Here is a 57,671-nt window from a genome sequence, read left to right as displayed (position 1 = left end):
ATGAACAAACGTATTAAAAAGGTTGTCGTACATTTGAGTCTGAATTGTATTGGACTTCACTACACCTGTCGTTTCATCTATAACTGCATCACCTGTTGTCCCCGACAATATTAATGCTGAAAATTCATTTGAAATGGTATGTGCACCCTTTAAAAAAGTTGTGTAATTGCTAAAGAATGCTAAAGCCAAAGTAAATACAATAATCGATTTTAACAAGCTACTAAACGCACCAATTGAAGCACGTTTTACTACAAATTGATACAATGTATATAGCGCCACTATTATAGCAATCAATCCACCAAATGAGCCAAATAAGCCGCCAACTGTAATTGAACCATCACCTAACCCAGAGATACCTATTACAGTCCCTGACATAGAATCAATCAAATCATTTACTATATTGATGTCATAAGCAAAATCAAGAATACTAATCATCAAATTAGTCATGAACATATTAAATGAAAAAGCTAGTTCAAGGAGTAAGAAAAACACATAATAAATGGCTTCCATTACCCCTTCACTAATATTTGAAATATCAAAGGCATTGATTACAGTTGTTAAAAAGCCTTCTGAATCATCATTTGCTTCTTTCTCAGTAATAATATCTAAATCGTAATAAATATCTTCATTTTTAAACTCGCCATAATTTGCATCAAACATCTCGTCTTCTGCACTTACTTGATACATTGGCAGGCAAAAAAGGACCATCATACAAATAAGTATTTTATTTATCCAGCCAATCATTATAAGACTCCCATGCATCAAAATACGGCTGTAATTCTATACGCTTTTCCTCTGTCATACCATCATAAAATTCCTTAGTTTCTTCAAATGTAACTAATTTAGTGGCTTGCTCGGGATACAACTCAATTAAATCTTTAATTATCGGCCCTTTGACCTTTCCTCTTGGAAAATGAATTTCTAGCTTTGGTGAAGAATAACTGTACGCTGCACCATAACGAATTTGCCACTTATCATCTATTTTCTCAGCAACAAATGGTGCAGCTTTCATAGAATCTGTTCTTTCGTGATGGTAACGTAAAACATATAACAGCAAACCATCTTCTTCATAAAGGTTAGTACGCCAAACTTCATAATTATTCCCTACATTTCGATACTGGAAATAGTAGCGAATATCATCCCATTCACTTGGCAAGAAATCGCTAGAATTTTTAGCCTTGCTATATTTTTCTAAGTCGCCCTCGTAAAACATCCCCTCTAATGCTTCTCTATTGCCAATCACATAGGTAACCATATATTCATGCATTTTTGCATCAATTTCTGCAAATTCATCCTGCTTCACATTCTCCTCAATTACTTTTGAATCCTCCGTATTTTGAAAAGCCTCATTACCACAAGCTCCCAACAATAAAGCACTTCCAAAAGCTAACCCTAGCCATAATTCCCCCAATTGACACGCCTCCTATGATGTAATCTCTGTTGGTGTTTCCTTCTGGCCGTATCGTTTTAAACGCTCACGTTCACGCTCTGCTTCACTCGAAGTTGAGCTATCAAATGCTGTATAAAGGTCTGGGAAAATTGGGTCGATTTTAATTACTGCTGAACGCCCATAAATATCTTGGAAGATACAATTCCCTTTACTCAATTCACGAATTTTATCTACATTCGCCTTTGTCTCAGGAAGGTTTAAAAACTCTAGCATTTCCAAAGCTTCATCTCGTGTACGTAGTCCGAATGAAAACTTCATCCCCATATTTGCCACATCATTTTTATGGTCTGTCGCATTCTGAGAACCTTTTAAAAGTGTTGTATTGTAGTAACGACCCTTACGAACGATAAAATCCATTAGCTTGCGACCTGTCGCATTACGGTCAATTGAGCTTGCTTCATCTTGTAACACGATTTTATGAATACCACGATCCTGCTTGAACATGTATTGCTTTGTAAATGCTGTAATCGAAATTAAAATGGCTTCTGAAATTTTCTCCTGTGGCAATAGCTTCTTTGTCGCCTCACGCTCTAAATCAGGTAATTCAAGGTTTTCTACCATTAATATTTGAATCGGCTTATTGATTTCAAGCACCTTATATTTCTGATTACGCTGACCAATCAATAAACGAGCGAGATGTACCTTTTGCATAGAATTTAAGCCTTCACGTAGCTGTTCTAAAGCTTTATAGCGTTGCTCAGACATATCCTGAATGTTTGCCGAAACGTATTCCTGCTCAATTTTTTCAATAACAGCTCCTAAACATGGATCTTCTTCGTTTCCTACTTCCTCAACGGCACTACTTAAAATCGCGTAACGAAAATCATCAATATCTACATTTGATAGGAATGATAAAATGTCGATAGCAATCGTTTTACCTTCATCTAAATTGGGGCTTGTACGGAACGGGTCAAGACTTCCTGCATCATCTTCATCGCTACCAAGCGTCCACTTTGAAATAAATTCTCCTGGTATCAACGGTAGGCTATCCCAGTCTTTACGGTCGCCTTTGGGATCAATACAAAGAGCTCGTGAACCTGTTAAAACCGATAAATACATATACAAGTTCATATAGAAGGACTTCCCTTTACCTGTCGCACCTGCAACAAGGGCTGAAATCGAATCTTCCAAATTACCGATGCCCTCATAAGCCTTTGCTGCAAGATCTGGTTGAATGAAAACAGGCTTGTTTAAATTATGGGTATAGCCGATAAAGAACCCTCGATTGTCACCGATATTTGAGCTTGCACCGAACATCATGCCAGCTAAAACACCCGAGTCCATTTCAATTTGATAATCACTTGTAAATTGCTTTGAGCCTAAGATTTTTTCCATCATTAATGTAAGTTGCTCGCCATACGGAGCCACAGCTTGTATGCCATAGTTCATTAAAAGCTGTTTCAATTCACTTGAACGAATATCTAAATCCTTCGTTGTTTCTGCAGTGATTTTAAAAACAATCGAACTTGCATAGGCAGGTTGGCCCGTCTTTTGGAAATAGGCTTCAGCTTGAATCGTACCGGCTTCCGACTGATTTAAAGCTAAATCTGTACTAGAGTCGGCTTTCATTGCTTCTTCCTTCTGATCTCGATATTCCAAACGCTTATTTGACAGGCGCTTTACAATTCGTTCATTCGCTTGATGATACGCACGAATACTCGTTGAAATCGGGAATGAAAGACGCGTTTGTAATGTATATAACCATTCAAAGTTTGGGAAGTAATTAATGGATTCCATCGAATGAACAACTAAATAACGAACAAATAAATGCTTTTCCTGATCGTTCACCATACGGCTAAATTTCAATGTAGTTGGACCGTATTCCTCAATATTCGTTTCTCGTAGCTCTAAAAAGCTTTTTCGATGTGGGCGATAACCAACTTGGATTTCGCCGTCATCTCCAACAAATTCAACACGCTCTGCAGGAGAAAAATCCTCACGTAAGCTCACGTCTGCATTGTTCGGTAATACCGAGAACTCCTTTTCAAGCAGATAAATCGTTTCTTCTGTTGAAACTGCCTCCACACGACAACGGAAAGCTGTACGAAGGGATTCGAGTAAAGTATCTGCTTGTACCTGCCACATTTGAATTTCAGATGCCAATACATCCGTAGCATGTAAGCCGACTGCTCGATGCGTTTGTTGGGTTAAACCATTAATAAATTCACGAATAGACTGAATCGTATTTAATCCTACGTTCGTATCTTTAAACCGCTTCTTTTCGGCATTCAATTGAATACCGAAATACTGGTGATAATCACTCGCCTCTGTATTTGCACGCTGTTGAGCTAAAGCTTCCTTTAATACTTCCATATACATTAAGCCGTATTCTTTTAGCTCATAGTCCTTCGCCTTCATATCTTCCATTGTGGCATCTAAAATTTGCTCAATATCTGTTGGAAAAGGCTCTGAAACATAGTGCAAATCATATTTATTGTTATACAGCATGGCTCTCTGTGCATTGAAGGGACCATACTTATCATCCTCAGATAAAAAGTCGTAATTAAAGCCTGCAACTTTAAAATACGCTGTCACTGTGCCATCAATTGCAAACACTAAGTTCTTGTCTACATGACGGACAGGAAAAGTTAACACTGACATATGTCTCATCTCCTTTAGTCATTCGTAATCGCTATTTTTAAAAGAAAGGAGAATACCTTGTTTTTGCTCGATATTCCCCAAAAATAAAAATATTTTTTTCTAAAAATCTATTTATCCTTTTTTCTTTTCTTATTCAATCGTTTATTTCTTTTAGCTTGCTGTTTCTTTAGCCTATAAAGCTCTTGTATACGCCCCTTCTCTGCTTGAGATTGTGTGGTCGTAACAATGCTATACCCCTTTATTTGATGAACTTTTGGCTTTGGTAAAAGACGGTCTCGTATGTACGTCACCTTTTGTTGCTTTCTCCATACATACAAAAGGACTGAACGGAAAAAGGCTACAGAAGAACGTCCCTCCGTTTGCACATCTGCTAAAAGGTAAGCTAACCCGATTGGAATAGCGATTAATATCACGAAAGGAAATAGCTTTAGTACATTACCGATTACTGGGGTAATATATATAAGCATTTCGATTAAGAAAATAACAATAAAGTAGCCCACTGCTTTAAAAGCTATAGGGCGACCAAGTGGTACACCAAATACTTGATAAATCTTCTTTTCAAACTTCAAATAATCATTTAATACATGAAGGGCTGTATGGTTGGTTTTATGCTCCTGCATCAGTATCCTCCCTAATTAGCCACCGATATTTACCTTGTCGCCTAACCAATCGGCAATATCTGTAATCACGTTTGGATTACTAATAAAAATGGCGATAATACCAAATCCGATAATTAAACCGACCAACTGAATCCAAGCACGCTTAAAGCCAAGTACAAGGGCTCCGATAATGACCCCGATAAATAAAATGTACATCGCTTGCTCTTTGATCCAATCAAATAACCCTGATAAATCCACAATGAAAACTCCTTTAAAATCTGTTTATTCTGCTGCTGTCTTTTGTTGAGCCAATGCTTCAGCTTGTTGCTTTGCCATTAAAGCTTCTTTTTGTTGTTGTAAGCTTAAAAGCTCTTTCTCTACATCACTTGCTGACTTTGATTTGATTTCTTTCCCTGTCATATCGTCCATTGCCTGCACAACAAACTTATCTGCACTTTTCTTAATCGAAAGCTGGTAGTTCATTAAAGTTTGAATCGACGTTACAGGATTCGTAACTAGCACGTCTACATTAGCAATAAAGCCTGTTTCTGCTTCATCTTTTAAGACCTCTACCTCGCCAACTTCATTAAATACATAGGTCGAATTTAAGCCTGTTATCTTGCTATCCTTCACTAGTAAATAACGTAGTTGTTCATACTCGCCTTCTACATAAGTTTTAAAGAACGTTTCCACAAAGGCTTTAATCTCGTTCGATTCGTCTGTACTAGCTGTTTTTAGCCGTTTATCTGTAACTATCTTTACCGTCGTATAATCTGTAATATCTGTAAATTTCGGTAGCCCATATACACCGAATGTTTCACCGTCAAAGGCAATAGGCACAATCATAAACTGCTCAACAACTTTTTCTGCTTCTCCGTTCGAGAGCTTACTATTTACCTGAAATGTAATTTGACCAATTCCTTCCTCAATAGTTTCAACATCACGAACTTGTGATGATAAATAGGTCGAATCCCAATTCACACTTTTTGTAACAAGCCCGGCATTCACATCCAAGCCATTTGCTAGGTATGGTGCTAAGGCTTGCTGACGTGCTACAATGCCTTCGTCTGTTCGTTTCCATGTAAAATATGCTTTGATAAAGTTTTGAGCAAATACGGTGGCTTCTTGTGAAGCTACTTTGTCGTATAAAATCTCGTCTTTTACATCCGAATCATCTGATCCATTAGATAAAACAAGTAGCCCTACAAATAAGAACATGCCTACAAATAAAGTCCAAAACGTATATACTCCGACACGGCGAGCACGATAGCCTTTAGGCGTAAAATTATTTAGCTTTTTCCCTTTACGCTCAAGCTTTCGTTGCTCTGCTTTTTGCTTCTCATCATCTGACAATCGCTTAAAGCCCTTCAAAAGAGCTTTTGTTTTTCTTTCTTTCGCCACAGCCCATTTACCTCACTTATCGAATACTGCTTGAACCAAATAGAATTGCAATTCCAGCAATAAAAATGACCGTTGTTAAAACACCGTATTTTACTTTGCTTGATTCATAGAAATCGCCTACAACTGTTTTAAATTCCTCCCAAATTGGAGCTAGTGTTGGGAATTGGTCAATTAATGTACTTCCCACCACCGTAATTACTAAAATCATTGCTACAACTACTAATAAATTCTTAAACATATATCCACATCCTTATCTGTATCTCATGTTAATTAGGCAGCAATCCTTACTGCCATATATTTAGCTTCTGGCTTTGGGCTAAAGCCTGTCCTTCGTAAAAGGCTTCAACATACTTTGTATTGGGATGCTCTACATTTGAAATTCGAGCAAAACCTTCCTGTACAAGCTGTAAGTTGACATTTTGACTATCCTTCCAGATATAAACGAGTAGATTTCCTTGTTTATCACGAGCCATTTCACCTTCCTCAACCTCCACAACAGAATCCTTAATAATTAGCTCTCGTAATCGCTGTATAGCTTGCTCTGAATAAGGCTCTGACCCAATCGGTGCACGGATAAGCAGTAGTTTCACCGTTTCAATTCGCTTCTCGGCAAACTGTAATTCAACGGTATTACCATTAATAATTTGGCGAACAACCGCTTTTTTTAAATCTTCTTCTTCAAGCACTAGGTTTGAAGGGGCTGGTTCGTCAGTGGTAAGCATATTCTTTTCAGAAGGTACTTCCTCCATTTGTTCTGGTATAGCTGCCTTTTCCTCAGATGTTTCATTTGGCGCCGTATCACGAAAGAAAAACGTAAGTAATACTAAAATGCCGAGCAAAATGTATCGAAGTTTGCCAACTACTTTTTCTAAATCAATAGTGAACTGCATGAGCTTCACCAATCATCACTTTCAAATAGCGATAGTCCTTCTTTGAGGCTAGCGGTGAACACATCTTGATCGAAAATACTATCAGTTGAAGTTGATGACTGTGTAGGCACTAAATTAGGCATTTCATCTTTTGAAACTAGCTGCTTTAATAGCTGCATCATTTCATCTATCTTCGATTCCTGTGTTTGTTGCATTTGAGCAAAGCCAGTTTGAGCCTGCTCAATCATGTAGCCGATTTTTAAAAGACGTTTTAAATGTGCTTCCTGTGATGCTGCATCAAATTGGTTTAAATAATTTAGGATTTCCTGATCTTGCTTCGTAAATGAGACGACATATCGAAAATCACCTTGATTGCCCTGAGCTTGTACAGTAGAAACCCCTAAATATAGGAGTTTCTTCATTTCTGTACCTTGCCTTTTCAAATCGAATTTGTCTAAATAGTGGCGCAAGCTTTCATCTTTTCGATTTAATCGAATCGCATAGACTTCTTTAACTGTCATCGCTCACACCTCTAGTTCTCTTGTCCAAGTCGCTCACCTAAAAGCATTTTGCCTAATCGGTAATAACCAATGGTATTGGCGAACTGCCCATCTAAAATCGTGTCGTATTCATTCGTGAAATATGAGTGGAATGTGCTACCGCCACCACCAAGTAAGAACGTAGCATCAAATGTATCTGCTTCTTCCTTCCAAAGTGTTGAAATACGGTCCTCAATGGCATTCACTACGGATTGGTGAGCCTTTTCTACTTCTGCAGTGAAATCAACAACTTTACCTTTGTACTTCATCTGCTTCGTTGAAAGGATACGCTCAATCTTACCTTCACTTAAATTAGACCCGCCTGTTTTATCCTTGTAAGCCGTTTTAATCATGTCTTGTAGATTGACTACACCAATATCAATCGTGTCACATAAAGCTAATAACGGACGGAAGCCACCACCTTGCTTCATTTCAACTACACATACATCTGTTGTACGGAAGCCTATATCAATGACTGCAATTTGATTCCCTTCTTGCATTAGCTCAGGGTGAACCACTCGTCCTTCTGCATTAATCAAAGTCGCCCAAATAGCTGATAACGCTTGAGGGAACACTTTAACGGCTTTCATCACCTTATTTGAGCTTTCATTTGAGCCACCACTGATCCATTTAAATGCAGGGAGAGGCTCTTTTAATTTCGCCTCAAAGTCCTTTACCTGTGATTTGTAGTAATCAAGTGGCAAGCCCGTAAATAATACAAATTCTCGTTCTTCAGGACTTGCAACAAGATGAATCGCTGTTTGCAATAAAATCATTGTGTACTCATGATTAAAACGAACGCGTTCGAATACACGAGAATAATCTGTTGCGTTTCGTTGAGCCATCTCACCGACGTAATAATGTTTTCCATTCACCTGAATATGCAGTTCATCTAGCTTTTGTTCATCTATTTGACGGTCATTACCTAACGCAAAATTCATCCCTTCACGGCCAGAGCCAACAACTGCCGGGAAAATAACCCGCTTTCCATTTGAACTAATTGCTTTTACGAACCCATATCCAATATCCACTGACACATATTCCATTGATTAAATCTCCAATCATTCCGGCAGTACAATGCCTTCTCTCTCTAGGTTAAATTTCATCTGCTTTACTAAACCCTCGTATTGCTGTTCCTCAGCATGTAACAATTGAGCGAAAGGAACCGGTGTTTCAGAAGGTAATTCACTTTCATGCAGCAAACGCATTAGTAATTGAAGTTCTGAAATTGTCACACCATCAATCTCCTTCAACTCGTTTAAGACCTTAATCTTTGCTTCCATATCACGAGCTAGATCCTCGTAATATAAGTGCATTCGTAGTGCGTAAAGTTGTTGTTCATTCATTTCCATGTTTGTTACCTCTCAGATTTGTTTTTATCATCACTATGTATAAAATATTTTTAACGATATTTCGTTATATTAGATTAAAAAAATTTCAAAAGAGCTTTTAAAATTTTAACCTCACATTTTAACGATATTTCGTTAATTTAAACTAAAAAATTTTAGCCAAGTCCAATTGACTGGCACAGCAACACCTGCTGCATAAAATCACAGAGCGTGTAAACAGTCGTAAACATTTGCTCTGTGAAAAGAATAGTCGATATTTGATTATAAGTCAACGGTATTTCGTTAAAATTATTAATGTAATAAGTAAGGTTTCAATGGCTACTCGTAATAAGTAGTAGATTGAAATTATATTTTACTAAACTGTTGTTTCAAAAATGTGAAGTAAGTATTAAATGCATATGGACGCTTACTGTGAAATAAATCAAAACAAAAATACCCATGTTATTTGGGAAGATTTGAACAACATGGAGAAATAGTGAAGATACCTGCAAAGTTAATGGGTAATTGTGTATGCTTCAAATACCTTTAGCCCTTTGACATCTAATACCATTAAAGAAGCAGAGGTAGGTTCGACTAATTTCAAATTTCAAATTTCAAATTTCAAATTAGTATTTTAGAACAAATGATGAAGTAGTCGAAAGACTGCTTCTTTTTTTATGATGAAATTTTCCTATGAACAACTCTTTTGTACCTTCTCTACTTATGTAAGTTTAGGCAAAAAGGTTGCTATAGACCCACTCGTAGTTGGGTTGTTATTATAAAAAAGTACTAAGTAGGAGGTAAGAAATTTGGAATCAGAAAAATTTAATAATCTTAAATTAGGTGAACGAGGAGCAATTATTAGCATTAGTGCTTATATAGTTTTGTCCATTTTAAAATTAGCAATTGGTTACATGAGTGATTCTGAAGCTTTAAAGGCTGATGGTTTAAATAATACTACTGATATTATTGCTTCTATTGCAGTACTTATTGGGCTTAAACTCTCTCAAAAACCGGCAGATCATGATCATAAATACGGACATTGGAAAAGTGAAACAATAGCGTCCATGGTGGCCTCATTTATCATGATGGCAGTTGGTATTCAGGTATTAATAGATGCTTTTATCTCAATTTTTCAAGGCGGAAAAGAATCTCCAGATATTTTGGCAGCGTATGTAGGTCTAGGATCAGCATTGGTTATGTATTTTGTGTATCGTTATAATAAAAAATTAGCTGAAAAGATTAATAGTAAAGCAGTAATGGCTGCTGCTAAAGATAATTTGTCAGATGCTTGGGTTAGTATAGGAACAGCCATTGGAATATTAGGGTCACAACTACATATGGCTTGGTTGGATACAGTTACAGCTATTGTTGTAGGATTCTTAATTTGTAAGACAGCTTGGGATATTTTTAAAGAATGTTCACATGAACTTTCTGATGGTTTTGATGAAAAAATACTTCAAAATTACAAAGATATTATTCTAAAACTGGAGGGAGTGAAAGGGATAAAAGAAATTAGAGGAAGAAATTACGGTAATAACGAGGTTATAGACATAGTAATCCTGGTTAATGCGAATTTAAGTATAACGGAAGCGCACAATGTAGCTACTAATATTGAAGATATGATGATTAACGAACAGGGTGTATACGAAGTTCACGTTCATGTAGAACCAAATGATGAAAAAAAGTGTTAATTCACTAAAATTCGTTATACTATAAGAGGCAGGACGGAGCGGAACTAATCTTTGGGTTAGTGCTGGACTTCGTCCTTACTATTTACGAAAGGCTTTTTTGTCATAGCAATTCGTTTACTACAATTCTGGTGCGGTTTCTTTTTGCGTATCAGAAACAAATTGCTTAGTAAAAAAAGTGAACTACCTTGTATTTTTGGATAGTTCATCTACTTCTTCTGGAGTAATATCTTTTGCTTTATAGGAAATCACTTTCATTCGCTTGTCAGAATAATGATCAGGTATACGGAAAGTAATACGGATTAGTTTATATGGTGGATTCATTGCACCTTCGTAACCGACAACTCTTAATGTAACATCGTAGGTATCCTCATCGATATTACGTTTAATTTTTTCGATTCGTTCAAAGGTGAACAATTGTCTATTTCCATGTGCGGACATTGCATCCAGTATAGGTAGCCCCAAGTCACGCAGAAACGCTAATTCTAATATACTAGGTGGTTGATCTTGAGGGAAATATTGAGTATTCGATTTAGCGAAAGCTGAATTTGATACCAAGAGGCACATTAATAACGAGATGGTGAATATTTTCTTCATGACATTCATTCCTTTTTGCCTTTTAATTAATTGTTAGCATGGAATAGCATTTTTATGTATGAACCAATATGCATACTAGGCATTAATTTACTAAGCATTTCGAGTATGTATTAATTAATAACAATGAAATAAAGTATTGCATCATTTATTTCGAATATCTACTTAAATTGCCCCCAAAAAAAAGAAACCAGCCACACAAGGTACTAGTTTCAATTCATTTATTTTTCTATAAATCCCTTTTTAGACAAATATATTTTTCTATACATATTGAAAATACTTTTTCCAATTAAACATATCCAGTTCAACACCTAGTTGTCGAAAAATATAATACACATTTTCAAAAGTCGGATTGAATAATTTATTTTCCTCTATATCGCGATATGTATCTACATCTACTGGTATTTCCTTGCATACTTCCTCAATCGTCAACCCTTGCTCAAGGCGAATACTTTTTAGAAAATCCCCAAGCTTTTCAGGGTGAGTGACGGTACTAACCAATTTCATCCCCTACCTTTTCAAAATGCCCTATAACCATCTCCGTTACTTTAACGAAGCAATAAATTTTAGCTAGTATCGTGATAATTTACCTGTTGGCATTTTACATTGTTCTACCAAACTAAAACAACATTATTCAAGAATAATATACTTACTTTTTCTACCTTTAGCGTAATAAGACCTATAAAACATATAAAACCCTACTATTATTCCTCTCAAAATCAAGATATAAATTAATAATTTTCTCTTAATCACATTAATTTTCTACAAATAATACATCAAATATAATTATTCTTTTCCTAACTGTTACAATTGATTACAAACATTACAAACAAGGTCTTTTGAATCATTTTCTTAAGAAAATAGCTAAAAACACAAAAAACCTACTCCAAAGGAAGTAGGCTCAAATAAAATTCCTTTTAAAATAAAAATACATCTGTCGCTGAAAACAAATCATTTACTTGCACAACCTTATCAGCAAATTGCTTAACGATATTCACGTTTGCCGAATTACCGATAACAACAGCTGTGCAATCGAAACCTTTCTTTTTCTTTACTGTTCTAAATGCCTGCAACAACCCCTCTGATATATTGCTTTCTCCATCTGTTACAAAGATCATATCTGCTTGCTTAAAACGAGCCTTCTCAATTAATTGAAGGGCTGCTTGTAATGGCTCCTCAAAAACGGTGCCTCCCCCCATGAAACGACTACATAAGTCCTTTAATTGTGTAACTGAACACTTACCTTTCGGAAGTATTTCAATCTGACCAACCGTACTGGAAAATGGTATAACTGCAAAATCTCGATGTTGCTTTCGAGCAATACTCATTAAAGCGATTAAAAAAGCTTTACTTTGTGTATCAAGTTTACGCATCGATCCACTTTCATCAATACAGCAAATAATAGGTCCTTTACCTAGCTTCGATTTCCCCTTTTTATCATAAATAAGAGTTTGCGCCTCACTAAAACGCTTCATAAAATCTACATTCGCTTGTGGTAAAAGATATTGCATGTATTCACTAGGTAACAGCCGTTCAAGCTCATTCCCAACTGTTACAGCTTTACGGGCAATCGCTTCCTTATGAAAAGACTTTTGCTTATCCTTCGCAATTTGTTTAAATCGCCCTGCTAATAAAGCAATTTCCTTCATCTTCGGATTGGCTTCACAAACCTGTGCAAGTAGAAACTGATCTCGAATCGGTAACTGACTATAATCACCTTTTCCTGAACCAGTACCCTCTCCCATTAATTGATTCATTTGCTGTGTCGTTTCATTTGAACGCTCAGCTGCTTGTGAAAGCATTTGTCCTAGCTGTTCTTTTGAAAGATTATCTGTTACATTCGAAAAATCCTGCTGTAATTGATGCTTGGCTTCCTGTGCACGACTTAATCGCTTTTCAGCCCGTTTTAATAAGCTTTCCATCTCCTTTTGAATAGCAAGTGATGAAAGATTGGCTAATTGATTTATCGCTTGTTGAATATCCTGCTGTGCCTTATCTTCACGCTCTTGAATTTTCTTTAATTGCTTATGGTACTCTTTTGCTTCCGGTTGCTGCTGAATCCAATTTAAAAGCTCTTTTGACATATGAATTGACGTCACTGTAGATAATAAATCATCTAGCTTCGTATGCTCATGCTGACTCTGATAATCAGGATTGATTAATAGCTTTTCGATTAAACCTCTATTTAGCTCCAACTCAGGCTTCACATCTTGTAAGGAAGGGGCTGACTTATAAAAGCTCGCCCATACATCTCCAACTAAATTCGTGAACTGTGGCACCTGTTGATTGGCTTCACACAGATTACGAAGATTCCCTGCCATCTTATAAAGTTCGTTGAAACGACGTACATCATATTTATCCGCATTCACCACTGCATCTTCTTGCTTATAAACTAAATCTTTTCTTATCAGTTCCATCAAATTCTCTCCTTAATAGAAAAAGCCAAAAGTGATTACTCACCTTTGACTTCCTCATGTATATATTGATTTTGAATACCGTAATTAAAATCCAATCACAGCCGATGTTAATTTTAAAAGTTCTTCCTGCATACGGGCTTTTAATTGTACAAGCTCTGAACGGTTCGGATGCTTCTCCTGGAATTGTTGCACTTCGCTAGAAAGAGCCTTCCCTTTTAGCAACAATTCGCTAATTTGGTCCTGAGAACGCTCACGATTCATTGCTGATACAGCTAATTGTAAAATTTCATTGAATTCATCATTCACTCGATCAATAAACGATTGTACTACATCCTGTGAATGCTTTTTCACAATGTCTTTCGTCATCCCTTGTTGGTCTGCATTTTCCCATAGCGAGTGTGCCAAAATACGAAGGTCGCCAACCGATACCTCATTACGCCCCTTTAAATAAGCTGAAGCCTGTAATAACGAAAGGGACTGCTTGAAGCGACGGTCACTTGGACGAATCCCTTCATCTATTAATTCCTGTCGAATTTGAGCTAAGGCATCATAAATGACATCTCCAATTTGTACTTGGTCAACGGACTGCTGATGAATCAGTAGTTCCTCTAAAGTCATTGTTGGAATAAATGGCTGCTGTTTTGATTTCATCATCGCAATGAAGTTCTGGCTTTCCTTGATGTACTGCACCTCATAACGTAAAAGGAATCGGTCAAATAATGCTTCAAGACCCTCTCCTTCTTCGATATATTCGTTAGATGAACCAATAATCGTCATTAACGGTGAGGCAACCGGTACGCCATTGTTATAATATAAACGCTCATTAATCAGTGTCAGTAAGCTATTTAAAATCGCTGAATTGGCTTTAAAGATTTCATCAATAAAACCAAAGTGGCTCATTGGTAGCATTCCATCAATATTACGCACATAGCGACCTTGCTCTAAATCCTTTAATGAAAGGACACCGAATACTTCCTCCGGTGTTGAGTAAGGCGTTAATAGCTGTTGGAAGTAGCTTGAGCCAGATACGATTTTCCCTAGCATGGATGAAAGAGCTGATTTTCCCGTTCCTGCAGGCCCAATAAACAAAACATGCTGGCGAGCTAAAACACCTGTTAAAAGTGCTTCTATTTCAGCCTCTCGATCAAAAAATGTTGCGTTTAAACCATCTTGAATTTGCTTTAATTGTGTATTCATGCTGTAATCCCTCTATCTATCAACGAATGTGACAGGCTTTCTTATTTTAGATTTTTAGTTTTTTCTCTTTTTCTATTTATCTTTTTTTAATATAAATAGACTTCTCTACTTTTCTAAATCTGCTAATTTATTGAGTACACCCATTACTTGCAAACGAAGGTCATCTACTTTGCTATCCAGTACATCTGTCTGTAATTCCAAAATAGCTTTATATTCGTTATAGGTTTGAGCGACTTTTTTCGCATTGGTCATCGCCTCTTTCAAAGCTGACTTTGTAACCCCTGGCTTATGAACAATGCTTTCACAGCTTAAAAGTGCTTTCTTAATATCCTCAGTTATCTGACGATTCACGAGCTCATGTGAAGATTTAATATCGAATAACGGAATACATGTAGCAGTACTTTCTGATAAGTCGTTAATTAACTCCGAAAGAGCCAGAAGCTGCTGATCATACGTGTACGGCACAAAGTAAATACCACCCGAAGGACGGACACTTGTGGTTGCCATGTGCTCCAAAATACGACCGACAAATTGGCGAATGTTTTGAGAATCGTATAAGGATTTATACTGCTCATAACGTTCCTTCGCTTCCTCTGCTAACTGAATGGCAATACGATCAGTTGTCGTCGCATCTACTGATACCGTATTATCTGACTTTCTTAAAACTAATTTGACCGCCTCGGTTTCGTAAGCTAGCTTCTTACCGGCTCGGTCTACACTCTCTACAACAACGTTACGCTGTGTAAATTGCGTATCTGTCATCACCTCTCGCGTTAAATAATTGAGATACACATCACGCTGCATTGTCGGTACTTTTGTACGCTTCAGCTCCTGTGTGGCTCGACGAAATGCATCGGCTGGTCGAATTGGATTGGGAAGATATTTCGTATCGATCTGGAAAGTTTGCATCTTTTGCTCTAATTCCTCACGAGAAATTTTTACATGTTGAATGCTGTACCAAAATAAATGACCAATACTCCCCTGCCCCTCTGTCTTGGCAACGACTTGTCCTGTTTGTAATTGATTACGTAATTTCACGAAATCTCTCTCCTTTATAAATGGGTTTTGAAAATGCAAAAAAGCCAATCCAGCTACTACGCCAAATTGACTTCTTGTATATATGACACGCTAAAACGTGAATATATCCATATGGATTTTTTAAAAATAGGCATGCTAAATAAACATAAGATTTTTGTGAAATTCATTCACAGCTGCAATACTCCAAAAGAGCTTTTAAATGCAGGAAACAACGGTTTTATGCAATCACTTTTAATAATTGAACGTTCAATTAGAATTGCCAATGCAAAGGTATAGCGTAGGCTATGGGCATTGAGGAAAGTTAAATACCATTTTATCTTAACGAAATTTCGTTTAATTTACAAGTGGGACAGAAAACCAATCAGAATATTAGAAAGATAATTCTGAATAACTTTACAACTAAGAATGAAGAGTAAATAATATTGTTATGTAAAAACGGAATAACTATATAACAATCTGAGAGGAGATTAGCAAAATGATTGAACAACGTTTAAAGGAGCTCGACATTGTATTACCTGAGGTAACATCACCACTTTATGAGTATGTGCCCGTGACGACTCACGCAGGTGTTGCATATATTAGTGGACAAGTGCCACGCATTAACGGGAAAATTCCTTACCCTGGCAAGGTAGGACAAGAGGTAACTGTAGAGCAGGCACAGGAGCTTGCTGAATACTGTGTACTAAAGGCACTTAGCTGCCTGCAAGCAGAAATTGGCTCGCTTAATAATGTAGAAAAAGTATTAAAGGTAACCGGCTATGTACAGGCTGCCGACGATTTTTATGAGCCGTCTAGCGTTGTAGATGGTGCATCCCGTCTGCTAGAAAAAATCTTCGGCGAAAAAGGAAGACATACACGTACCGTTATTGGTGTGGCTGTACTTCCAAGCAACACACCTGTTGAAATTGATTTCATCATTGCCATAAAGGAGCGTGCTAAATGATTACTTTACAGGATGTTAAAGATGCGAAAGCGCGCATTCAACCGATTATCCATGAAACACCGACCCTTCATTCAGAGCAGCTATCCGCCATTTGTGGCAATTCATTATTTTTAAAGGGGGAGCACCTGCAAAAAACCGGCTCCTTTAAAATTCGCGGCGCAGCGAATAAAGTGATTCACGCAGTAGAGCAAGGTGCAAAATATGTAACAGCCGCATCCTCTGGCAATCATGGACAGGCTGTAGCATACGTCGCAAATCACTATAGCATCTCTGCAACAATTGTCGTTCCAGAAAACGCGAGTCTCTGCAAAATTAACGCGATCAAAGGCTATAACGGCAACGTAGAGAAATGCGGGACAACATCAAATGAGCGACTGCCACGCGCTAAGGTTATTGCTGAGGTAAAAAGCGGCATTTACATCCCACCCTATGACGATCCGTTTATTATGGCTGGTCAAGGAACCATTGGGCTTGAAATCCTACAGCAGTTGGACGACATTGACGTAGTGCTTGTACCAATTGGTGGTGGCGGACTCATCTCCGGCATCCTTACTGCGATTAAAGAAACTAAGCCAAGCATTCAAGTCATCGGCGTAGAACCAGCTATCGCGAATGATACATATTTATCACTGCAAAACAAAAAAATTACCACTATTCCTGCAACGAACACAATTGCAGACGGCCTGCGTACGAATCAGCCAGGTGACCTTACCTTCCCAGTACTACTAAACTATTTAGATGACCTAGTGCTTGTAAGCGAGGACGAAATTCGCTATGCGTTTAGCTTTGTATTGGAGCGCACGAAGCAGATAATCGAGCCATCTAGTGCGACAACTGTAGCAGCGGTGCTCTTTGATAAGCTAGGCTTGCGTGGGAAAAAGATCGTCTCGGTTATTTCAGGTGGTAATGTGGATATCGACCAAATAGAAGAATTTGTTGTGGATACAGCTCACTTTCCAAAATAGTATCTGTTAGAACCGCCTTTATACCCTTAAAAATATACTGATAAAAATATGCCCGCCAAATATTTGGTGGGCATAAATATTATTCACTAATATACTTCTTCAACATCATCTTCTCTTCATCCGAAAGTGTTTCAAAATACACCTTCACCATGTCGCCCATTAAATCGTATTGTTTAATCCCACGCATAGAGCTTAATAGCTTAATGAAGTGATAGTCGTTTTCGTTCGCTTTTAACGAACCACGCTTCATATAAGCCTTTTCGTGTGGCTTTTGTTCAACAGGTGCTGCACCACCGAATAGTGAGTTTAATACGTCTGCCTCACCACGTTCTACAGCCCCTACTTTTTGTGCTAGTTCAGTTAATTGTGGATCTCCTTTAGAAAATGGAGATGGATTTGGATTGTCCTTTCGCATAGTCAATACCCACCTTTTCTAGAATTTCATTTAATAATACTTCATACATTTGCAATGCATTCTTATCGTGATGATCTAATTTATTATCTAAATCTAACGGCGTTTTCGTATAGCGCTCGATACGGTCACGAGCTTTAATAATATTGTTATACGCAAGCTCACCAAATTCTGTACGAATATCCTCTACAACCTCTTTACGTAGCGTACCTTGACTAGAGAACAGATAAATAATAACACCAGCAAATTGGACTGGCTTTAGCTGCATAGCCTCCATGATCTTGCCAAGCGTATTTGTTGTGTCCTGAAAGTCCTTTGCACCGTTAAGAGAAGAAGTTTCGCACTTCACTACACCGATTGCATAATCAGAAGCAGCTAATGCATTCTTTGTGTATGTATTTTGTGTTGGCGGTGTATCCCAAATAATAAAGTCATAATCACCTTCAATTTCACTTACTAGTTTACGTAAGTAGAAGTTGAACGCTGGATGCTTTTCATCACCTAACATTTTATAAAGGAAAATATCAATACCATCTAAATCCTTACCGTTCGGAATAATATCTACGTTCTCACTTAACGGAAGAATAGCAGAACGGAAATCTTGATTTACGATTGCATCTTGAATCGTTGGTGTATTTTCATTTAATAAATGTAACTTATTGAATGTATTAATCAGCCAATGCGTACTATTTGCTTGCTTGTCCATATCAATTAAAAGCACTTTATGACCTCGTAACGATAGTAATAACGTGAATAGATAGGAACACGTACTTTTACCGACGCCACCCTTTTGGTTACCGAAAACCATCTTAATTGCCATACGGGGAGTACCTCCTTTGAATTACTTACTCTCTTTATTATATACGATTTGGGTCAAGATTGAAGGTATAAAAATAAAAAAAGATTTTTAGAAAAAGATATTTTTCTATTATAAAAATAGCCCGAATGGACGATTTGTCCATTCAGACTTTAATAAGAACATATTCAAGTCGTTTTTTATATAAATAAAGGCTCTCAGCCAAACTACAGTTGCCACTCCATACTCCATATACTTTGAAATCAGCAGTTAAATTTAGAAAGCATTAATTTTGATGTTAGCTCTAAATACATGTATTTTTAATAACGCTCAGGTAAAGGTGTAATATTGACAACAATTGTTTTTGGTTTAGACAGCTTGCCATTTGCCTCTAAAATCGGTCCTTGTACAATACATTGACCTTTCTTTAAACCTAACAGCTGCTCTTCCCAATACTTTTTGTCTCCCACTTCATTTGCTAATGTATTAGCAATATACGTGACATCTTCATCTGATTGTGCAAAATAAATTTTTTGTGATGCATTTTGTAAACGTGCTAGCTCACTCGAATCCATTTGTGCCTTTAAGAATTGTGTAGCAAACCAAGCAGACCAACCAAATTTACGCCCTTCTGTCAGCACACGTGCAGATGGTGCTCCCTCTTTATGGTCTAGGTTTTGCGCCTCATCCATAATAACCGGCATTGGCATATGCTTATTACCGTTACGGATTGAATAGTTCCATAAATCCCACAAAATAAACTCTGTAATGATAAGCTGTACATCACGCGGATAGCCTGTTAGCTGAATCACAAAGACGTCGCCACGCTTGTCGATTAAATCCTTCCAATTAATTGATTCTCCATCCGCAAATGGATTTCGATCAATTAATGGACGAATTTGAGAAAGCGTTTTAATCGCTGTACCGGAACCTTCCTCTTCTAGCAAGTCCTTTAGATGCATTAAATTCATCTTCTCATCATAGCGTTCCAGTCCGATTAAAATACGATCATATAGCATGTTCAACTGCTGAATACCAAGCGTGCTATAGACAGCGGAAAAGACACTTTTAATACGTTCTGCAATATCTGTATTAGATTCTTTTAACTCACGACCACTAATCTCACGTACTGTACGAGTAAACGGATTAATCGGTAACTTTTCAAAATAAACGATTCGCTCATTGAATCGCTCCCCTAGCCCACCTAAAAACTCTGGCTCCAGCTGCGTTTTCGAAAAACCTTCCGTATAATCGATAATAATGCTTGATATGCCTTGACGTGACTTTTCAAGTAATAGACATTGCATAAAATACGTTTTCCCTTGTCCTGATTTTCCTGAAATCAATAAGTGACGATTCGCTAACTCCGAATGACCATACTCCCAATAAATTTCTTTATTTGAGTTGACAGCTGTACCAATTTTTATACGGATATCCTCTAATTTTGGTAGTACATTTCCCTGCACTTCCATATTTGGCTCCTCTTTTACTAGCTCACTAGTTTCTAGCTCTTCCATTGTAGCAGCCACTTCATCAATCAGATCATTTCCTACTTCTATAATCTCAAGCTGTGGTGATGGAGGTGTAACAATCTCAATTTCTACCTCTTTTGAATCTTTTATAGATTGGGAAGAATGTTCCGGCTCTTCAACAACTTCCTCTGAAGCATCTTCATCTTTTTGAACAGGTACCACTCTAGCTACTACAGCTCCAGACGCATCGTATTGATTTTTTAAGAAACGATCTTTTATAAAATCTGTTTCCTCCTCATGTAGCCAATGACAAATATCCACCATCGCTTTGACAATACCATTAAATCCATCCTCTAACGAGAACTCAATCACATTAATCCACTGCTCATCTAAATAAGACGAACGCGCTGTACAATCTGTACGGAATGAAATGATCGCACCTTCTCCGATATGTGAATGCAAGTGGTCTGTAATTTTGAAATCAAGCTTCACAAGCTTTTCAACGACTTCACTTGCCAAGGCATAATCTTTTTCAGGCCAAATATCACCCTGTACCATTTTGTTTGCATTGGCAATAAGCAGCTGCACAAAGAAGTTTTTATAAAACTTTTCTTTAAATGTTCCAGCATAGTCTTTTACTAATGCACTTAGCAGAACCTTTTTCGTCTGCATTACTTGGGCTTTCGCTTTGGCAATGACATTGTTATTATTTACACCGATTTTCACTTCAACTGGATAGAAATGAATGTATAGTTGCTCATCACTTGTTTCTAAGCCAATTAATAGCAGGTCATCACTGGTTGGCCCTTGAATGCCTAGATTTTTCGCTGAGAAAATTCCCTCTGCCTTCGATAAATTAAAGACGCCAGCAACGCGTAAAATTTCCTCTAATGAAATCGGAATCCATTTAATGTTCGGATGATCTAAATACGCCAGCACATATTTAATAGCAGAAATGATGCTTAGCTTTTCACGATCTGCATAACCCTTTGTGCCAATAATGCGGAGCAGCCATTCTCCGTTAAAAGTATTAAACGCTTGAATCGTGTTTTTAATATTATTTTCTGTTCCTTCTATTCCTTTGTTGTGCAAAAATTCTTCTATCACTTTGTAATACTGGTCTGATTTATTTGTCACTGTAATGGCATCGAACTTGTTAGAAGACGTGTACTGGTCACTATAGTGAATGACTACAATATCATTGTTGAAGTTTTTGAAAAACTCAAGGTCTACTGTCGGGTCGATAAATGTTACCCAATGTGAATGATCAAAAATTTCAAGTAGCGTTGTTTCATCAGTCGTGTTGACACGAGATAACACGGTATTCCCTTTTACATAAGAGTCATTTCCCTCATTACGCGAGTTCGCAATAACCTCATTTACATAGTAAGCCGTTCTAATTAAATAATCGTCCGCTTCTATCAAATAATTTTTGATACCGAATCCCGATTTATAAGTTTCTGCATCACGCATTGCCGGCACACTTGCATAAAGACCTGACAATGCCACATCCGATTTCATTTCATGCATTGACTGCATGGCAGAGCTTTCTTGAGCATGCATTTTATAAAACGTAATGTGTGCATAACGTAAATCCCATTTTTGCTCCTGGCTTGTTCTACGATAGAAGAATAAACTTTCACGTAACACTTTTAGCACAACATCAGCTTCTACATCTTTTATTTTCTTAATTTGGGTCAGCTTCGTATAGTCGATAACTTCCTCTACAGTTGTTAACTGTGCAAACTTTTCAAAGGCACTATTTACTTGAGATTCTTTATAAAGCGTTACTTCAATCGATTTCACCGATTGAGCACCTTTCGTTTTCACCTCATGTAAGATGAAATTCAAAATCCCAATTAATACTTCATAATCATCCGGTAAATTCATCACGTTAATCAAAATCGGTGCTTTAGACGTTTGTGTAAATAAATAGCCGAAGTGTTCTTTAAATTGCTTAATTTTATCGGTAATCACCTTTGACAAATATTGAACAGAATCCGATGCTGTCACTTGATTTACAGATTTAAATACGAGCCATTCTGGTGCATCATCCTGATACTGCGGTCGGTATAACTCGCCTTTCTCAAGGAATGGTAACAATGCTTCTGGTGTCAGACGATTTAAAATAACATTATCCATTTCCTCATTACCTAGCTGCTCATACACCTTTAATTTATATGCAACCATCAATGGATGAAACGGTGTCATATAGACTATATCATTTGCTTCTATTGTTCCTAACCGATATAGGCTAACACCCTTTTTCCCAGCCGGCACACCATTTTGGAAAGCCTCTACCTCTTTATGATACGCCTCTAAATAGTCTCTTCCTCGCTGAGCATACTCGGCTGAAACGTGTGTTAAGCTTGAAATCATCGTCGGTGTAATAAAGTAAGATAAAAATCGGCTGTATGCCTCTCTTAGCTCTTCGCCTAGCTCCAATGTTTCGGAAACTAACACCCCCGACTGCAATTTCGCAAATCGCATACCTTCCTTTAGCCATTTATATTCCCACTCGAAAAACTCTTGATAGCTGCTTTGCATGTAATATTCTCGGTGGTTGTGTGTCAGACGATTTAGCTCTTTAATCCACGTCATATCAAGCATGCTTTCGCGTACAAGCTTCCAAATACGTGCGCCTTGAATCGGTGTAGAATCTATTAACTCACTATCAATGCGAATCGGAATAACTGACTCCTGAACCTTTGCTGAAAAGGTCAATGCATCTTCTTCATCAAATAGGCTTGGATCAATCGTTATAATCGTCTTGCCAAGCTCCTCCATTGATAACATAGCTTCATTCATTGTTAAGTCTATATTGGTAATCGGATAATTCGTACCGAATGACAATCTTCCTGCCGTTGCCTTTAAAACTAACGCTTTCTTTTTAGCATCTACGCCATAGCTTGAGCTTGACGCTTCAAATAAGTACGAGCCAATCGGTAGCACACAAATATTAAACTCCGCTCCTAAAGAAACTTTATTATCATGCTCATAATTAAACTTCACAAACGCAGGCTGCACGTCGTTTGGCGTAATCTTTACGTGAATCGTTGAATTTTTCACCTCAATCTCCGCTGGTCCTAAATATTTGTCAGGATTAGAAAGAAACTCTTTCCTTAATGTTTTAGCAGCACCTTCAAGCTCAAACTTGATGACTAGCTTTACTTCCTGCTCCTTCATCGGATTAAAGACGATGATGTTACGCTTTCTTTTACCAGCTGCTGAGTCTGATTTAGGCTTGTCCCAAACTACTAGGCCATTGTCTGCTGAAACTTTCTCATATGTGACTTTTACAGCTTTATTGTGCTCAATAAATTTTTTGTGCTCTTTTTGAATTTCGGTATACGGTTTTATTTCCCAGCCTTCTTCTTGCATTTTTTTCGCAAAATCAGCGTTGAATTTTTTTTGTAGTTGCTCTTCTGTATCGTTAAATTCATTTGCTTGGCTGACGAAGTCATACATTTCTCGGTTTTCTTGAATTCTATTTTTCAAATTTTTACCAGAGTATGTCGGAAGCTCAGGGTCCATAAACATACCAAGCTCTTTATAGTCATCCTGATCGATTTTGCCCTTTTCTAAAATCGTTAAAATTTCTTCAAATTCAAAAATCGATAGCTTCATAAACTGATAATCTTGCAGTAACTTTTCAAGATTATCTTCTAAAATTAATTTTTCAGCCTTCCCTAACATACTGTTATGAATTTCTTTTTCTAGTTGATCTGATAATGTTTTTGGATGCAATGGCATTCCTTCACTTTGCATATCTAAGCTACCACCAGGAATCGTATCAAGCTGCTCTGATACGATACTTATTAACGCCGTATTCTCCCAACCTGGCTGCTGTTCACTTACTAAGTTACGAATTAACGCTAAATAATCCGTTTTGACAACTTCGTCCGTATTTGCAATGACAATTTTAATATCACCAAAGGCTAAAGAAAATGTTTCATAGCCCGCGCCTTGCTCATGCATATACGTAAAGTTGCTTACTTTATCTGGTTGAACTGTTTTTAAGGCTGTTACCATATCAAGCACTTCCTGCAAAGTGTCTAGCCTTAAAAAATACCTGTTGCCTCGTTGGATTTCTGTTTGATCCCAATAGGCGATTAATTCATTTGCGATATAATTATAAAATTGGTTTGACATATTGAGCATCACCACTATCACTTTTTTTGTCTAAAATATTATGATTGTTAAATAACGTTATGATTTCCTCGATGGAATGTCGGTCGAATGCAATACCGCGCTTCTCAAATTCTTTTAGCAACGTTTTAAATGGCATACGCCCGTCCTTCACAATAACAGCCGTCATCATCATTAAGAAATCATGGTTAATATTTAATAAATAACCTAAACTACCTCGCTGCTTTAAAAATACACCTAGACCTAAATTTTCGATTGAACGACCGTATTCTTTTCTTGCATCATCATTCATTCGATCTTTCACCAATGCTAACAATACTTCAAATAACTCTTCTGCTGTATTTGGTAATTCACTTGTAGGTCGTTCCTCTGGATTTCTATAAGACCAATTAATATAGTCCTTCACCCATTCCTTTAGCTCCTGTACAAACTGTTGTTTACCATTTTCACCTCGTGACTCCACATCATGAAGCAACTGGTGATAACTACGTACCTCATAGCCTGCATCTTTATCTTTATTAAATATGTTGTAGCTTAAAGAACGCAATACAAATTCATGTGAGAATAAATTAATCGCATTATCTTTTACTACTTTGAATCCTTTAAAATCATCGGCAACTGGTCGCTTCTTTCTAACTGCTTCCCAATCTAGTGCAAAGTACAACGGATGTGCTTCCTCGAATGTACCTTGTGCCATCTTTTCAAGTTGTACAACGCCTTGACATACGTACATGAATGCATAATAATGTAAAAACATTTCGAAATTGGCGATAAAAAATTCCTTATGCTTTACTAAAAATTGAATATCTTGCTGGAATAGCTTTGTAAAATTAGGGAACAGGTTCGAATACTGTCTTTTAGGAGCAGTCTTTTTCTCTTCTACTAACTGGTCGATTTCTTTAATAATTAGTCGTGTTAAAATATCGTCTGTTTCCTTATTTTTAAAGATATTTTTAATCTCCTCATTGTCCCCAATAAATACACTCGCAATGAACTCTGCTAAGTGATTAATTTCTGTTTGACCCGCTTCACTTTTCCCTATGAAATTATATAAATACGTATGTACAACTTTCATCTGTTGATCGCTAAATAAATACGTATCAATTAATCTTAAGAAGTTTACTCTTGCCACATCATCCGGGAATTCTACTTCTTTTGTCCCAGCAATAAATTCACTCAATTTATTAGCCCCTTCAAAATAATAAAAATCCAATTCCTCAAGTTTACGTGGTTGTAAGTCATAATGTGTAATATTTCTTGCTAGCTCACTGATTACTATTTTAAAATTCCCTTGAAGATATTTCGTTTTCTTCGTTGTAAAAGGAAATAAGTAACTAGGCTTATTTAATGTATGTACAACACCACTAGGTAGATGTTGCTCGGCATTTATGTGTAAAATTTTATCCATTTGCTACTCCACCTTTTCAAATACATAGCCATCGAATTCATCATATTTCAATCGATATTTCATACTCTCATCCTGGAAGTTAAATAATAGCTCGTTTTGCTTTTCCCCAAACAGCATAATCTTACCTAAAAACTCAACAAACGTTGTTGCATCTTCCTCATCCCTCTTATTTGGACGATAGCCGTTTGTCACTTTTTTTAGCAGTTGGTACAACACAAAATCGATATCTAATAGCTCCCATTTACTTTTCGAATTGTTATAATACTTTACTGTAATAGACGGCTTAAACGACTGTAGCTTCAGACCTGGCAAAGCTTCCAATTGATCCGCTGCTGGATTTAGTCTTAATTTTTGCGCAATCGTTTTTTCACCTTCTAAACACTCTAAATTGATATAGTCGTTCATCGGCGAGCCCTTCCAACTGAAAATAGCGAACTTCAGCTCTTTATAAAACGTTCTAACTTCGGACATTTCTTTTTTATTGAATGCATACAAATATTCCACATATTCATCATAGACAGTATTTCGAATATTTTTGGCAAAATGCGCATCTGTTAAATACAAAATCGCGATTAAATTTTCTACAAATAAGTCAAACGATTCTTTAATAAGCTCTGCTTCATTTGCAAACGGCATCAACCATTCTTTTGCACAATCTACATGTACTTTTTGATTTAAAAGTTCTTCCCAATTTGACAATGTATTTAACGTCACGAGCAATTCATCAATTGCACTTGTACGTGAATGAATTGGGTTTAACTGTCCAATCACATCTAATAGCTGTGAGCGACCTTTACTCTGGAATAACATATTCGGTAAAGTCTTTGTCAGCTTGTCGTATTCATTGTGCGTACGATATGTACCATCCTCTACTTCATTTGGCAAAATTAAATCCGCGATAAAATTTAAATAATGACGCGATGACAAATTAATTTTGTACTGAATAATCGCCTGCACGACAAGATTGATAATTTGCTCCTGTACAAATTCATCTGATAAAAATTGATAATTTTCATGGATAATCGTTTGTCTGTTTTCTCCAATGTCCCTCAAATAGGCTGCGTAAAACGGATTTTCATCTGATTTATCACAAATCTTTTTCAAAATTGATGATAAATAATTCGACTCCGCCCCTGAAGCCGTTAATTCGTATACTTGATAATCTGCAAACGAAACAATATCAAACGTGTTGTCTGCTGCATGCGTTAATATTTTAGGCGTAAATAAACCGCTTTCCTCAACAAACTTTTTCAACTTATTGTACGTATAAGTGGAATGTTCATGGTTAATAAAGTTATGCAGAACGCCTAAGTTAATCGCAATAATCACTTTCTCTGTCGTTTCATCAAAATGCTGGTCCGAAAAGTTTTTCAAAATTTCTTCTAATGTCTCTAACGCCGTTTTATTGGGTGAAAAACTTTCTGTAGCGTCATTGTAAATTGTGTATCCCTCAATCAAATCTTTTCGTTCACGATTTAAATAGGCTAGTAAATGTGATTTTCCGTCCCCTACGCTACCACAAAGTAAAATTAAATTACTGCTTGTTTCTTCTTTACGTTGTTGTAATATACTTTCAATCGTACTTTGAATTGGTCGTGTTACGTGCAAATAATTTTTAAAATCACTAAATGACTGTGCATTTTCAACTGCTTCTGCTGATGAAATATGCAGTCGTGCGATTTCACGCTCTAAATAGCTGTCGTTTAACAATTCAAGCTGATGCTGCTTGCTTTCGATAGCTTTAAATCCAGGTGTATCTTCCTGCGTGTTTATGACAGGCTGAATTCTTCCTGAATGTGCCTCAATCATCTTCGCTAATTTGGCTTCCAGCTCTTCTTCAGTCAAAGTTGGCTTCACTTCGGGTGGCTTCGGTACTTCGTAAATCGGTAGCACCAATTCCTCATGTGTATAAATTTCAAAATACCAAACCGCAATATTGTACATCTCTCTATGAACGAGGTATGCTTTGTTCATATCGCTATATGTCGCATCATGAGACGCCTTGTTCCCTGCTCGACGAATAATATCAAATGATTGATAAATTTTAGATGTAATGTACTTCTGGTCATATAAAAAATTTATTTTTTCATTTAAATTGCTGTATGAATGACTGTCTAGCTCCTCAATTTCCCAAACTCGCTTTACAATATCCTCTATATATAAACGCGCTTTTGCAACAGCACCACTTTGGTCAGAGAAGAAAATCTCCTCCATTTTTTTAGCGCAAAGTGCAGCGTATGGTAAAGAGCTACTTAAGAAACTTAAAAAAGCCTTTTCCATCTGCTTATCAACTCCTCATTTTAAATAATTAGTTCCATTATTACAGAGAATCCCATATTTATCAGCCCTTCTATCCACTTTACACAATAATATTTTCTTATTTTGGCTACAATGATATAATTTTTATTATTTACGTACGTAATCGGAGGATTGTTTATGGATTTATCATTTAATTATAATTTTCCAGCTCTACGTGGCCGACAAGCAAATAAAGAATATTTCGTAGTCATGTGTCCATTAAGGCTCATTCCTAAGATTTTCTTATTTGATGAAGAAGAGATTCCAGCTGCGTTTCGTGCACAGCGAATTTTAAATCGTGCTCGGATTCCTGAGTTAACAAATTATATTTTAGATAACACTGAAGACTATGTTTTTTCTTCCATCACAGCATCAATTGATGGAGAAATTTTATTTGAGCCTTTAAGCTCAATGAAGGCTGCTCAGGACCTCGGTATGCTAAAAATATCGATGGATGCTAAGTTTTTGATCAATGATGGTCAGCATAGACGTGCTGCTATAGAAGAAGCATTAAAAATCTCACCCGAATTAGGTGACGAAACTATTTCTGTTGTTTTCTTTCATGACACAGGATTGAATCGTTCTCAGCAAATGTTTTCAGATTTAAATCTTCACTCGATTAATACAACATCTTCCATCGGTATTCTTTACGACCACCGAGATCCTCTCGCTTTAGCTACGAAAGAAGTTGTTAACAGTATAGATTTTTTAAGTCGCTATACAGATAATGAACGCGTTTCCCTCTCTAAAAATTCGCCAAAGGTACTTGCACTCAATTTCATCTATAACACGAACAAACGCTTGATTTGTAAAAGTAAAGGAAATGATATAAGTGTAGAAGAACGACGCTTCCTACTAGCTTTTTGGGAAACAGTTACCGAATCGATTACAGAATGGCAAGAGGTACTTCATAAACGTCTGTCTCCTCGTGATTTAAGAGGTCATTATATCGTAGGACACTCAGTGTTTATCGAAGCTGTTGGAGAGGTAGGGAAATCTTTAAAAGAAGAATATGCAAGCACATGGCCAGATGAATTAAAAAAATTGCGTTATATTGATTGGAGTCGTACGAATACGAAAGATTGGCTTGGAAGAACATTTTCAGATAATGGACGCATACAAAAAACGAACCAAAACATTGCACTCACTGCCGAACGAATAAAAGAATTGATTAAACAGCACCCTTAACAGCTGTTAAAAAGGAGTCACTCACTATGAGTACAGGACTTATTTCAGACTTATTTTCAAATGAACAGTCACTTGTAGATTTAGCAAAAGAACAAATTAAATTAGCATACAAAGAAGATGATCGCCCTTGGGTTGTCGGTTATAGTGGTGGTAAAGATTCAACAGTTGTTGTCCAGCTTGTATTTGAAGCTTTAGCAGAAATGGACTCGATGGACTTAACAAAAAAAGTTTACGTCATTTCTTCTGATACATTAATTGAAACACCGTTAATCATCAACTCGATTAATAGGACATTAACACGTATTCAGGATGCTGCACTCAAAATGGGACTTCCTATTGAAACACATAAAGTAAAGCCTGAGCCTAAAAACTCATTTTGGGTTAACCTAATTGGTCGTGGCTATCCTTCACCAAACCAAACATTCCGCTGGTGTACAGATCGTTTAAAAATTGAACCAGCGAACTCGTTTGTCATGAATAAAGTATCAACGTTTGGAGAGGTTGTTATGGTACTAGGTGTGCGTGAAGATGAGAGTGTATCCCGCGGCAACAGTATTCGCAATCATTCTATTGAAGGTAAGCTTTTTATGCGTCATTCTACGTTACCAAACGCTTACGTCTACGCACCAATTCGCAGCTTTACTTTAGATGATGTATGGAATTACTTATTAAATGCTCCTTCTCCATGGGGTGATGACAACTATGAGCTACACCGTCTGTATCAGGATTCGAGCAGCGGTGAATGTCCTTTAGTTATCGACAAAAATATCAAAGAAAGTGCCGGCTCATGTGGTAACAGTCGTTTCGGCTGTTGGGTTTGTACAGTTGTAACAGAAGATAAAGCGTTAACAGGCTTTATTCAAAGCGGTCATGATTGGATGAAACCACTGCTTGATTTCCGTAACTGGCTAACAACGATTCGCGATGATCGTACAAAGCGTATGAAATACCGTATGAACGGTCAAATTTACTTCCGTGATGTTAAAATTGTAGAAGAAGACAACATACGTTGGCTTATTATCCCTAAAAAATCAGGTCGTGCTGCATCTCGAGAATATTTAGAAGATTATACGATTATTGAAAAAAATGAGTTACAGGATTATATCCAAAAAAACAACATCGACTTAAGTGCAGCCGAAGACCAAAAAGTATTAATTCGTTACGAAGAAGAAACGCTTGATGGTGAAATTGTTGAAAAACACGCGCAGCTCGGCTTAGGTCCGTATACAATGGAAACACGTCGTGAAATTTTACAACGTTTATTAGCTGTGCAACGTACAATTGTCCATCCTGAGGACCCTTCATATGAGCTAATCTCTGTCGATGAGCTAAAAGAAATCCGTCGTGTTTGGCTAAAGCAAGGTGAGTGGGAAGATTACGTCCCAATGATTTACGAAAAAGTATATGCAAATCAAAAAACGATCGATTGGGAAAAAGACGATCGTCCACTATTAACATATGAACAAATGAATCAGCTTGAAATGCTTTGCCAAGAATTCAATGTAGATGTCAAGGTCATGCGTAAGCTCATCAATGCGGAAAAAGAGTTTGCCGGCTACAAAGTTCGACGTGGATTAAATGATGAAATAGGGAAGATTTTAAGACAAGATTACTTACACCTATAGAAGAGGTTTTATTATGTATTTGAAAAATATAGCACTCGTAAATATCGGTGCATACAAAGGCTACAATTTCTTTAATTTCGAAACAGAACCTAACAAAAATGTATTATTGATCGGTGGTGAAAACGGCGCTGGTAAGACGACATTACTAAATGCGATTAAACTCGGTTTGTTTGGTGCTTACGGTTTTGGCTATAAGACTGAAAACAATGAATACTTTAAGCACGTCAGCAGTGTTTTAAACAAACAAGCAAAACGTGAAAAGCTAAACGACTTTAACGTGACGATTCAATTTTCAGTGGTAGACAACTTAGAAATATTCAATTATGAGCTAAAGCGTGAGTGGACATATTCTAATGAGCAAATTAAAGAAACATATTATTTAATAGAAAACGGTCATTTTTTAGATGAGCAGCAAAAAATGCTCTTCAATGCCAAGCTCAAAGACTTTATGCCACCACAGCTACTCGATTTCTGCTTATTTGATGGGGAAGAAATTGCACAAATCGTTACGCAAAATAAGCTCTCTTCTTACATTAAAAAACTTTCAAAAGTAGTCTTCAACTTAGATTTATTTGAAAAGCTAGAAGCTGACCTTGAAAACTATTCAAAGCAGCACGTCGATTCTGATAAGCTAAACACAATTGAACATGATTTATATAAAGCGAACACACGTGAAAAAGATTTACGTACCCAAATCGCCACTACAATACGTGCTATTGAATATAAATCTACTGAACTGAAGCAAATGTCCGAGGAATATTTAACAGTAAAGGATACATTTGAAAAATACGGTGGTCTACGCAAGCAAGAACGTGAAGAATTATTATTACAGATCAATCAAATCGAAACAGATCGTAAACATCGTTCAGAGCAAATTAAACAATTTGTTAGCTCATATCTGCCTTTTTTCCTTGCACAAAACTTAGTGCAGCGTACACGCGAACAGCTAAAAAATGAAGAATCTTTACAACTTTCAAAGCAGCTAGAGGAAAAGCTCTCAACAGATATTTTACAATCACTGCTGCTGCAATTGAACATCGAAGGCTCTACAGTACAAGCAGAGCAAATGAAAGAGCAGCTAGTGAATCTTGTAAAACCAGCAGAGCAAAGTGAAATCATTCACGGTGCATCGTTTGCTGAATCTTTTAAAGTAGAGCAAGCTTACAATATTACTCAACAAGATTTACCTGCAAAATATTTAAACTTGTTAAACCAAAATGCTATGGATTTAGCTATATCAAAGCAGCTACGTGACAAAGTAAAAATCCATGATACAACGGATGAATTTGGACAAATTATCAAGGAAATGGATTGCTATAACGCAAACATTCTACAACTTACACAAGCTCTAGAAGCGGAGCAAAATACACTAGCCGAGTTAAAGCAGGAATTAATAGCATTGCTAGAGCAAATTGAAAAAATCAAATTGCAATTACGCAACTACGAAAAAACATCTGGCTCATTCCTAGAAGCTCAAAAAATTATCGCGTTAAGCCGTAAATATCAGGATATACAAATTACACAACGCTTGCAAGATATACAAATTCAAGCAACAACAAACCTAAAAAAGATGCTGCATAAACATGATTATGTTTCACTCATCAAAATTAATCCAGACGATTATGAAGTAACGTTAATCGATGCTCATAAAAATGAAATTGAAAAACGTACATTGTCAGCTGGTGAAAAGCAAATTTTACTCATCTCGATTATTTGGGCAATTTTCGATTGCTCAGGTCGCCAGGTACCATTCATTTTCGATACCCTACTAGGACGACTTGATAAAACACATAAATCCGCTGTTTTAAAAACATTTATTCCGAACTTTGGTAAGCAAACTATCATTCTATCAACAGATAGTGAGATTGACCAAGCACATTACAAAATTTTAGAGCCAGCCATTGCACGTGAATATACACTTGAATTCAATTCAATCCAGCAACAAACAAGCATTAAGAAAGACTATTTCAAATTTAGCTAGGAGTGACAACTATGAACTTTCGTCTCAAAACATCTAAACAAACAGGTGAAACCTTAAAGTCCCTCCAAAACTCTACTGGATTAACATGGAATATTTTATGTCGAATCGGTGTGGCATTATCGTTAAATGACTCTACACAGCCTGGCCCCGTACCAGATACAGCCGGCGTAGAAATTCATCGCAATACAATGACAGGTGAGCATGATTATGTCTATAAAGCATTGATTCGTCAGCATGCAGGTTATCACGTACCAGAGAAAGATTATTTCCCTGAGCTCTTTAATCGTCATGTAGAACGTGGCATTCAAATTTTAGAAGGTGAATACAAATTAGCAGGTAACTACGAAAACTTTTTAACTAACCTATTCAAATACGAAAACGGGTGATCACTTTGTTATATTTAGATAATTCAGCGACTACACAAATTCATCCAGAAGTGAAAGAAGCAATGCTCCCTTTTCTTCTGGAGCAGTTCGGCAACCCTTCAAGTAAATACTATGAGCCTGCTACATACGCTAAAAATGCTGTAAATGAAGCCCGTCAAAACATTGCAAAGCTTTTAGGGTGTAAAACTGATGAAGTGCTTTTCACAAGCGGCTCAACCGAGAGTAATAATTTTGTTATTAAAGGCATTGCAGATCGACGTAAAAATGATGGTAAACACATCATCACAACAGCTACGGAGCATCCATCCGTTTTGGAAGTTTGTAAATACCTTGAAACGATTGGCTTTGAATTAAACATTTTACCTGTGGATAAATACGGACGTGTGAGCCCTGCACAAGTGGCAGCTGCTATTCGTCCTGAGACGATTTTAGTAACGATTCAATGGGGGAACAACGAATTAGGTACACTCAATCCGATTGAGGAAATTGCGGACATTTGCTTACAGCACAAAGTCTTTTTCCATTCTGATGCTACACAAATCGTTGGAAAAGTAGCCTTCTCGCTTGAAGACATACCAGGCCTGCAATCTATTTCGATTTCAGCTCATAAATATTTCGGTCCTAAAGGCGTTGGTATAACGTTCTTACGTCAGGATCAGTACAATTTGTATCCATCCATTACTCCCCTTTTACATGGTGGCGGACAAGAGCACGGTCTTAGAAGTGGTACATTAGCTGTTCACAACATCGTCGGCATGGGCGTTGCGAGTAAAATTGCACATGCTAAATTAGCTCAAAATATTCAACAACTACAGGAGCTAGAAGCTTATTTAATCGAGCTGTTAGTAGCGAAATTTGGTCAAAATATTAAGTTCAATCAACCAAAGGAAAATAAAATTCCTGGTATTGTAAGTGTGCAGTTTATCAGTTTAAATAATGAAATCCTTGTGAAAAAGCTAGCACCGATTATGGCCGTTTCAACTGGCTCTGCATGCAGCTCTGCTAAGCCGTCCCATGTACTAACAGCCATCGGATTAGATTTAAATGAAGTACGTCAAACGATTCGATTCTCCCTCTCTCCTTATATTTCAAAGGACGATTTGAATATTTTCAAACAACTTTAAATGATAAAGCTAGTCTGTTTTCAACAGACTAGCTTTTTGTTGTATAATTTTTTAAAAATGGAGGTGAGAAAATGAGCTGGGACTTAAAAGTAGCGGAAATACAAAAGCCATATCTGACGGACAAAGACATTTGGCAGTCTGTTCATCGTTTTTATTATCATGGGAAAACAACAACTACATATAAATATGGATTTTTAAAGGCTCTTTTAGAAAGCGTTCCCTCTGCAAATGAACAATTCGAAATTTCGTTTGATCATTTATTTTACTCGTTTACCAAAATTTATTGGAATCTCGTAATCCATAACAATCTTTGTCAATCTAACTCACAAAAAGCCCCTTCTAGCGTTCAAAAGGTGCTCGAAGCATTTGCCGCTACTCATGCTATTCCTAGAGAATGGAGCTTTGACCAACTTCCTGCTAGCCAGCAACTTCAACTCATAGCAGCTGTAAAAAAAGTCGGCAAGAAGTATGTTATTGGCGCAACGTATAGTGATTTCAATGGTGAAATTTATTCCTTTGATTTGAAAAAGGAATACCTGCAATTGCACCCGACCTACTATAGGTTCTTCCAAACACATAAAAGAATGTTAACCAACATTACCAACTACCAGCTTGCCCTGTTTTTAGAAAAATTCAATGAGGCTGAAAAGGTATCGAAGCTGTTAACAAGAGTAGAAGTCGTCACACAAAGAAAATCATTGCTACAGTTTTCACAGCTACTACAAAAAGCAGGCATTGAGCATTGCTTCTATTGCCATAAAAAAATAAGGAAATCGAGTCACGTCGACCATTTCATCCCTTGGAGTTACATTCAAAGCGACCATCTTTGGAATTTCGTGCTATCTTGCTCTACCTGCAACACAAGGAAAAACAATAAGCTTGCAGCTGAAAACTTTTTACAACAGCTCATCACACGCAACAATCAATGGATTAAAGAAGAACGTTATTTACTACAATTCGAAAACTACACTGAAAAAAAGTTAACGGAGTTTTATAAGTACTCACAGTTAAATGGATTCATTCATGATTGGAAACCTAGCCAATTAAGAGAATAGTTGTTAATCAACCAATTGGTCTCTCTTACAAATATTCCTCAACATCCGCATTATCAACCTCTAAATAATGCTGTGTAATGGTTTGAAGCGACTTATGCCCCGATTGCTTTGCGATTGTGGCTAAGTCTGCTTTTTTTCTATGCATGTGCGTAATTTGTGTTTTGCGTAACGTATAAGGTGCGAAGCCAAGCCATTCATGAATGAGCCTGTTATAGCTACGTTCCGTAATCATACGATTTGTGTAGTTCCCCCAACGATCTGCTGCACCTACAAAGTAATCGTCGCCACTTAGCTGAGAGAACTGGATATACTTTTGCACAGCCTTCACACATTCTAACGTTAAACGCTTTTCCTTCATCTCACCTTGCTTCTTCAACATTACCGATACTGTACGATTTTCTAAATCAAAATCAGATACTTTTATTCGTACCATTTCTGAAGGGCGATTGGCCGTAATCAAATTCACAAGACATATTGCACGTTTACGTATGTCAGCTTTATTATTCGTATCGTACTTATTTATAATAGAAAGAACTTCATCCTGCTTCTCAGCTCGAACACCACGCATCGGCTTTAAACGTAAGTAATCCTCTGTATTGTATAGTTGGCGTATAATTTGAATTCGCTTTTGCTGCTCAGGTGTCTGCTCTAAATTCAAAACGTCTTTTAAATAATATTGAATGCCTGCTGCACGACGGTTAAATGTTGAATATTTAACGCCCTGCTCTACGATTGATTCATGCAGGTACTTCTCCATCGCATCAAAGCTTGGCTCACGATGTTCCATTTCACAAAAACGGAGAAAACGCTCAAAGTCTGGACGATATACTTCCTTCTTTTGCTCAATTACCTTCTCAATCGTCGCATCTACCTTCAAATTCGTCTGCCAGGTGTTTAAACGAATCACTGAACTTTGATTATTCGTCTTATCCATATGCTCTCCTCCAATTCACTCAGTCCATTTCTCTTTTGATAAAATTATATTTTTAGAAAAAGAGATAAATATATAAAAGGTAAATTATTTTTATATTATTTTATTTTTTGGGATAAAGAGAATTTAATTATTTTCTACTTATATTATTATATTTATTTCTTATTTTATCTTTTTCTATAAAAATAATTAAATAAAAATATTTTTATCTATGATTCTATTTTTCTATTAATTAGAGCATTTGTTCTTACTTTTTCATTATACGTTTTACACGTCTAAAAAGGAATCTTTTTTGTCTTTGAATAACCATTCATTTTTTAATCATAAATAATTTATAATGTTTTATTACTTATTATTTATAATAATTTATTATTAAATGTTTTATAAATACCTATGATTGTTTTATAATTAGTAATATATAATTAATGATAACTAAAAGTTAAGGATTGATACCTAATGAATAATGAAATGATTAAAAGTAAAAAAATTAAAGTGTCCGGACAACGTCATTTAGTGATCCCGAAAGAATACTATGACGCACTTCATATCGGTGAGGAAGTAACGATTGAATTACATGAAGGTCATTTAGTCATTAAACCGGTCGTCAAAGTAGATGAAGATTTTGCAGAGAACTTATTAGAGGAACTGATTGCAGCTGGGCTAAGTGGCGAGGAACTCGTGGCGAAGTTTAAAGAAGTGAAGCAAATGGTGTTAAATGGTGAAAAGCCGTATTTGTAATACTATATAATAGAAGAAACTACTTGTATGAGGTATCAAAATGACCTATCAAATCAATCCAACAAGCACCGAAACGCAGATAATTGGACTTGTTCCACAGTGTATTATTGATTATTATTCCCTTAAATGTGCTTCCGCCGAAGTTTATCTACCACCAGGGGTGCTTAAACATTTAAAAAAGCGTGGTCATTGGGACGATTTTATTAAATATTATGAAGATATCCCTGCGATGATTGCACTTCCTGATTACGTTGGACAAAACCCTAAAGAGCCACATACCATTGAAATATATAAAGTAATTGCCGATCATGTCATTCTTCCAATTAAACTAAATGAAGCAGATGGCATGTTCATGAGTTCTTTCTACATATTAGATAATGGTGCTGATAAAATTGCAAAGCGTTTACGAACTGGGCGTTTACATCCTTATTCTCATTTCAAACCATGATCTAATATATACTAAGTGTGTACATTTTAACGATTTTGACGTATAATATGATTGAAACTTGAATAAAGTGAACTTACTAAAAGCTATTTGAGGTGGGAAAGGTTCCCCACGCGCTTATCCTTGTGATAAGTCACCAGAGATCAGGATTGCCGCCCTGCTAATAGTTTTTAGTAGCTATACATCCTCTTTACCTATTTTGGTAAAGAGGATTTTTATTACTTAAGTTTTCCACAATTTCTTCTACAGTCTCTTTCATTGGCTTCCCCCTATAAGATGTCTTGAAATTACATTTATAGTTCAACTATTATTTTTAAAATCTCTTATTTAACCAATATTTCCTCTCACTAGTTAAAGTAAGAAGCTTCCCAAAGCTACATTTGGTAACATCTCTCTTATATTCAAATATATTATCGTATAAGATTTCAATAATAATGTAGGCTTTTTTAACTTTATCATCGTATTACATATAAACCGACATTTGATTATATCTATTGTGACGAACTACTACATTAAAATAGCAGCCATTTTGTGTTCAGCCGTGTAATTAAGTTTGTCTAGTTTAAACTGCTTCATTTCATTTGTAGAATGTTTTAAAAATGACTCTCCACTGATATGTTCCTATTGTTACAAACAAGTTAAGAGATACCGATGTAAACCACTTATATCTGTTGCTACAATTCTTGCACTTTCTTGTTCTCTCTAAACAGTCATAAGCAGCTACTATTTTTTCCGTTGCTTGAATTTTAGCTATACAAATGACCTCTTATACAATTGACAATAACAGCTAGCCTTTTCAATTACACTTAAACTAACTTTCCTCTTTTCCTCCTATTTATTAGACATATCTCCCTCTGTAGTAATAAGTAATCTCTGCTTTTATGCTATATATTTTTCCTCATAATAAATAGAAAAACTTCAGGAATTTTTAATTCAGTAAACCAATTTTAGATTGAAAGTAAATTTATACCGTTAAATAAAATGGAATTTTTTTAAAAAAACACATACTAAAGAATTAAGTTTATATTAATAAAATGATTTTTTATGACCATTTAATTAAAAATATAACAAATATATAATAAATCGGATTGTATAATCTAATAATATATTTAAAAGGAGCACAATATGTTCAAAAAATCTCTTAACCTTTTAATTGTCTTCTGTATGCTACTTGCATTTATTCCATTTGGGAATTTTGCTGAAGCAAAAAGTAAGGACGATTTTAAAGAAAAAAAGAAACAACGAAAGAACGGGTGGAATTAGTAGAAGAAAGAACTGCACTTTCCAAAACGTATGATAATTTAGATGGCACCTTGTCTACCGAAATTACACAAATCCCTCAACATTATCAAGACAATAATGGACAATGGAAAGAAATAAAAAATGACTTAGTTCCTAGTAAAAAAGGGAAATTCAAAAATGCAGATAATGCTTTTACAGTTGAATTCAATGAAAAACTAACGTCTCAATCAACAGGGTTACAAGTTCATGAAGATACCTACAATGTAAATTTACAGCTAACCGAAGTCGTGAATAATAGTATAGAATCTTTGCAACCTTCCACTGGCGAAGTTAAAGATAATCAAATTTCTTACTCTGAAATCTTCGAAGATATTTCAGCTACATATACGGTTGGTGAGAACTATGTCAAAGAAGACATTATTTTAGAATCCTATCCGAAAAATGGCTTACCAGAAAAATTTACCTATACATTAGATTTAAAAGGATTATCGTATAAAGCAATAGATAACACCATTTATTTATATAATCCAGAAACAAATCAATCCGTCTACATGATTGAAGCTCCATTTATGTATGATGCTTACAAACCAACAAATTTTAAAACAGTAGAAGGAGTCACTTCTGTCCCAGAAGAAGCAAAATCTTACGATATTCAAATGAATACACGTGAAAAAAACAATCAACTTTTCATTGATTTAATACCTAATCAGAAATGGCTTTCTGCTAAAGAACGTCAATATCCTATTGTTATTGATCCAATGATTGTACGTCTACAAGATGCCTCAGAGAATGAAACAGATGCAACAGTATCTGACACAACCATTCGTAGTAACTTTCCAACTACGACAGGTGGAAATGACTTTGAGTTAGGCATTGGAACCGCCTCAGATGGAAATATCGTGCGTAGCTTATTAAAATTTAACCTTACTAGTATTCCAACAGCTGTAAATATATTATCAGCTGATCTAAGTTTGCACCTAACATCTACTAATAATGCTGCTACGGGTATAAATATTAATGCACACGCAATGACAAGCACCTGGGAAGAAAATGAAGCCTCATGGACATATCGTGAAATTACACCTTATACAAAATGGGCAACAGCAGGTGGAGATTATTCTTCTACCCCATTAAGTACTGTTTCAGGGATAACAGCAGTTCCTACTATTGAAAATGGTTTGACAAGGTGGAACATCCCTGTAAGTTCTATTGAAAAATGGGTAAATACGCCTTCTAGTAACTATGGTATTTTATTAAAGAGCGCAAATGAATCAACAAAGGTTTATAAGAAGTTTGCGAGTAGTGCCTACTCCACAACTACACAATACAAACCTAAATTAGTAATTACCTATAAAACACCAAGTCGTTTAGGCTTAGAAAGCTATTGGGATTATACGTCTCATCCATTAAATGATGGTACACAGTATATTAACTTAGGTACGTTAAATAATATTTTACAATATAATGATGTGTCTCTTTTAAACTATGCGGATTTCGGGTTAGATTTCACACGTACTTACAACAGTAAAGATGTGGAAACTTCAGCATTTGGTGTAGGTTGGTCATTTACAGGGGATCAAAAACTGTATATTGGCACAGAGGACAATGGTGTTTACTACAAAGATGAAGATGGAACAACGCATTTGTTTGAAGATACGAGTACGACTTCAGTACCGAATTACAAATCGCCTGTAGGTATTTATGATAAATTAACCAAAATATCAAATACAGAATACCTTTTAACATCTCCTGAAGGAATTAAGACACTCTTTACAGTAAGAGAATCTGCGAAAGATACAGACGTAAAAATTGCCTATATTACAAATCAACAAGATTTGAACGGAAATACAATTACGTATAGTTATAATACAAAACATCAATTAACAAGTATTCATACAAATGCGGATTCGACGAATCAAAAGATTACATTGACTTATAACCTAGATGGATATATTGCTTCTGTTACTAAAAAAGATAAAAAATTTACGTATAGTTATACAGATGGATTTTTAACAAGTGTAACAGAGAAAAAATCAGCTACAGAAAATTTAGTTACTACATTTACTTATGAAAAGACAGCTAAAAAAACGCAAATAAGCAAAGTGACAGATCCATCAGGATATACGACGACCTTCACATATACAAGTAATTTAGATATTGCTTCAGTATCTGCAAATGGCTCAATTGATGCTACTACTAAGTATGTATTAGATCGTACAGTCGGTGAAATGCTTGTTACGTCACCAGAAGGATTAGCAACAAAATACTTCTTAAATAGTAACTTTGTTATAACAGGAATTTTACTTCCATCAGGTGAACAAAAATCGTATACTCTAGACGCTAATTATAATGTAACGAAAGAAGTAACGAATCATTCAGACGGGACGAGCTACACAAAAAATTACACATATAATGGCAGTGGCAACGTTTTAACAACGCTAGATTCTTCAAATGTCAAAACTGCCACAACGTATAATAGCTTTCAATCGCCTTTAACATCTACGGATGAGCAAGGTCATATAACTACTTATACGTACGATAGTAAGAACAATTTAGTGAGTACAAAAACAACGAATAATGAGATCACGACCTTTGCCTATAGTGCAAATGGTGAATTGGTGAAAATTACTTCACCAAAGGGAGATATACAAACATTTACAACCGATTTTGTTAATGGTGGTAAAACAACGACAAACACAGACGATGCATTAGGGACGTCTTCAACAAGCGTAACAGATAGCGAAGGAAATCTAATTTCTTCAACAGATGGGAAAGGCCAAGTCACAACATACACGTATAATAGAAGTGATCAATTACTGACAGTTAAAGATGCTGCGAATAAAATCACAAATTACGTTTATGATGCGAATGGGAATTTAACAACAGTTACAAACGCAGCGAATGCGCAAACGAAACTCGCGTACACTGCTAAAAATCAAGTGCAATCGGAAACGAATGCATTAAATCAAGTTATAACATATGGCTATAATGAAGACGGGGATCTCACTTCAATTAAAAAGGCCAATGGTGATTTGATTTCATATGAAACAAATGTAGAAACAGGTCAAAGTAGTACGAAGTTAAACGGAGTAATAGCCTATACTACAACTGAAAAAGATTTAGTTACAACAAGTCAACAATTGTTGAATAATCAAACAGTCCAGTATAAGGCTTTAGAGAATGGACTATTGTCGACAATTCGCTTCAATAATCTAGACCTTAATCAAATAACGTATACATACGATAATGAGCAATTAGCAACGCTTTCTTATGGTTCAAATAGTTTAATTTATGCGTATGACGCGAACAATCAAGTAACGTCATTAAAAAATAACGCAACGCTTTTAGCCACTTTCAATTATGATGCGAATGGATTAAATACAAAAACAGCATTTGGGAACGGGAAATCTGCAATCGAAAACGATTATGTCCTTACACAAGCAGATGGAACGACTAAAAATAGTAGCCAGTTACAGAAAGAAAAAATGTATACCACAAGTAGCACGACACCGTGGTTAACCAATACCTATAAGTATGATAAAAACGGGCAAATCTTAGGTATTACAAATACACGTGGCACTACAAATTATGTCTATGATGAAGTAAACCAATTAACACAAGAGCAGTTGGCAGATGGACAAGTGATTAATTATAAGTATGATGCAGTAGGCAATCGTACAGCAAAATCTATTGTAAAAAATGGTGTAACGACGACAACGAATTATACATTTAACGCAGCGAATCAAATGACAAAAGCTGGTTCACAAGCCTATACAGTAGATGTAAATGGTAACTTAACAAATGACGGTCACTACCAATATACATGGAATGTATTAGATCAATTAACAGCGGTGAAAACTACTGCAGGAGCTACAGTCGCAACGTATCAATATGATGAAAATGGTCGTCGTATCTATAGTAAAGTTGGCAGCACTGAAACGTACTACCGTTATGATGGGACAAGTAACCATGTATTGTTTGAAGAAAACGCAAGTGGTACGGTGACAAAAGCTTACACATATGACCTAAATGGGCATCCGTTAACGATGACGTACCATAATCAAACATATAACTATTTAACGAACTATCGTGGCGATGTATTAGCTTTAACAGATGTAAATGGTACAGTGGTTGCTGAATATACGTACGATGCATGGGGCAATATCTTAACACAAACAGGTACAATGGCAAGTGTGAACCCTTACCGTTACGCAAGCTACCGTTATGATGAAGAAACAAAGCTGTATTACTTAATGGCACGTTACTACAATCCAGATACAGGTGTATTCTTATCACTCGATGCATATAGAGGTGATAAGGAAATGCCCATTACAATGAATGGATATAATTATGCTAATAACAATCCAATTATATTTGTGGATACAGATGGTAATAACCCTGTCCTCATTAAATTACTACAATACACAGTTATACCGATTTTAAAATATTTAGCTAAGAGGTATGGACCAAAATTAATGAAAGAATTAAATTACATTGTATCAAGCAATATTAACAAATATATCAAAAAATACACAAAAGATTACAATATAAATTTCGGAAAAGGTAATTTAGTAAGTATTGTTAAAAAATCTGGAAAAGGTGATAGACGTATATTTTCGTTTGAGTATGCGTCTGTATATTTCGGAAAACGTAAAGAAAATGCATGGCATTATCATCTTGGAAATCCCAAACAACACTATGTTTTCAGATGGAATGAACAATATAGAAAAGGTTACACATTTAGTAAAATACAAGCAAAAACGCATTTTTGGGTTTGGTAAAAACAATGAGGTGATTACATGATTTATTTTGAATACTCGGATATAGAGAATGAAAATATTCAAGGGTATTTTGAAAATATGCCGTTTATTATCGGTGTCCCCACTCGATATACTATTGATACTTTTGGTTTTAATTTGCATGATTGTCATAAAGATTTTATACCTATTTGGATGAAAAAGATTAATGGCTACCCACTATATTTTTGTATACAAATCGAGAATTTTATAAAAAAAGAATTTAAAGAGGTATGTGCTCAACATAATATAAAATATGAGGATTATAATAAATTATTTAAAATTATAAAAATTGAAAGCGAAGATCAATTGAAACAATTCCTTACTTTAGCATTGACAATAGCTAGTATGGGCTTAGTAGTTTCGTGGGCAACTAAGTATAATATATTTACTGACATTGAAAACTTAGCACAAACAGAAATACAAATTCCAGAAGATCAAAGCTTCATTTGTATTGGTCATGACTGTGAAAGCCTATTGATTTCAACTAATAATCATAAATTTAAAAGTAAAAGAGAAATCATTAATAATTTTTTTGATGAATATGAGTATCAAGTCGATTAACTATTAGTTTTATCTAGACTAGGCATTTTTACTTATCAAATAGCGTTATTTTAACTACAGGAGACAGCTATTTAATTTTTAAAATTTCGATACTAAATTAAATAAAAATTTAATCGCACACTACTACACTGTAAGGTAAGCCTGAAATATAAAAATTAACGCACTTTTACGGTACGCACAACAAATAGCCAGCTTTCTGTGACAATTTTCAGAAAAGCTGGCTATTTTGCACATGTAGTATGGATATTTTCAGGTCAAGGCAAATAATTATGTAAAATTTCAGGTTCCTAATGGACCTGGAAATTTGGCAGTTCTATCATCAACTTCACCAGATATCTATAAAAATCAATTCCTTTGGCTGTTTCCGTCAAACTTAAACAAATGGCATTCACTTTCTGACCTGCTTCACTCACTGAAAAAGCCAATTTTTTTGACCGATGACATTCGCGCGAATCGCATTTTCAACAAGGTTGTTATCGATTGTGACCAATCCATTGTTAAAGAAGGCTTTTAACTCATTCGCTCAGCCCAATGTGTATTCCACTGCTTTGGTAATCGTGTTTTTACCGAAGAAAGGAGAACGGTCAATCCATTGGAAAAATCCCTCTACTTCTATGAGAGTCGATGAAACATACATCAAAGTAAAAGGACAATGGATGTATCTGTATCGTGCAGTCGATTCTGAAGGGAACAAAATTGAATTTCATCTAGGTAAAACAAGGGAGAAACAGGCTGCAAAGAATTTTCTCAAGAAAGCTTTGCAGTCTAGTCATGTGTCTGAGCCTCGTGTTATCACCGTTGATAAGAACCCAGCTTATCCAATAGCAATAAAAAAGGATAAAAGCATTCCAGAGCGTATGCGGACCCAACAGCTGAAGTACTTGAATGATATCGTGGAGCAAGATTACCGCTTTATAAAGAAGCTGTCCGTTCTATGCTAGGTTTAAAAACGTTTGGAACAGCACAACCGATTATCTGTGGCGTAGAAGTGATGCATATGCTCAAAAAAGGATAACTTCCCCAAAGGGAGAATTCTGTCAAAAACGAGATTGAATTCATACATAGATTATTTGGGGGAGTATCATAATTCATAGATGATAAGGAGCATTAGGTGTTATGTCTCTAACAAATTATATTTGCACCAGAACCCATTAAAAAGCGTTCAGACAATCTGAAAATGGAGATGGTGAACACCCCCTCCATCTTGATTCATCTGAACGCTATCTTATCGTTTTCCGACTTGTATAAATGGGGTTAGTTCAACTTTCCTCCATTTGTAAAACCACTTTTGTGAATTTCTTAAAATCATCAATATGCTTTTCTAAAATGGCTTCTAATATATCAAGCTCTAACGCTTGGTAATCATGTACAGCAATATTACGAAAGCCGACCATGTTCATTAGTGTTTTCGCTAAATTAGAATCAATCAACCCAGCCTCTTGTAATAACTTAAAGCCTTCGCGACTGGCTTTCGGTATGCCAAGCTTACGTTCGCTGACGATATGCATCGCTAAATCGATACTCGCTTCACAAGCGCGTTGAATATTTAAGATGATACTATCTTGCTTTGTGAAATCTGTTAAGTTAGCTGGGTTACCTTCGTACACCTCATGAATACGCTTCACACAACGTTCGATCGTTGTTGTTTTATTTAGAATCACATCATTCATCGCCAAATACACTTCCTCGTTCTTTAATTGCCTCAATAATAGAGGCTCGCTGCTCATTTAGTGTGGCATACATACTGTAAGCGCGCATTTTTTGACGAGTAAATTCGTTATCGTCTTTTATATAAATCGGTACACCTTCAGAAAAAATTTGCATCGTAAATACGGTATCGATTTGTTTAAGATTGACTAAGTCCACTTCTCGACCAGCAATCGCAGCTAAATCGCCAACAAGCGTAAAACGTTCATAGGATGATAGCTTTTGATCGCTAAAATAAGCAAGATCGATATCACTATCTTCGCGTGCAGTCCCTTTTGCGAATGATCCGAACAAAATGATGAAATCGGTATTTAGTTGTTCATTTATCGTATTGATTAATTGCTGCAGGGTAACTTTATTTAGCATGCTATCACCGTCCTTTTCTTCATTATAAAGCTTAGACGAAGAAACCGCACTTATACATGTCATGAAGAAGATTCTGGTGCAAATATAATTTGTTAGAACCATAAAAATCAGAGGCGACAGTTGATTAAATTATCTGTTGCCTCTAGTTCTTAGCAAATATCTTCCCAAATACCCATTTTGGAGCACGAACTGATTGATATTCAAAACTTTTAAAGACACCTATATTTAAAATCGAGATAGTGTGCAATCCCCCATCTCGGTCCATCTGAGCGCTCATTTTATAGCATAGAATGCCCTAAAATAGAATACAAACGAAGTAGAAAAGGATAGAAAAGTTTTGCGTAGAATAGCGCAACATGAAGTGTGAGAGAATGCGAAAGAAACGAATGAAAGAGAAGATAATAGAGATGCTACAAGATATCCCTCTTTACCCTGTACTATGTGTTCCCCAATAGAAGGAGCACCGTATACTAATCCCTCTACCTAACAGACATTATTGAAAAGTAACTCTATTCTGCATCGGAAGTAGCCGGTTCGTTTAATTAATATTTAAATATACGCATGTCAGAGCGCGTTCATATGTTTAATTCTTCCATGCATATTAACTAGAGAATCGAATTAATTGATTAATCGATTATAATCGATTACCATTTATATATACAAATAATCGATAGAGGTGAGAAGTATGCAGATGAAAGAATCACCGACCGTTGAATTTAAACGTGAATTAACAGATGCCGTTAAACGTGAAATCATTGCGTTTGCCAATACACAAGGTGGCGATTTATATATCGGGATTGATGATGATGGGACAATTCTTGGACTAGATCATGCACATAACGTGTTAGAATCCGTTTCAAGTATGCTACATGATAGTATTCAACCCGACATTTTAGTGCACACCTACTTAACAGTGGAAACAATGGAAGAGAAGGAAGTCGTGAAAGTTTCGGTATCACGTGGGACACGTCGTCCGTATCATTTGAAAAGTAAAGGGATGAAGCCATCTGGTGTGTTCATTCGCTATGGGACATCTGTCACCAATGCCTCGGAGGAAAATATTCGTCAAATGATTATGGAATCAGACGGAACGAACTTTGAAACCATGCGTAGCTTACACCAGGAGTTAAGCTTTACGGAAGCCACTGCTGTATTTGAAAAACAAGCACTGAAATTTGGTCCTGAACAGCAGCGTACACTTGGTTTAATCACAGAGGATGGTTACTATACAAACTTAGGTCTGCTTTTCTCGGATCAATGTGAACATACGATTAAATGTGCTCGTTATTTAGGGAATGACAAGCTAGAATTCCAAGACCGTAAAGAATTTAGTGGGTCAATCCTTACACAAGTAGAGCAAGCCTTTGAATACATGAACCTTTACAATGCTAAGTCTGCTCATTTTGAAGGGCTTCAGCGTGTTGAACAAGAAAGCTTCCCATCATACGCGCTACGTGAAGCGTTAATTAATGCCGTAACACACCGAGATTATAGCTTTAGTGGCAGTATCTTAATTCATCTATTCCAAAACCGCATTGAAATCGTATCTGTTGGTGGACTGGTGAAAGGCTTAACAGCAGAAGATATTGAACTTGGTATTTCACAAAGCCGTAATCCAAAACTAGCCAATGTCTTATACCGCTTAAAATGGATTGAAAGCTACGGAACAGGCTTACAGCGTATGATTGAAAGCTATAAAAATCGTCCTGTAAAACCTTCATGGCAAATTGGGCCAAATGCATTTGTTGTGACATTACCTAAAATAACACCACATACACCGACGACCGAAGATGAATTACTGCTCGATTGGTTAAAGAATCATGCTGAATTTACTTCAAAAGAGCTGGAGGTATATTTAGATAAGAGTAAAGGAACTGTCCGAAAGATACTAGAAGAATTAATGCTGAATGGTCGTATCATTCGCATTGGTAGCGGACCAACGACAAGGTATAAAGTAAAGGACTAAACTACGCCTAACTAGAGGAAGTGTAATAAATGATTGATTATATGAAATTTGATGTGATGTGGATGGATGATGTAATTGCTACGGTAGATTTAAAGCCTGCAAATGGCGGAACACCCTACGTTATAAACTACATTACAACCTTTAATAAGCAGTTTTCACCGAACATGGAAGGTCATATTACGTTAGAAGAGCTAGAAAAATGGTTGAAGTGGCGTACGTTCCCCCCTACTCGAGCAAATGCAAAAGAGCTTTTGGAAAGCCTAGGGATGCAAGCTTATAATCGCTGGGGCATTGTGAGACAAACACATGGTGTCATGGCAGATGATGAGATTTGGCTACGGTTTAAAGGGGAAAATTTGTGTCATAAGGATGTTTGTCTGCGAAAAGAACTATATTATCCTGAAACTGTTGAATAAATGAAATGCGTATATAACCCCGTTACCTTTCATGGTGACGGGTATCTTTATTGATTAATCGATTATTAAAAATTAGATCAAATAATCAATAAACAAGGTTAGTCACAAATTTTAATTACTTCAGATTACAACTTCATTCCATTTATCCACCGTTTTATAGACGAATTCAAAGCCCTGCTCAAATCAACGTTTGAGCAGGGCTATTTTAGTTGTTTTTGTCTATTTACTCGTCTATAATTAATATTATATAAAACGTATAGTTATAGACAAAAAGGAGGCTATTTTATGTCTTTTAATGATTTGAAACAATCTATCATACCTGGATTACAATTTGAAAAGCCAAATGTACAAAGTTCCATTTTGAAAATGGACCAAGAAGGATTTTATTATTCAATTGGGCAAAATGGAAATTCAAAAAAAGTAACATATGACGTCCTGGAAAAATGCTATCACCAACTTGAATCCACTAATACATTTAGCAGGGAATGGTTTAATGCAACATTTCCTTCAATTGCTAAAGCAGCTCCATGTAATTTCACAACAATCGGTGGACTATTCCAACACTTCGGATTCGCTGCCTATCAAAAATCTACCTATATTAAAAAGGAAGTGTAGTATATGTCCCGCATCATCGGATACGCCCGTGTTAGCACAGACGATCAAAATTTAGATATGCAAAAAATGGCCATTGAAAAGTACGCCCAGGAACAAGGGCTCGAACTGATTATGTATGTTGAAAAAATCTCCACACGCAAAACAGAAAGAATCGAATTGCAACACGCACTGAAGGCAGCGACAAAAGGAGATCGCTTTGTGGTTTATAAACTCGATCGCCTCGCACGCAGCACAAAAGAGCTTTACCAACTCACAGATGAAATGAGTGCGCGTGGCATTGACTTTGTCAGCATTCACGATCATTTCGATACAACTACCCCTACCGGACGTGCCATGTTTGGCATGCTTGCCGTCTTTGCCGAGTTTGAGCGCGATATTATTCAGCAGCGTACAAAAGCCGGTTTAGAGGCAGCACGAAAACGTGGTCGTCTTGGTGGACGCCCTGCTATCGATGCCGATACAAAACGCCGGATAATCAAACTGTTTGAAAGTGGTGAAAGTGCTACTGATATTGCGAAGGAGTATGGGATTGGGAGAAGTACAATTTATAAAGTATTGAAAGAATTCAATTAAATATCTTATATTATTAATTATACAAAAGGAGTAAACGCCTAAAATCCCAAGGTATTACTCCTTTAAAAGTTATATATCTTTTTTATATCTTCACTTAAATAACTACAAATGATTTATTAATCACATGATTTACAGCAGTTCTCCATTCTTGAACTAAGATTTCTAAAAATGCATCTTCTTTGAAGATTTCATAAAATGCTTTTTGTACTTCCCTTAAAGATTGGTCATATGATATATATTTACAATATGCTTTCTCTAGAATATGACGAATATCAGGATTTTCATAAGATAAACGATATGCAACTGTAATCAATATCGAATAGTATAAAAATACCTTTTCATCTAAATAATTTTTTATCAACACTTCCAAATAGTTCCTTAAATCGTCTGAAGATTGGTTAGAAACAAGCTCTTGTTTATTGAAGAACACTGTAACTTTTTTTAATTCTTCTTCAGTTAAATTAGATGTATCAATTTTTAATGCATTAATTAAAGTAGTTTTCAACTGATTTGATTCAATTACTTTCCTAATTAAACCAGACATATTCAAATTGAAATTTGCATACACTCTTGACCTTGTTTTATGTCCTTCCCCCTGAGATAACTTACGCCAATAAGTAGAAACAGCTCTACCATGATATCTATACTCATTATTAACAATTTTATTATAGTATTCGTCTACATTATTAGGATATTTTATCAATAATTCTCGAATGAACTGAATATTTGGTAAAACTTCCTCTGGCGATAAGACTACGTTAATAATATCTTTATAATAGTTTTTAGGTGTTACAAGTAACGGATGCTCTTGGCCCATTGGTAATAATTTCAACTGACATTCCTTAGCGATTTTATTTACAAAATTATACAATCCCTTTGGTTTAAAACGATTTAACCATTGTTCTTGATCTTTTAAGGCCTTTTGCGTTGGATCAATTTCTAATTCTCTATATCGCAATGATAACCAATGCGTATTAGCTTCCATTGTTTTAAATTTTGCTCTCCATTTTGCAATAGTTTCTTCAACTTCATTAATTACATTTAAAATATGTTGATCATAATCAGATTGAGAAACCGTTAAGCTATCTTTCCTACCATCTATCTTTGCTTCAATTAATTTATCTGCTTTTGTAAATAAGATATATATAGGTTTTTCTGTACCCTTACGCTTTTTTAAGTCTGCTAATTTAGCATGCACTGCTTCTAAACTTGTTTGAATAACATCATCACGCTCTTCTAGGCTGATTAACATAAAAATTGAATCCGAATCAAAATTAAATGCTACTTCTAATGCTGAATTGATATCTTCAGGATCAATTCCTCCTTGTGTAATTCCCATTGTATCTCTAATTGCAAATCGGAATGGGTATTCATCATTATGGACTTCAATTAACTCTGAATGAGGTTTACATGCAAATTTTACATCTTTAACCACTAAACTATAAACAGATGTAGAGTCATATAACTTTGTTAAAAATATTTTTTGCTCATCATTTAAAATCCGATTAGTAATTAATATCTCTTGATTTTCATTTGCTTTAGATTTTGTTAAACTTACTAGTTCTGATTCAATATTCATTTCAACTTCTTTTAGCCAATGTAATAAAGGTTTCTTATCTTCTTCACTAGCACTATCCCATAAATCTTCAAAAACAAATCTTCGAATTTCTTTAAGCGAGATATTCTTACTGTCAATATTTTTCCTACGTTCCGATACTAGCTCACTAAATGATTCTTCAATATGCTTAAGAATAGGACCTAGCGCTTTCACAAGTTCTTCTGTATTCAAGGCATTTTTTATTTGCGAAAGATCATATAAGGCATTTTCTGGTGAGATAATCTTCTCAAGAACTTCCTCATCAAAGCTCTCTATAGAATCATCACTACTAAATCCATTTTCTAAAAATATCTTACAAACGTTTGTTATAATTTCTTGTTGAATCACTTTTAAATCCACACTTTTTTTTTCCAATAACAATGAGAATTCATTTTCATTATCAATACGTGAATCTAATATAAATTGCGTTGATAATTTTGTTGTTTGACTTTTCTCGCCAACCCCTATAGATAAAACAGAAGCAAATTTTGAATTTATTACTGTATTACAAAGCGTAGACTTGCCTGTACCAGTAGGTGCAATTACAACTGTAGACGGTACACTATTTCTCCGTTCAATAGCATCTTTAGAAGAAAATTTAACTTTTTGCATTTTTATAACCTCCAAATATTTGTTTGAATATATATGAGGCTAAACAAAAAGCCACACTGTATAAGCACAGTGTGGCTACTAAGTCCAATTATAAACTGTGCATCATTATCACTTACGGTAGTAGTAAGTAATATAATGTCTTGGTTACACTCAATGCTTTCTTCTTCGTGCATATCTTGCAATAACCTCATCATATATTCTTGTAACATTAATTTACATATAATTAAAATAAATGTCAATATTTTCTTTTTTTAAAAACCTCAAAACAGATTTTACAAAAATCAGCTCTTAGTGAGTGGTGTGGTGGTGCAGGTTTCCACCACGCCAATCGCTTAGAGCTGCACAAGTATGTTAAAACAGCGAGCACAAGCGAGGCATAGCCTTGCTTGCGTAAGTCGTTTTAAAACATACTTGATGTCATTTTTGTCAAATCGCGTGTTAGAACCAGTCACTATTTCGTTCGTTTCAGTATTAAAATCCCTTTTCTTTAGAGGTTTTCCGGGCGCATGTCGCAATCACGTGATGCCATTTCAATTTATTTACCCCTAAGATGAACATCTCCGAGTGCTAGCTGCTTCAATACTATAGAAAACAAAACAAGAAAAATCATATGATAGAATATACTTTAGTATTATTAAATCTATTATAGGGAGTCCTGAAATGAAAAAGAAAATAAACTATCTAGTCTTACTTTTAACACTTATCCTTATGGTTGGTTGTACCGAGGTAGAGGATACATCCGTTACAGATAGCGAAACGGAGTCACAAGAATCAAGCACAGTTGATACGGATGAAACCAGCCAAAAAGAAGAGCCGATCACTACGGATATTGATGATTTAGCAGAAGAAGAAGCAGTAACAAAGGAAACTTCAGCTCAATCAAATGATGAACTGTTCGCAGGATACAATTTGATTGAAGTAGATGGTTGCAACAAATCGGGTCATCGTGAAGCCAAAGTTGTTGTTGATATTGGTTATGGCGAACGTGAATATTGGGCATTTACCAATGAATACGGCCAATTAGTACGTGTCATTGCTGATGAAATTATCCTGCAAGATGATAATAGTGAACGTGTAACATCTCAGGGTAGATATTGTTCTGACGAGGCAAAGGTTCCGGGAGTTGAGCGTTCTGATTTAGATGAAGGGCATGTGATTGCAGATTCTTTAGGTGGCGTATCAAATGCATATAATATCACACCTCAACAGTCTGTACTTAACCGACATGGCGATCAGGCTTATATGGAAGATTCTATCCGTAAAGCCGGCGGGGCTACAAATTTTGAAGCCATTATCACATATCCAAATACGTCAACGCAGATACCTTCTAGTTATCAGTACACGTATACGATAAAAGGTAACAAGGTTGTAGATCAATTTGATAACGTGAACCCTGACGAAGTAAATGCTTCCAGTGGTCTAACAGGTAGCAAACCTTCAAACTCAAACCAAACTAATACCAACGTATCTAATGTAAATCAAACAGGTGATATTTCTAGTGTTGATACAAATGGTAATGGACAGGTTACAATAAAAGAAGCAAAAGATGCAGGTTATAGCATGCCAATAACGCGTGATCACTGGTTATATCCATATATGGATGACCGAGATGGTGATGGTATGGTGGGCGAGTAAGCATCTACCTTGAAGCAAGTAATTCATTTTAAAACAGACTGGATGTCGTTTTTGTCAAATCGCGAATGATCTTCACATCCAGAAATAAAATCCCTTTTCTAAAGGAAGGGGCGCATGCCGTGATAGTCATTCGCTGAAACGCTTTTCTTTAGCGAGTGACGGTGCTGGCTGTTCGTCGAGTGATTTTCTCGACGATCTGCTAGCAATCACGTGATGCCAACATATTTTTATTATCCCTTCTTGAATTCCCCTTCCCTCCAAAATATAGTTAATGTAACAAACTATATCGAGGGGGCATGGTCATTATGAAAAACGGCTATTCGTAATTAGTGGTGAAATGTGATAAGTGATTATTACATTTTACAAAGCATTTGACCGGAATTAATCGATGATTTATTGTCATAAAAAAGGGGTGGTTAATTATGGTAAATTTTACTTTCAAAAAAAGAAAAGAATTGCTAGAGCTTCTTACAGAACAACAACGGGAATTTATTGAGGAAAATTTGAAAGTCGGACGAAAAACGTTATTTATGAGATTCATGCAGTCTGAAAAAGTAAGCGTTATAAAAATGACCGATGATATTACATTAGAAGAAATTGAAAAGCAATCGCAGGATTGGAAGATTGTTGACTATCGTGATTATGGTTTAGGCAATCGCGCAGGTAAATGTGCTTGTGGCAAAACATTACGATATGAGTTTATAGTTGAACATGCTATTACTAAAAAACGCATTCATTACGGAAAAGATCATTTAGCTGATTTTTTAAATATCGATGTGTCGGATATTGACGCAATCATTAACGGCTTGCATGAAGTAAACTATGAAGCAGATGAACTGCTATTAAAGATACAAAACAACGAATATGGTTATGAGATAATAGAGTTATTATCGAATGAAGTAGTCATCCCAACAGATGTCCAAGTGCATTTAGACCACAATGTGCCGTTATTAGATCGTCAAATAAAGCGGTTATTAAAAATGTTAGAGGTTCAGTATTTGGAAGAGCAACGGCGAACACAATTTGAAAAATTCAAACAAATTATGGAGAACGTAAAAAAACAAAAATATAAGGATAAACTTGATGTTGTTCAATCTGTGAATGAACAATTTATTTTCACGAATAAATTAACAACAGTTGATATTGCAGAAATAGCTTATCAGTTTGTCGTAAATGGTATATCAAGTGCAACAACCATTAGCCATATCATCAGAGACCATTATAATGTACCAAAAGAATATTCAAAGAGCGTTAGTCGTAGACCAAGAATTTATGCCGATGTGTTACGTGCGCTACATTCATACGCAGAAAAAGGATTAATTTATCACGACAAAGAATCTTCTGGAATTAAAGACAGCTATTTCTTCCCTAGTCCTTTATAAGTAAGAAGCTTTATTAACAGTTTCTAATGTACGTAAATTTTAATACGCATTTTGAAAAAATTGTTTAATAGAGAAAAGTAAAATCAAGGGCATTCCACTATTTATTACGAATGCCCTGAAAAACTTCTTCACATTAGCGCAGAGTGGAAAAATACAGAAAATTAATATTTAGAATAGAAAAGAGTAACGAAGATTATCATAGAATAGGAGGTCGAACAATAGAAAAATCCCGCTTATAAACGGGATTCATCTAGTTTAATAGGCGGATCTAATTAATTTTATTGCCTTATATACATTTTTAAAATAATTATGGATTGCTTCTTTTGATATGATTCGATTAGATCCATCAATCGGCGTTAATCCTACGCGCGCTTTTACCCAGGGGCCTTCAATGTGGCTTAACTTTTCTAAATACTGAGCATCGAAATGATGATATTTGTCCCATACCCAATCTAATATAGCTTCTTGGTACGACAATAAACCAAGTTCTACTATGTTTTTATTTACTGGTGGCAATGGATTAGCGCCAAGATGCTGATGCTTATGATAGGATTCATGGATAACTGGACCATGACGCCAAGCTTCAAAATCATTAGATATTAAAGGTTCATCTGTAAATGCAAGATGCCAACCTTGCGTAAAATAGGAGAGATTTTGTAGCTTTTTATTTGTTATAAGTGTATCGTATTCATTCTTCGATTCTTCATATCCTCGTATAATAAAGTATTCTTCCATTACTTGATATGGAATCATTGATATTTCTTCCGCCCTTTTTAGTTCAGGAAATTTCAATGGTGTATCTGTTGTCGTTAAAATCTTTTCCATTCTAAGTGCCTCTAATAAAAAATCTAATCTCTCTTTTAAAGTAAAGTATTCACTTTCTTCTAACTTCGCTTTATTTTTTTCAACATATTGGACCATAATTGTAGGATTTCGTAACAAACGAAATGTCATCTCATGCTGTGGTGTCTGAATGGCACCCTTTTCATATTTTGTAATGGTTGCAGGACTACAACCAATTATTTTCGCAAATGTTCTTACCGTAATTTGATATAGTGCAACACGGATATAACGGAAGTCTTCGGCTAATAAAAGTTCATTTTTTTCTTTATATACTCTATACGCCTGCTGTAAATTCATCGAGTACAGTTCGTCATCGGGGACATCCATCCCGCATTCGGAACAAATATAGATTTTAGCATCATAAGTAATATCTATGTTATGAAGCGTCTGTGTTCTTTTCTGGGTAGTAATGGTGACTTCTCGATCTTCGCAGCATTCAAGACAGAACTTTTTCATCTTAGTGCCTCCTCGTATATGTATAGCGGAACTCCATCCCCCCCTTATGCAAGAGAGGGATTGATTAGAGAATCAGCTTTGTAGAGTGATACACAAGCAACAAAATCCGTTGCATTCAGTTTGGCGCAGCAAATTTTTATATAGACTCCAACCGGCTTTCCAGCAAAATCTTGCAGTCGTTTACCCAAAAACCACACACCGCCTTTTTAAAAGCTTCCGACAATTAGTACTTGTATTTATTTCTGGCCCACTTGAATAATTTTCAAGATTTAGTTGGCGAATAACATTATAAATTTTATGGAAATCAGTAAAGGCTAATTAAGCTATTAATTGAGTGGTTGGGTGGTCCTCACGCTCTTATATAGCTTGTATTCGTATGTTTCAGCATCGGGAGTCAATCATTTTCAATACTCTCCCTCTGCATGGCTAACAAATTAGCTGTAGTCTATGAATTTAAAAGAGGAGCCATCGCACAAATACTTTCTCTATCTATGGATAATATTACAAACACACCTGTTATCCATCGATAACAAATTATATCATATAACATCTGTCACGTATTGCAATCATAGAAGAAACACAATAGAGAAGCACTCAGACGATTGAAAAATTGAGATAGTAATTACTCCCCTATCTCGATTCGTCTGAGTGCTAATTTTTATAATCATTTATCTCTCCACGCATAGAATCTCGTAGAATAGAATACAAATAAAGTAGAAAAGAATAGAAAAGTTTAGCCTAGAATCGAATGAAATGGAGTGTGAAGGAATGTGATCGAAATGAATGAGATGAAAGAAAAGATAATCGAGTTACTGCAGGATGACCCTCTTTATTCTGTACTACAAGATACCCCACTAGAAGAAACACTATATACCGATCCCTACCTAGCAGACATTATCGAAAAGAAGTTTTATTCCACGCCTGAAGTGGCCGGCTGGTTTGACATAACAGATGGACAGCTACGTTACTATATCAAGCCGTTTGAACATTATATTTTCGACGATACAACAGACAATCCCACGACTGCGACTATTATTCGGTTGAATCTCAAATCGATTTTAAAACTCCGGATGATTTTATTATTAAAAGATGAGTATCGCGTAAAGGGCCTGAAGCGCTTACTTGGCATCGATGAAAATGGCTATATCGTCAAACAACCACCCGCTGCCACAACAGCACTGGCACCACCAGATGAACTCGCCAATAAAGTAGACGTGCTCAGTAATGTCCTGCAGCAAATGATGCAAACCGGGCTCTTTCA

At 36.0% G+C, this 57,671-nt stretch carries 48 protein-coding genes and 2 pseudogenes (1 of these 50 running past the window's edge); 23 read left to right on the top strand and 27 right to left on the bottom strand.

Going from position 1 to position 57,671, the window contains the following annotated elements; genetic code table 11:
- The 11 genes from AC3II9_RS09835 to AC3II9_RS09785 form a co-directional block, all read right to left on the bottom strand.
- Positions 1–744 carry the start of a CD3337/EF1877 family mobilome membrane protein gene (locus AC3II9_RS09835; RefSeq protein WP_391374844.1) on the bottom strand. 1,683 nt of this gene lie to the left of the window's left edge, so only the first 744 of its 2,427 coding nucleotides appear in the window; it begins with the start codon at positions 742–744; its stop codon lies beyond the left edge, outside the window.
- On the bottom strand, positions 725–1,411 hold the full coding sequence (locus tag AC3II9_RS09830) for a hypothetical protein (RefSeq protein WP_391374846.1): 687 nt from the start codon (positions 1,409–1,411) through the stop codon (positions 725–727). The genes AC3II9_RS09835 and AC3II9_RS09830 overlap by 20 nt, the downstream gene beginning before the upstream one ends.
- Before the next feature lie 12 nt (positions 1,412–1,423).
- A complete protein-coding gene (locus AC3II9_RS09825; protein WP_391374849.1) occupies positions 1,424–4,051 on the bottom strand; it encodes an ATP-binding protein in 2,628 nt (875 codons plus the stop codon).
- Between the two features lie 107 nt (positions 4,052–4,158).
- Entirely contained in the window at positions 4,159–4,671 is a 513-nt protein-coding gene (locus tag AC3II9_RS09820) for a TcpE family conjugal transfer membrane protein (RefSeq protein ID WP_391374852.1), read from the bottom strand.
- A 15-nt stretch (positions 4,672–4,686) separates the two neighbouring features.
- Positions 4,687–4,908: a hypothetical protein gene (locus AC3II9_RS09815; protein WP_391374854.1), complete on the bottom strand. Its 222-nt coding sequence runs from the start codon at positions 4,906–4,908 to the stop codon at positions 4,687–4,689.
- Positions 4,909–4,932: 24 nt separating this feature from the next.
- A complete protein-coding gene (locus tag AC3II9_RS09810; protein WP_391374857.1) occupies positions 4,933–6,051 on the bottom strand; it encodes a conjugal transfer protein in 1,119 nt (372 codons plus the stop codon).
- 16 nt (positions 6,052–6,067) lie between these two features.
- Positions 6,068–6,289 carry a hypothetical protein gene (locus AC3II9_RS09805; RefSeq protein WP_391374860.1) on the bottom strand — a complete coding sequence of 74 codons (222 nt, stop codon included), beginning with the start codon at positions 6,287–6,289 and terminating at the stop codon, positions 6,068–6,070.
- Positions 6,290–6,335: 46 nt separating this feature from the next.
- Complete coding sequence (locus tag AC3II9_RS09800) at positions 6,336–6,941, bottom strand: thermonuclease family protein (RefSeq protein WP_391374863.1); 606 nt, start codon at positions 6,939–6,941, stop codon at positions 6,336–6,338.
- Between the two features lie 5 nt (positions 6,942–6,946).
- Entirely contained in the window at positions 6,947–7,441 is a 495-nt protein-coding gene (locus tag AC3II9_RS09795; RefSeq protein ID WP_391374866.1) for a hypothetical protein, read from the bottom strand.
- Positions 7,442–7,452: 11 nt separating this feature from the next.
- A complete protein-coding gene (locus AC3II9_RS09790) occupies positions 7,453–8,505 on the bottom strand; it encodes a ParM/StbA family protein (RefSeq protein WP_391374868.1) in 1,053 nt (350 codons plus the stop codon).
- Positions 8,506–8,520: 15 nt separating this feature from the next.
- Positions 8,521–8,811 carry a hypothetical protein gene (locus AC3II9_RS09785; RefSeq protein WP_391374871.1) on the bottom strand — a complete coding sequence of 97 codons (291 nt, stop codon included), beginning with the start codon at positions 8,809–8,811 and terminating at the stop codon, positions 8,521–8,523.
- Between the two features lie 785 nt (positions 8,812–9,596).
- On the opposite strand from AC3II9_RS09785, the gene AC3II9_RS09780 reads away from it, so the two are divergent.
- On the top strand, positions 9,597–10,481 hold the full coding sequence (locus AC3II9_RS09780) for a cation diffusion facilitator family transporter (protein ID WP_391374873.1): 885 nt from the start codon (positions 9,597–9,599) through the stop codon (positions 10,479–10,481).
- A gap of 180 nt (positions 10,482–10,661) precedes the next feature.
- On the opposite strand, the gene AC3II9_RS09775 is transcribed toward AC3II9_RS09780, so the two are convergent.
- From AC3II9_RS09775 to AC3II9_RS09755, 5 genes are all read right to left on the bottom strand, one after another.
- Positions 10,662–11,075, bottom strand: a complete 414-nt coding sequence (locus AC3II9_RS09775; protein ID WP_391374876.1) for a hypothetical protein — start codon at positions 11,073–11,075, stop codon at positions 10,662–10,664.
- Positions 11,076–11,333: 258 nt separating this feature from the next.
- Positions 11,334–11,579, bottom strand: a complete 246-nt coding sequence (locus AC3II9_RS09770; RefSeq protein WP_391374879.1) for a helix-turn-helix domain-containing protein — start codon at positions 11,577–11,579, stop codon at positions 11,334–11,336.
- 410 nt (positions 11,580–11,989) lie between these two features.
- Entirely contained in the window at positions 11,990–13,489 is a 1,500-nt protein-coding gene (locus tag AC3II9_RS09765) for a VWA domain-containing protein (RefSeq protein ID WP_489155171.1), read from the bottom strand.
- Positions 13,490–13,573: 84 nt separating this feature from the next.
- Positions 13,574–14,686 (bottom strand): AAA family ATPase, encoded by a 1,113-nt coding sequence (locus tag AC3II9_RS09760; protein WP_391374884.1) that lies wholly within the window; start codon positions 14,684–14,686, stop codon positions 13,574–13,576.
- Between the two features lie 105 nt (positions 14,687–14,791).
- On the bottom strand, positions 14,792–15,724 hold the full coding sequence (locus tag AC3II9_RS09755) for a DUF6744 family protein (RefSeq protein ID WP_391374887.1): 933 nt from the start codon (positions 15,722–15,724) through the stop codon (positions 14,792–14,794).
- A gap of 33 nt (positions 15,725–15,757) precedes the next feature.
- On the opposite strand from AC3II9_RS09755, the gene AC3II9_RS09750 reads away from it, so the two are divergent.
- The 3 genes from AC3II9_RS09750 (at position 15,758) to AC3II9_RS09740 (ending at position 17,632) form a co-directional block, all read left to right on the top strand.
- The gene (locus AC3II9_RS09750; protein ID WP_391374890.1) at positions 15,758–16,000 is read left to right on the top strand and encodes a globin family protein; all 243 of its coding nucleotides are present in this window, start codon (positions 15,758–15,760) and stop codon (positions 15,998–16,000) included.
- 199 nt (positions 16,001–16,199) lie between these two features.
- On the top strand, positions 16,200–16,667 hold the full coding sequence (locus tag AC3II9_RS09745) for a RidA family protein (RefSeq protein ID WP_391374893.1): 468 nt from the start codon (positions 16,200–16,202) through the stop codon (positions 16,665–16,667).
- Positions 16,664–17,632: a threonine ammonia-lyase gene (locus AC3II9_RS09740; RefSeq protein ID WP_391374896.1), complete on the top strand. Its 969-nt coding sequence runs from the start codon at positions 16,664–16,666 to the stop codon at positions 17,630–17,632. Before AC3II9_RS09745 ends, AC3II9_RS09740 begins: the two co-directional genes overlap by 4 nt.
- Before the next feature lie 79 nt (positions 17,633–17,711).
- On the opposite strand, the gene AC3II9_RS09735 is transcribed toward AC3II9_RS09740, so the two are convergent.
- The 5 genes from AC3II9_RS09735 to dptF all read right to left on the bottom strand — a co-directional run bounded on the left by AC3II9_RS09735 (position 17,712) and on the right by dptF (position 28,149).
- Positions 17,712–18,047, bottom strand: a complete 336-nt coding sequence (locus AC3II9_RS09735) for a hypothetical protein (RefSeq protein WP_391374899.1) — start codon at positions 18,045–18,047, stop codon at positions 17,712–17,714.
- Complete coding sequence (locus tag AC3II9_RS09730) at positions 18,010–18,864, bottom strand: ParA family protein (RefSeq protein WP_391374901.1); 855 nt, start codon at positions 18,862–18,864, stop codon at positions 18,010–18,012. The genes AC3II9_RS09735 and AC3II9_RS09730 overlap by 38 nt, the downstream gene beginning before the upstream one ends.
- Before the next feature lie 296 nt (positions 18,865–19,160).
- Positions 19,161–24,464 (bottom strand): DNA phosphorothioation-dependent restriction protein DptH, encoded by a 5,304-nt coding sequence (gene dptH / locus AC3II9_RS09725; protein WP_391374904.1) that lies wholly within the window; start codon positions 24,462–24,464, stop codon positions 19,161–19,163.
- Positions 24,445–25,869, bottom strand: a complete 1,425-nt coding sequence (gene dptG, locus AC3II9_RS09720) for a DNA phosphorothioation-dependent restriction protein DptG (RefSeq protein ID WP_391374907.1) — start codon at positions 25,867–25,869, stop codon at positions 24,445–24,447. Before dptG ends, dptH begins: the two co-directional genes overlap by 20 nt.
- Before the next feature lie 3 nt (positions 25,870–25,872).
- Entirely contained in the window at positions 25,873–28,149 is a 2,277-nt protein-coding gene (gene dptF / locus AC3II9_RS09715; RefSeq protein ID WP_391374910.1) for a DNA phosphorothioation-dependent restriction protein DptF, read from the bottom strand.
- 156 nt (positions 28,150–28,305) lie between these two features.
- On the opposite strand from dptF, the gene dndB reads away from it, so the two are divergent.
- The 6 genes from dndB (at position 28,306) to AC3II9_RS09685 (ending at position 35,526) form a co-directional block, all read left to right on the top strand.
- The gene (dndB, locus tag AC3II9_RS09710) at positions 28,306–29,355 is read left to right on the top strand and encodes a DNA sulfur modification protein DndB (protein ID WP_391374913.1); all 1,050 of its coding nucleotides are present in this window, start codon (positions 28,306–28,308) and stop codon (positions 29,353–29,355) included.
- Positions 29,356–29,381: 26 nt separating this feature from the next.
- Positions 29,382–30,980: a DNA phosphorothioation system sulfurtransferase DndC gene (gene dndC, locus AC3II9_RS09705; protein WP_391374916.1), complete on the top strand. Its 1,599-nt coding sequence runs from the start codon at positions 29,382–29,384 to the stop codon at positions 30,978–30,980.
- A gap of 13 nt (positions 30,981–30,993) precedes the next feature.
- A complete protein-coding gene (gene dndD, locus AC3II9_RS09700; RefSeq protein ID WP_391374919.1) occupies positions 30,994–32,961 on the top strand; it encodes a DNA sulfur modification protein DndD in 1,968 nt (655 codons plus the stop codon).
- Between the two features lie 11 nt (positions 32,962–32,972).
- Positions 32,973–33,347: a DNA sulfur modification protein DndE gene (dndE, locus tag AC3II9_RS09695; protein ID WP_391374922.1), complete on the top strand. Its 375-nt coding sequence runs from the start codon at positions 32,973–32,975 to the stop codon at positions 33,345–33,347.
- Positions 33,344–34,471: a cysteine desulfurase family protein gene (locus AC3II9_RS09690; protein ID WP_391374924.1), complete on the top strand. Its 1,128-nt coding sequence runs from the start codon at positions 33,344–33,346 to the stop codon at positions 34,469–34,471. The genes dndE and AC3II9_RS09690 overlap by 4 nt, the downstream gene beginning before the upstream one ends.
- Before the next feature lie 71 nt (positions 34,472–34,542).
- Positions 34,543–35,526 carry an HNH endonuclease gene (locus AC3II9_RS09685; protein ID WP_489155169.1) on the top strand — a complete coding sequence of 328 codons (984 nt, stop codon included), beginning with the start codon at positions 34,543–34,545 and terminating at the stop codon, positions 35,524–35,526.
- 25 nt (positions 35,527–35,551) lie between these two features.
- Here AC3II9_RS09685 and AC3II9_RS09680 read toward each other — a convergent pair whose 3' ends face one another.
- Positions 35,552–36,460 carry a tyrosine-type recombinase/integrase gene (locus AC3II9_RS09680; RefSeq protein WP_391374930.1) on the bottom strand — a complete coding sequence of 303 codons (909 nt, stop codon included), beginning with the start codon at positions 36,458–36,460 and terminating at the stop codon, positions 35,552–35,554.
- Positions 36,461–36,913: 453 nt separating this feature from the next.
- Here AC3II9_RS09680 and AC3II9_RS09675 point away from each other — a divergent pair, with 453 nt between their 5' ends.
- The 5 genes from AC3II9_RS09675 (at position 36,914) to AC3II9_RS09655 (ending at position 44,242) form a co-directional block, all read left to right on the top strand.
- The gene (locus AC3II9_RS09675) at positions 36,914–37,195 is read left to right on the top strand and encodes an AbrB/MazE/SpoVT family DNA-binding domain-containing protein (protein ID WP_391374933.1); all 282 of its coding nucleotides are present in this window, start codon (positions 36,914–36,916) and stop codon (positions 37,193–37,195) included.
- Between the two features lie 40 nt (positions 37,196–37,235).
- Entirely contained in the window at positions 37,236–37,643 is a 408-nt protein-coding gene (locus AC3II9_RS09670) for a PBECR3 domain-containing polyvalent protein (protein ID WP_391374936.1), read from the top strand.
- A gap of 1,122 nt (positions 37,644–38,765) precedes the next feature.
- A complete protein-coding gene (locus tag AC3II9_RS09665) occupies positions 38,766–38,903 on the top strand; it encodes a hypothetical protein (protein ID WP_391374938.1) in 138 nt (45 codons plus the stop codon).
- The gene (locus AC3II9_RS09660; RefSeq protein ID WP_391374941.1) at positions 38,894–43,663 is read left to right on the top strand and encodes a DNRLRE domain-containing protein; all 4,770 of its coding nucleotides are present in this window, start codon (positions 38,894–38,896) and stop codon (positions 43,661–43,663) included. The genes AC3II9_RS09665 and AC3II9_RS09660 overlap by 10 nt, the downstream gene beginning before the upstream one ends.
- Before the next feature lie 18 nt (positions 43,664–43,681).
- A complete protein-coding gene (locus AC3II9_RS09655) occupies positions 43,682–44,242 on the top strand; it encodes a hypothetical protein (protein ID WP_391374944.1) in 561 nt (186 codons plus the stop codon).
- A gap of 409 nt (positions 44,243–44,651) precedes the next feature.
- Here the strand turns inward: AC3II9_RS09655 and AC3II9_RS09650 are convergent, their stop codons facing one another.
- Positions 44,652–44,732 (bottom strand): IS66 family transposase, encoded by an 81-nt coding sequence (locus AC3II9_RS09650; RefSeq protein ID WP_391375072.1) that lies wholly within the window; start codon positions 44,730–44,732, stop codon positions 44,652–44,654.
- A 100-nt stretch (positions 44,733–44,832) separates the two neighbouring features.
- Here AC3II9_RS09650 and AC3II9_RS09645 point away from each other — a divergent pair.
- Positions 44,833–45,329: pseudogene (locus tag AC3II9_RS09645) on the top strand (IS6 family transposase); the annotation flags it as partial.
- A 172-nt stretch (positions 45,330–45,501) separates the two neighbouring features.
- On the opposite strand, the gene hepT reads toward AC3II9_RS09645, so the two are convergent.
- A complete protein-coding gene (gene hepT, locus AC3II9_RS09640; RefSeq protein WP_391374947.1) occupies positions 45,502–45,912 on the bottom strand; it encodes a type VII toxin-antitoxin system HepT family RNase toxin in 411 nt (136 codons plus the stop codon).
- A complete protein-coding gene (gene mntA / locus AC3II9_RS09635; protein ID WP_391374950.1) occupies positions 45,905–46,315 on the bottom strand; it encodes a type VII toxin-antitoxin system MntA family adenylyltransferase antitoxin in 411 nt (136 codons plus the stop codon). The genes hepT and mntA overlap by 8 nt, the downstream gene beginning before the upstream one ends.
- 685 nt (positions 46,316–47,000) lie before the next feature.
- On the opposite strand from mntA, the gene AC3II9_RS09630 reads away from it, so the two are divergent.
- The 4 genes from AC3II9_RS09630 to AC3II9_RS09615 all read left to right on the top strand — a co-directional run bounded on the left by AC3II9_RS09630 (position 47,001) and on the right by AC3II9_RS09615 (position 49,885).
- Positions 47,001–48,281: an RNA-binding domain-containing protein gene (locus AC3II9_RS09630; protein ID WP_391374953.1), complete on the top strand. Its 1,281-nt coding sequence runs from the start codon at positions 47,001–47,003 to the stop codon at positions 48,279–48,281.
- Positions 48,282–48,310: 29 nt separating this feature from the next.
- Positions 48,311–48,697 carry a hypothetical protein gene (locus AC3II9_RS09625; RefSeq protein WP_489155168.1) on the top strand — a complete coding sequence of 129 codons (387 nt, stop codon included), beginning with the start codon at positions 48,311–48,313 and terminating at the stop codon, positions 48,695–48,697.
- Positions 48,698–48,982: 285 nt separating this feature from the next.
- Positions 48,983–49,312 carry a hypothetical protein gene (locus AC3II9_RS09620; RefSeq protein ID WP_391374958.1) on the top strand — a complete coding sequence of 110 codons (330 nt, stop codon included), beginning with the start codon at positions 48,983–48,985 and terminating at the stop codon, positions 49,310–49,312.
- Between the two features lie 3 nt (positions 49,313–49,315).
- The gene (locus tag AC3II9_RS09615; protein WP_391374960.1) at positions 49,316–49,885 is read left to right on the top strand and encodes a recombinase family protein; all 570 of its coding nucleotides are present in this window, start codon (positions 49,316–49,318) and stop codon (positions 49,883–49,885) included.
- 94 nt (positions 49,886–49,979) lie between these two features.
- Here the strand turns inward: AC3II9_RS09615 and AC3II9_RS09610 are convergent, their stop codons facing one another.
- Positions 49,980–52,094 (bottom strand): hypothetical protein, encoded by a 2,115-nt coding sequence (locus AC3II9_RS09610; RefSeq protein ID WP_391374963.1) that lies wholly within the window; start codon positions 52,092–52,094, stop codon positions 49,980–49,982.
- Positions 52,095–52,754: 660 nt separating this feature from the next.
- On the opposite strand from AC3II9_RS09610, the gene AC3II9_RS09605 reads away from it, so the two are divergent.
- Both AC3II9_RS09605 and AC3II9_RS09600 read left to right on the top strand, forming a co-directional pair.
- On the top strand, positions 52,755–53,729 hold the full coding sequence (locus AC3II9_RS09605) for a DNA/RNA non-specific endonuclease (protein ID WP_391374965.1): 975 nt from the start codon (positions 52,755–52,757) through the stop codon (positions 53,727–53,729).
- Positions 53,730–54,151: 422 nt separating this feature from the next.
- Positions 54,152–55,111, top strand: coding sequence for a hypothetical protein (locus AC3II9_RS09600; RefSeq protein ID WP_391374968.1), 960 nt, complete (start codon positions 54,152–54,154; stop codon positions 55,109–55,111).
- 255 nt (positions 55,112–55,366) lie between these two features.
- On the opposite strand, the gene AC3II9_RS09595 is transcribed toward AC3II9_RS09600, so the two are convergent.
- Positions 55,367–56,410, bottom strand: a complete 1,044-nt coding sequence (locus AC3II9_RS09595; protein ID WP_391374970.1) for a type II toxin-antitoxin system antitoxin SocA domain-containing protein — start codon at positions 56,408–56,410, stop codon at positions 55,367–55,369.
- Positions 56,411–57,189: 779 nt separating this feature from the next.
- Between AC3II9_RS09595 and AC3II9_RS09590 the strand changes: the two are divergent.
- Positions 57,190–57,671: pseudogene (locus AC3II9_RS09590) on the top strand (hypothetical protein); the annotation flags it as partial.

Source organism: Lysinibacillus sp. RU7 (genome assembly GCF_057837305.1).
The sequence above is the reverse complement of the archived record's forward strand: the minus strand, read 5'-3'. Positions and strand labels throughout refer to the sequence as shown.

Coding starts and splice junctions, on each gene's coding strand:
- AC3II9_RS09825 (WP_391374849.1), bottom strand. CDS start 4,051: ATGTCAGTGTTAACTTTTCCTGTCCGTCATGTAGACAAGAACTTAGTG.
- AC3II9_RS09820 (WP_391374852.1), bottom strand. CDS start 4,671: ATGCAGGAGCATAAAACCAACCATACAGCCCTTCATGTATTAAATGAT.
- AC3II9_RS09805 (WP_391374860.1), bottom strand. CDS start 6,289: ATGTTTAAGAATTTATTAGTAGTTGTAGCAATGATTTTAGTAATTACG.
- AC3II9_RS09800 (WP_391374863.1), bottom strand. CDS start 6,941: ATGCAGTTCACTATTGATTTAGAAAAAGTAGTTGGCAAACTTCGATAC.
- AC3II9_RS09795 (WP_391374866.1), bottom strand. CDS start 7,441: ATGACAGTTAAAGAAGTCTATGCGATTCGATTAAATCGAAAAGATGAA.
- AC3II9_RS09790 (WP_391374868.1), bottom strand. CDS start 8,505: ATGGAATATGTGTCAGTGGATATTGGATATGGGTTCGTAAAAGCAATT.
- AC3II9_RS09785 (WP_391374871.1), bottom strand. CDS start 8,811: ATGGAAATGAATGAACAACAACTTTACGCACTACGAATGCACTTATAT.
- AC3II9_RS09775 (WP_391374876.1), bottom strand. CDS start 11,075: ATGAAGAAAATATTCACCATCTCGTTATTAATGTGCCTCTTGGTATCA.
- AC3II9_RS09770 (WP_391374879.1), bottom strand. CDS start 11,579: ATGAAATTGGTTAGTACCGTCACTCACCCTGAAAAGCTTGGGGATTTT.
- AC3II9_RS09765 (WP_489155171.1), bottom strand. CDS start 13,489: ATGGAACTGATAAGAAAAGATTTAGTTTATAAGCAAGAAGATGCAGTG.
- AC3II9_RS09760 (WP_391374884.1), bottom strand. CDS start 14,686: ATGAATACACAATTAAAGCAAATTCAAGATGGTTTAAACGCAACATTT.
- AC3II9_RS09750 (WP_391374890.1), top strand. CDS start 15,758: ATGCAAAAAAGCCAATCCAGCTACTACGCCAAATTGACTTCTTGTATA.
- AC3II9_RS09745 (WP_391374893.1), top strand. CDS start 16,200: ATGATTGAACAACGTTTAAAGGAGCTCGACATTGTATTACCTGAGGTA.
- AC3II9_RS09740 (WP_391374896.1), top strand. CDS start 16,664: ATGATTACTTTACAGGATGTTAAAGATGCGAAAGCGCGCATTCAACCG.
- AC3II9_RS09735 (WP_391374899.1), bottom strand. CDS start 18,047: ATGCGAAAGGACAATCCAAATCCATCTCCATTTTCTAAAGGAGATCCA.
- AC3II9_RS09730 (WP_391374901.1), bottom strand. CDS start 18,864: ATGGCAATTAAGATGGTTTTCGGTAACCAAAAGGGTGGCGTCGGTAAA.
- dptH (WP_391374904.1), bottom strand. CDS start 24,464: ATGTCAAACCAATTTTATAATTATATCGCAAATGAATTAATCGCCTAT.
- dptG (WP_391374907.1), bottom strand. CDS start 25,869: ATGGATAAAATTTTACACATAAATGCCGAGCAACATCTACCTAGTGGT.
- dptF (WP_391374910.1), bottom strand. CDS start 28,149: ATGGAAAAGGCTTTTTTAAGTTTCTTAAGTAGCTCTTTACCATACGCT.
- dndB (WP_391374913.1), top strand. CDS start 28,306: ATGGATTTATCATTTAATTATAATTTTCCAGCTCTACGTGGCCGACAA.
- dndC (WP_391374916.1), top strand. CDS start 29,382: ATGAGTACAGGACTTATTTCAGACTTATTTTCAAATGAACAGTCACTT.
- dndD (WP_391374919.1), top strand. CDS start 30,994: ATGTATTTGAAAAATATAGCACTCGTAAATATCGGTGCATACAAAGGC.
- dndE (WP_391374922.1), top strand. CDS start 32,973: ATGAACTTTCGTCTCAAAACATCTAAACAAACAGGTGAAACCTTAAAG.
- AC3II9_RS09685 (WP_489155169.1), top strand. CDS start 34,543: ATGAGCTGGGACTTAAAAGTAGCGGAAATACAAAAGCCATATCTGACG.
- AC3II9_RS09680 (WP_391374930.1), bottom strand. CDS start 36,460: ATGGATAAGACGAATAATCAAAGTTCAGTGATTCGTTTAAACACCTGG.
- AC3II9_RS09675 (WP_391374933.1), top strand. CDS start 36,914: ATGAATAATGAAATGATTAAAAGTAAAAAAATTAAAGTGTCCGGACAA.
- AC3II9_RS09670 (WP_391374936.1), top strand. CDS start 37,236: ATGACCTATCAAATCAATCCAACAAGCACCGAAACGCAGATAATTGGA.
- AC3II9_RS09665 (WP_391374938.1), top strand. CDS start 38,766: ATGTTCAAAAAATCTCTTAACCTTTTAATTGTCTTCTGTATGCTACTT.
- AC3II9_RS09655 (WP_391374944.1), top strand. CDS start 43,682: ATGATTTATTTTGAATACTCGGATATAGAGAATGAAAATATTCAAGGG.
- hepT (WP_391374947.1), bottom strand. CDS start 45,912: ATGAATGATGTGATTCTAAATAAAACAACAACGATCGAACGTTGTGTG.
- mntA (WP_391374950.1), bottom strand. CDS start 46,315: ATGCTAAATAAAGTTACCCTGCAGCAATTAATCAATACGATAAATGAA.
- AC3II9_RS09630 (WP_391374953.1), top strand. CDS start 47,001: ATGCAGATGAAAGAATCACCGACCGTTGAATTTAAACGTGAATTAACA.
- AC3II9_RS09625 (WP_489155168.1), top strand. CDS start 48,311: ATGATTGATTATATGAAATTTGATGTGATGTGGATGGATGATGTAATT.
- AC3II9_RS09620 (WP_391374958.1), top strand. CDS start 48,983: ATGTCTTTTAATGATTTGAAACAATCTATCATACCTGGATTACAATTT.
- AC3II9_RS09615 (WP_391374960.1), top strand. CDS start 49,316: ATGTCCCGCATCATCGGATACGCCCGTGTTAGCACAGACGATCAAAAT.
- AC3II9_RS09610 (WP_391374963.1), bottom strand. CDS start 52,094: ATGCAAAAAGTTAAATTTTCTTCTAAAGATGCTATTGAACGGAGAAAT.
- AC3II9_RS09605 (WP_391374965.1), top strand. CDS start 52,755: ATGAAAAAGAAAATAAACTATCTAGTCTTACTTTTAACACTTATCCTT.
- AC3II9_RS09600 (WP_391374968.1), top strand. CDS start 54,152: ATGGTAAATTTTACTTTCAAAAAAAGAAAAGAATTGCTAGAGCTTCTT.
- AC3II9_RS09595 (WP_391374970.1), bottom strand. CDS start 56,410: ATGAAAAAGTTCTGTCTTGAATGCTGCGAAGATCGAGAAGTCACCATT.